The organism is Collinsella aerofaciens (assembly GCF_028209395.1).
Lineage (GTDB): Bacteria > Actinomycetota > Coriobacteriia > Coriobacteriales > Coriobacteriaceae > Collinsella > Collinsella aerofaciens_AZ.
The window spans coordinates 1-50228 of record NZ_JAQLDQ010000015.1 but is presented as its reverse complement, the minus strand read 5'-3'; the positions used below and the strand labels follow the sequence as shown (position 1 = coordinate 50228).

41 protein-coding genes are annotated in these 50228 nt (G+C 59.5%); 20 read left to right on the top strand and 21 right to left on the bottom strand.

Annotated features, from left to right (window positions below):
• Positions 1–59: 59 nt before the first annotated feature.
• From PMW67_RS06950 to PMW67_RS06935, 4 genes are all read left to right on the top strand, one after another.
• Positions 60–1112 carry an SPFH domain-containing protein gene (locus PMW67_RS06950; RefSeq protein ID WP_271739262.1) on the top strand — a complete coding sequence of 351 codons (1053 nt, stop codon included), beginning with the start codon at positions 60–62 and terminating at the stop codon, positions 1110–1112.
• Positions 1112–1786 (top strand): hypothetical protein, encoded by a 675-nt coding sequence (locus PMW67_RS06945; RefSeq protein WP_271739260.1) that lies wholly within the window; start codon positions 1112–1114, stop codon positions 1784–1786. Before PMW67_RS06950 ends, PMW67_RS06945 begins: the two co-directional genes overlap by 1 nt.
• Positions 1786–2445 carry a TIR domain-containing protein gene (locus tag PMW67_RS06940; RefSeq protein ID WP_117774097.1) on the top strand — a complete coding sequence of 220 codons (660 nt, stop codon included), beginning with the start codon at positions 1786–1788 and terminating at the stop codon, positions 2443–2445. The genes PMW67_RS06945 and PMW67_RS06940 overlap by 1 nt, the downstream gene beginning before the upstream one ends.
• Positions 2446–2522: 77 nt before the next feature.
• Positions 2523–3764, top strand: coding sequence for a hypothetical protein (locus tag PMW67_RS06935; RefSeq protein WP_271739258.1), 1242 nt, complete (start codon positions 2523–2525; stop codon positions 3762–3764).
• A 287-nt stretch (positions 3765–4051) separates the two neighbouring features.
• Here the strand turns inward: PMW67_RS06935 and PMW67_RS06930 are convergent, their stop codons facing one another.
• Together PMW67_RS06930 and PMW67_RS06925 are read right to left on the bottom strand one after the other, a co-directional pair.
• Positions 4052–5293 carry a Fic family protein gene (locus PMW67_RS06930; protein ID WP_117774095.1) on the bottom strand — a complete coding sequence of 414 codons (1242 nt, stop codon included), beginning with the start codon at positions 5291–5293 and terminating at the stop codon, positions 4052–4054.
• A gap of 420 nt (positions 5294–5713) precedes the next feature.
• Positions 5714–7276 (bottom strand): cation:proton antiporter domain-containing protein, encoded by a 1563-nt coding sequence (locus PMW67_RS06925; protein WP_271739256.1) that lies wholly within the window; start codon positions 7274–7276, stop codon positions 5714–5716.
• Between the two features lie 184 nt (positions 7277–7460).
• Between PMW67_RS06925 and PMW67_RS06920 the strand changes: the two genes are divergently transcribed.
• Both PMW67_RS06920 and PMW67_RS06915 read left to right on the top strand, forming a co-directional pair.
• Complete coding sequence (locus PMW67_RS06920) at positions 7461–11207, top strand: phosphoribosylformylglycinamidine synthase (RefSeq protein WP_271739255.1); 3747 nt, start codon at positions 7461–7463, stop codon at positions 11205–11207.
• A 99-nt stretch (positions 11208–11306) separates the two neighbouring features.
• Positions 11307–12242: a DMT family transporter gene (locus tag PMW67_RS06915; protein WP_271739254.1), complete on the top strand. Its 936-nt coding sequence runs from the start codon at positions 11307–11309 to the stop codon at positions 12240–12242.
• 98 nt (positions 12243–12340) lie between these two features.
• On the opposite strand, the gene PMW67_RS06910 is transcribed toward PMW67_RS06915, so the two are convergent.
• The 4 genes from PMW67_RS06910 to PMW67_RS06895 all read right to left on the bottom strand — a co-directional run bounded on the left by PMW67_RS06910 (position 12341) and on the right by PMW67_RS06895 (position 15815).
• Positions 12341–13483, bottom strand: a complete 1143-nt coding sequence (locus tag PMW67_RS06910; RefSeq protein WP_117774092.1) for a GGDEF domain-containing protein — start codon at positions 13481–13483, stop codon at positions 12341–12343.
• A 189-nt stretch (positions 13484–13672) separates the two neighbouring features.
• Entirely contained in the window at positions 13673–14695 is a 1023-nt protein-coding gene (locus tag PMW67_RS06905; protein ID WP_117840160.1) for a 2-keto-3-deoxygluconate permease, read from the bottom strand.
• Positions 14696–14845: 150 nt separating this feature from the next.
• Entirely contained in the window at positions 14846–15169 is a 324-nt protein-coding gene (locus tag PMW67_RS06900; protein WP_271739250.1) for an AzlD domain-containing protein, read from the bottom strand.
• Positions 15159–15815, bottom strand: coding sequence for an AzlC family ABC transporter permease (locus PMW67_RS06895; protein WP_255413481.1), 657 nt, complete (start codon positions 15813–15815; stop codon positions 15159–15161). The genes PMW67_RS06900 and PMW67_RS06895 overlap by 11 nt, the downstream gene beginning before the upstream one ends.
• A gap of 162 nt (positions 15816–15977) precedes the next feature.
• Here PMW67_RS06895 and PMW67_RS06890 point away from each other — a divergent pair, with 162 nt between their 5' ends.
• Positions 15978–16790, top strand: a complete 813-nt coding sequence (locus PMW67_RS06890; RefSeq protein WP_117840162.1) for an HD domain-containing protein — start codon at positions 15978–15980, stop codon at positions 16788–16790.
• Here the strand turns inward: PMW67_RS06890 and PMW67_RS06885 are convergent.
• From PMW67_RS06885 to PMW67_RS06875, 3 genes are read right to left on the bottom strand one after another with little or no spacing between them, the layout of a single operon-like run.
• Positions 16787–17992 (bottom strand): electron transfer flavoprotein subunit alpha, encoded by a 1206-nt coding sequence (locus tag PMW67_RS06885; RefSeq protein ID WP_117840163.1) that lies wholly within the window; start codon positions 17990–17992, stop codon positions 16787–16789. The genes PMW67_RS06890 and PMW67_RS06885 overlap by 4 nt on opposite strands.
• Positions 17993–18808, bottom strand: coding sequence for an electron transfer flavoprotein subunit beta/FixA family protein (locus tag PMW67_RS06880; RefSeq protein ID WP_117840164.1), 816 nt, complete (start codon positions 18806–18808; stop codon positions 17993–17995).
• 2 nt (positions 18809–18810) lie between these two features.
• Positions 18811–20412 (bottom strand): FAD-binding oxidoreductase, encoded by a 1602-nt coding sequence (locus tag PMW67_RS06875; protein ID WP_117840165.1) that lies wholly within the window; start codon positions 20410–20412, stop codon positions 18811–18813.
• 346 nt (positions 20413–20758) lie between these two features.
• Here PMW67_RS06875 and PMW67_RS06870 point away from each other — a divergent pair, with 346 nt between their 5' ends.
• The 9 genes from PMW67_RS06870 (at position 20759) to PMW67_RS06830 (ending at position 30500) form a co-directional block, all read left to right on the top strand.
• Positions 20759–21055 (top strand): hypothetical protein, encoded by a 297-nt coding sequence (locus PMW67_RS06870; protein WP_117563502.1) that lies wholly within the window; start codon positions 20759–20761, stop codon positions 21053–21055.
• The gene (locus tag PMW67_RS06865) at positions 21052–21561 is read left to right on the top strand and encodes a cell division protein FtsQ/DivIB (protein WP_117647479.1); all 510 of its coding nucleotides are present in this window, start codon (positions 21052–21054) and stop codon (positions 21559–21561) included. The genes PMW67_RS06870 and PMW67_RS06865 overlap by 4 nt, the downstream gene beginning before the upstream one ends.
• A 90-nt stretch (positions 21562–21651) precedes the next feature.
• Positions 21652–22251: a hypothetical protein gene (locus tag PMW67_RS06860; protein ID WP_117563504.1), complete on the top strand. Its 600-nt coding sequence runs from the start codon at positions 21652–21654 to the stop codon at positions 22249–22251.
• 49 nt (positions 22252–22300) lie between these two features.
• Positions 22301–22516, top strand: a complete 216-nt coding sequence (locus PMW67_RS06855; protein ID WP_147325407.1) for a hypothetical protein — start codon at positions 22301–22303, stop codon at positions 22514–22516.
• Positions 22517–22534: 18 nt separating this feature from the next.
• Entirely contained in the window at positions 22535–23965 is a 1431-nt protein-coding gene (locus PMW67_RS06850) for a hypothetical protein (RefSeq protein ID WP_117563506.1), read from the top strand.
• Positions 23966–24083: 118 nt separating this feature from the next.
• Positions 24084–24800 carry a DUF554 domain-containing protein gene (locus PMW67_RS06845; RefSeq protein ID WP_197032801.1) on the top strand — a complete coding sequence of 239 codons (717 nt, stop codon included), beginning with the start codon at positions 24084–24086 and terminating at the stop codon, positions 24798–24800.
• Between the two features lie 87 nt (positions 24801–24887).
• On the top strand, positions 24888–26642 hold the full coding sequence (locus PMW67_RS06840; protein ID WP_231500792.1) for a TerB N-terminal domain-containing protein: 1755 nt from the start codon (positions 24888–24890) through the stop codon (positions 26640–26642).
• The gene (locus PMW67_RS06835; protein WP_124786404.1) at positions 26635–27939 is read left to right on the top strand and encodes an ATP-binding protein; all 1305 of its coding nucleotides are present in this window, start codon (positions 26635–26637) and stop codon (positions 27937–27939) included. Before PMW67_RS06840 ends, PMW67_RS06835 begins: the two co-directional genes overlap by 8 nt.
• A gap of 116 nt (positions 27940–28055) precedes the next feature.
• Positions 28056–30500, top strand: a complete 2445-nt coding sequence (locus tag PMW67_RS06830) for a DEAD/DEAH box helicase (RefSeq protein WP_271739247.1) — start codon at positions 28056–28058, stop codon at positions 30498–30500.
• 27 nt (positions 30501–30527) lie between these two features.
• Here the strand turns inward: PMW67_RS06830 and PMW67_RS06825 are convergent, their stop codons facing one another.
• The 4 genes from PMW67_RS06825 to PMW67_RS06810 all read right to left on the bottom strand — a co-directional run bounded on the left by PMW67_RS06825 (position 30528) and on the right by PMW67_RS06810 (position 35021).
• Positions 30528–31406: a spermidine synthase gene (locus tag PMW67_RS06825; protein WP_271739245.1), complete on the bottom strand. Its 879-nt coding sequence runs from the start codon at positions 31404–31406 to the stop codon at positions 30528–30530.
• Positions 31407–33314 carry an elongator complex protein 3 gene (locus tag PMW67_RS06820; RefSeq protein ID WP_117840168.1) on the bottom strand — a complete coding sequence of 636 codons (1908 nt, stop codon included), beginning with the start codon at positions 33312–33314 and terminating at the stop codon, positions 31407–31409.
• 97 nt (positions 33315–33411) lie between these two features.
• On the bottom strand, positions 33412–34311 hold the full coding sequence (locus PMW67_RS06815; RefSeq protein ID WP_117647470.1) for a DUF4097 family beta strand repeat-containing protein: 900 nt from the start codon (positions 34309–34311) through the stop codon (positions 33412–33414).
• On the bottom strand, positions 34308–35021 hold the full coding sequence (locus PMW67_RS06810) for a helix-turn-helix domain-containing protein (protein WP_117640543.1): 714 nt from the start codon (positions 35019–35021) through the stop codon (positions 34308–34310). Before PMW67_RS06810 ends, PMW67_RS06815 begins: the two co-directional genes overlap by 4 nt.
• A gap of 267 nt (positions 35022–35288) precedes the next feature.
• Here PMW67_RS06810 and PMW67_RS06805 point away from each other — a divergent pair, with 267 nt between their 5' ends.
• The 3 genes from PMW67_RS06805 to PMW67_RS06795 all read left to right on the top strand — a co-directional run bounded on the left by PMW67_RS06805 (position 35289) and on the right by PMW67_RS06795 (position 40110).
• Positions 35289–36161, top strand: a complete 873-nt coding sequence (locus PMW67_RS06805) for a methyltransferase domain-containing protein (RefSeq protein WP_117563514.1) — start codon at positions 35289–35291, stop codon at positions 36159–36161.
• 118 nt (positions 36162–36279) lie between these two features.
• Positions 36280–37119 carry a tRNA (guanine(46)-N(7))-methyltransferase TrmB gene (trmB, locus tag PMW67_RS06800; RefSeq protein WP_117647468.1) on the top strand — a complete coding sequence of 280 codons (840 nt, stop codon included), beginning with the start codon at positions 36280–36282 and terminating at the stop codon, positions 37117–37119.
• A gap of 309 nt (positions 37120–37428) precedes the next feature.
• On the top strand, positions 37429–40110 hold the full coding sequence (locus PMW67_RS06795; RefSeq protein WP_271739240.1) for a DEAD/DEAH box helicase: 2682 nt from the start codon (positions 37429–37431) through the stop codon (positions 40108–40110).
• Between the two features lie 80 nt (positions 40111–40190).
• Here the strand turns inward: PMW67_RS06795 and PMW67_RS06790 are convergent, their stop codons facing one another.
• The 8 genes from PMW67_RS06790 to PMW67_RS06755 form a co-directional block, all read right to left on the bottom strand.
• On the bottom strand, positions 40191–41948 hold the full coding sequence (locus tag PMW67_RS06790) for a DUF2130 domain-containing protein (RefSeq protein WP_117563516.1): 1758 nt from the start codon (positions 41946–41948) through the stop codon (positions 40191–40193).
• 139 nt (positions 41949–42087) lie between these two features.
• Positions 42088–42852: a ChbG/HpnK family deacetylase gene (locus tag PMW67_RS06785; RefSeq protein ID WP_117563517.1), complete on the bottom strand. Its 765-nt coding sequence runs from the start codon at positions 42850–42852 to the stop codon at positions 42088–42090.
• 77 nt (positions 42853–42929) lie between these two features.
• Complete coding sequence (locus PMW67_RS06780; protein WP_117563518.1) at positions 42930–44378, bottom strand: PTS transporter subunit EIIC; 1449 nt, start codon at positions 44376–44378, stop codon at positions 42930–42932.
• Between the two features lie 340 nt (positions 44379–44718).
• Positions 44719–45555 carry a PRD domain-containing protein gene (locus PMW67_RS06775; RefSeq protein ID WP_158548887.1) on the bottom strand — a complete coding sequence of 279 codons (837 nt, stop codon included), beginning with the start codon at positions 45553–45555 and terminating at the stop codon, positions 44719–44721.
• Positions 45556–45628: 73 nt separating this feature from the next.
• Complete coding sequence (locus PMW67_RS06770) at positions 45629–46174, bottom strand: metallophosphoesterase (RefSeq protein ID WP_271739238.1); 546 nt, start codon at positions 46172–46174, stop codon at positions 45629–45631.
• A 66-nt stretch (positions 46175–46240) separates the two neighbouring features.
• Positions 46241–46420, bottom strand: coding sequence for a hypothetical protein (locus tag PMW67_RS06765; protein WP_271739237.1), 180 nt, complete (start codon positions 46418–46420; stop codon positions 46241–46243).
• A 262-nt stretch (positions 46421–46682) separates the two neighbouring features.
• A complete protein-coding gene (locus PMW67_RS06760; protein WP_271739236.1) occupies positions 46683–48062 on the bottom strand; it encodes an aldehyde dehydrogenase in 1380 nt (459 codons plus the stop codon).
• A gap of 8 nt (positions 48063–48070) precedes the next feature.
• The gene (locus tag PMW67_RS06755; RefSeq protein ID WP_117563523.1) at positions 48071–49291 is read right to left on the bottom strand and encodes an iron-containing alcohol dehydrogenase; all 1221 of its coding nucleotides are present in this window, start codon (positions 49289–49291) and stop codon (positions 48071–48073) included.
• A 256-nt stretch (positions 49292–49547) separates the two neighbouring features.
• Between PMW67_RS06755 and PMW67_RS06750 the strand changes: the two genes are divergently transcribed.
• Entirely contained in the window at positions 49548–50108 is a 561-nt protein-coding gene (locus PMW67_RS06750) for a ferritin family protein (RefSeq protein ID WP_022094328.1), read from the top strand.
• Positions 50109–50228 lie beyond the last annotated feature (120 nt).

Here is a 50228-nt window from a genome sequence, read left to right as displayed (position 1 = left end):
CCCCGGAGGAGTTCCGGAATCAGGCCCTCGCGGCCTAGTCGCTATTTAGGGCGTCCAAGATTTGGGACGCAGTTCACTTCAATACGGGCTCGCAACTCATTGTTCACGAGACCCAAGAAGCAATTTTCTTCCTTAATGGACAGGCCCTGGATTCGTTTGGACCAGGCAGGCATGAACTTGAGACTCAAAATCTACCGTTACTGAACGGCATTTCGAAGATAACGACCGGTGGTGTCAGCCCGTTTCACTCAGAAGTCTACTTTGTTAACCTCATCGAGCAGATGGGCATACGCTGGGGAACCAATTCCAAGATTCAGTTCATGGAACCGACTTATGGATTTCCGCTCTCGCTCGGGGCGTCCGGAGAGATGGCTCTTGCTGTAAAAGAGCCCCGCAGGCTCCTTCTCAAGCTTGTTGGAACCGAAGCTTTGCTCTCCCAGGACAAGCTGATCAGCTATTTCAAAGCTTTCCTGCAAACTCGAGTAAAAACTCATCTGGCACAAGTAATTACCGAACAAAAACTCTCCATTTTCGAACTTGATGCACACCTTGAAGAGTTATCCGACTCGCTTAAGAACAAGCTGCTTCCCGACTTTGCCGCATACGGCCTCTCATTAACGCAAATGCTGGTCACCGCCATCGTCAAACCCGAAGGTGATCCGGTATACGAGAAGTTTAAGGACCTCCATTTCAAGCAATATGCCGACGTACGCGAAGCACAGATAAAACAACAGGTCAGCATTATCGAACAAGAAACTGCGGCGCAGCGCACCGTAATCTCCGCAAAAGCGCGCGCAGAAAAACGGCAAATCGAAGGCTATACCTATCAACAGGAACGCAGCTTCGATGTTGCCGAAAAGATGGCCCAAAACGAAGCGACTGGCGAATACGCAAACATGGGAATTGGTCTGGGCGTAATGGCCGGTGTCGGCGGGACCATGGGGTCAGTTATGACCGATGCACTCTCACAAGCCACCGGCACGTCCGCGACGCAGCCCATCCCTGCGGATACCAATTCGCAGCAAAGTGCTGCAAAGTTCTGTTCCGAATGTGGATATCGCTTCTCTGGAACCGAGAAGTTCTGTCCCGAGTGCGGAGCACGGAGGTCATAATGAAGAACACACAGGCATATATTGCAGCAATCCCCGTAGCCCTCTTCATAGCTATCGAAAGCGTGACAATACTTTTATTTGGACCCTCAACCACTTTTTGGATTGAGAGCGCATTCTCTTTGGTCATGCTCGCCCTGGTGGTTTCAACCTTGTTATTTGGACCCCAAAAGAATCTTAAGATATTTGGTATCTCAAAGATACTTGTTATTGGCGTATCGTTTGCAGTCCAATTGTTGCCAGGCATACTAGGGTCCGCGTTAAAAACAGAGGCGCTTCCAGCAATTCCAATTCTCAGTTTTCTGCTAGCAAGCGCTGCGACAGCCACGCTCTTCGCAACAGGCGCTTCCGAATCTCACGCATCTACCATTGAAAACCAAATTTCAAGCAAATCGCAATCCATGCAGAACCTTGAACTTCAGCTAAGACTGCTTCTAGATGAATCACCTTCAGAGTTGCGCGCATCAATGACCAGCTTCTTGGAAACTTCAAGCCTTGCCGACCCCGCCAGTTGTGAAGCAAGCGCTCAAGTTGAAGACGAAATATCGAGCGCACTTCGTGATCTATCGCAATCAATCGAATCAAACGATATCGAAGGCGCGAACTCGAAAATATTGCGCATGACTTCATTGATAAGGCAAAGAGCAGCACTGGTTAAAGCAAGCAAGGACAGCTAATGATCGATAAGGATAAATTAATCTCGCTTCTTATTTCAAAAGAAATTCCAGTAAAAACGACCCGGAGATACAAAACTATTGGCTATCGAATAAAGCTCGAGAGTGGAACAGCCGTATATGTCTACGACAGCGGCGGCTTCTTTTGTCAAGGAAATAACGCTGATCAGGTCCGAAAAGCCATCGAAGATGAAATCATTGATGAACCAAACAACAAAGTTTTCGTTGTTTACGGCCACGATAAAACCGCACGAAACCAACTCCAACGTCTTCTCGAAGAGTTAAATCTCGAGCCTATTTTTCTCGATAATCAGCCTATAGGGGGCCGAACAGTAATCGAACAACTAATGGAATACATCCCTTGCGCTAATTTCGGGATAGTACTTATGACCCCGGACGACATAGGCTATCCAAAGAATAAACAGGATCGACCGCAGCCAAGAGCTCGCCAGAACGTAGTTTTGGAGCTTGGGATGCTACTGATGAAATTCGGCAGGTCTAGGACCGCGATCCTTCTCAAAGAAGCCGACCCACCAATAGAAAAACCGTCCGATATAAACGGCATCTTATATCTCCCTTACAAGGAAGACGTTTTTGAGATAAAGCAGAAACTAATACGGGAAATGAACAGCAAGGGGTATGAAATGGAGCAATCGAAATGAAAGCGCTACAATGCGAGCTCTGCGGTAGCACAGAGATTATCAAGGATGGAGACTTTTTCGTCTGTCAAAGCTGTGGAATGAAATATACGCTTGAAACCGCAAAGAAAATGATGGTCGAAGGTGTTGTCCAAGTCGAAGGCACAGTGAAAACAGACCTCACTGAAGATGTCGATCGATATCTCGCCTTGGCCAGAACCGCTCAAAAAGCCGGTAACAACGCTGATGCTGAGAAATATGCCTCCATGGCCCTCGAGATTGATCTTAAGAACGCCGAGGCATGGTCAATAAAGGCAAAAGCGATAGACTGGCAGCTCACGTTTGACAACGATCGCTTGTCGGAATCAAATGTAGCATGCATTAATATGCTAAAGCTGCTAAATCGAGCCCCATCAGATTTTGATGAGATAAACACCGCGCTAAACATAGCGATAGGTTTCATTGAGCATTTGCGAGCTATCGCAAACTCTGAGATAGACTATTTCTGCCAGGAACTTGCAAATCTACCGAATGCGAAGAATCTAGAGTTAATTCAATCGGGGCTCATTCGTCACCTACAGTCGCGTGAACTCCAATGGAAAAATATAGAGGCCGTGTGCGAATTACAAACGGCTGCCGTAAAGAGGCTCAGCAAAGAGCAGGGGGAGAGTGCCAAGATACCCGAGAATATCGAAGATCTCCTCGGCGCCCTTACCGAAGACCTTTCCGGTCTTGCAGCGCGCAACATTTCATCAATGTATTACAATGCTGCAATCACGATCCTAAAGTCTGCGGTCAACGGCTGCTCCACATGGTCGGAACGGTGGAACAAGGTCCGTGTATTTGATTACTACGCGACAGATGATTTCGACTATGACAACGAAAAAGAAGCTTTTGATCTATGCATAGATGCGTACGATAGTTGCATAAAAGCGGCTCGCTTAGCTATCGACCTCTTTGACAATAAAGTCACTAAACAAGGTACTGCCACAGACGAGATGCTCTTAAGATGCTGGGGCATATTGTGCAGTCTCGAGGAGCTATGTATCAAAGTTCGAACAAATCGCCGATACTACGGATACTACGGACACTCCAGCGAACAAATAACAAACGACGGCTTTTTCCTTAGCGATGAGGCAAAGCAGCTTCGGAGAGAACAGTTAGAAAAGGACATGGCAAAGCGTGACGAATACGACCCCGAGAAGAAGAAGGAACGTGAGCGCGCTGAAAAAGAAGCAGAGCTCCAAGCCAAATATTGGTTAGATAATCCTGTTAAAAAGTCGCAAAAACAAGCGCTCGAAGATGAATTTGACCGTTTGGGGAAACGAACTTCGAGAGCTTAAGAGCAGACGTTCTTTCTTCAGTCCATTCGAATTCAAAGCGAAACGAGAATGTGACACAAAAATAGAACAGGCCCGCGCGCGCAGGCGGGAAATCAAAGACTCTTTGAAGGCCTTAGACGATGAACTCATGGCGTACGTGTCGAACGAAATTGAATCATAGCTTTCACCGCTTGCCGCAACAGTCCATTGGCGACCTCAAAGGCGCCTCAATGGGATAAGAGCGATTTCACACCATGGAGGAATGGCGGGCAAACGCTCGGAGTGTTCATTTGTCTGATAACCGATGTTCACTCTAGCCCGAGCAGATTAAGTCCCGCCACCGTCATCTTGCACACGAGCGGCCTTGCGGACACCTTTTCTAAATATCCGGCAGCGATTAGGCTCGACAATGACCTACTCGCTGTCGGCTTTGTCACATCGAGATAGCCCGACACACCATCAAGCGTAGATTCACCAAAGGCACCGAAGATATGCATCTGTGCCGCATAAAACAGAATATCTTTTGCCCTTTCGGTAAACGTATCGTCGAGTTCATCGATCGCCCGCTTGAGATCATCGAGTTGTACGCGCTTTTCGGCCAAATCGCTCAGAACGGCATCTTGCGCTTGCTCGACCAAATCAAGCATCATTGCAACAAACGGAGTAGCCTCGCTACCGTTAAGGGGCCTCTCCACCACGTCAAACGCCTTGTAATATGCGGTTTTATTCTCAGCAATCGTCCTAGAGAGCGACAACACCGTAGGCTGCGACAACGTCTCGTTCAGGCTCAACGCGAGAAGATACCTCCCCGTTCTCCCGTTACCGTCATAGAAGGGGTGAATATACTCAAAGAGAAAATGGCAGATTGAGGCTGCATAGAGGCTTGGGACATCTTCGCGATTGCCCAACTCTATCATCTTGCCAAGGAGGTCAATGATTTCGGGCTCCGAGGAAACACCCTGATGGAGAATCTTGCCCCGACTGTTCTCAATCACAACGGGACCCAAACGGAACATCTTGCCATCCGGACGGTCCTTCGGGTCAAGCACGCCCTTAGTGACGGCATCGAAAATCTCGCGAATATCCTCGGGTTTGCCGGGACGACTTGAACCATCCACCAGCTGAAGGTAGAGGCGAGCGAATTCAATAAAAGGAGTGTGCTCCTTTTCGGCGGCACCGCAAAGTTCGGCCGCAGCATCCTCCGCAGACTCCAGCGCCGCTTCAATCTGGCGCCGCGTGCTGTGCACACCCTCCATCTCGTTGCTGAAAACAACCTCCTCAAGCACCAGCGAACGAATCGAGGCCCCCAAAGCCACATAAGGCAAGCTGTTCCACAGGTTGGAAATCTTTCGCTCTTTTCTGAGGATCCGCTCGCTAGCAACGGACAGGTTCAAAGGAACACAAGCGAACAGTTCACCATGCTCAAGGTGAATTCCAGTCCGCACCGTGCCGTCGGCAGTAAGGCGCTCGCGCAGCAGCTCGTCATGGCAAGCATAACGATCGGAGCTTGGATCTGCATAAAAGAGTTTTTCGAGCGTCTTGTACGCCATCGCTTCATCGCTCCTTTGAAATCAAATAGCTTAATCGTCTTTCATTATTTCGAATATATCCGATATTTGCAATTAAGACTCAAGAAATGCATTGTCTAATTTCAGAATTTGAAGTATTGGGAATTAAGGGTTCTTTTTTACATAGCGAGCTAATTTCAAACCTCAGCAGAGCTTTATGCAAGAAGGCACGCTGTCTGCATCAACCGCAGGCAGCGCACCTCCTTCTATTCGAAAAGGAAACTGCGTCCCATAATTCCGGCTCAGAATGGGATGCGCTTTCCCTAACGAGCCTCTCGCGGAAACTGCATCCCACTCTGAGCGCCCATTCCGGGACACAGCTTCCCAACGGCCCCCGTTTCGGAAACCACATCCCGTTCCGAGCCTTCAAAGCGGGACGCGGCTTCCCCGAGAAAGTATCGACTACTTACCGTCGTCGTCTTCGGCTTCTTCGCGCGCATAGAGCTCCAGCATGCGGCGGCGGTATTCGCGCACAGCGAGCTTGGCGCGCTCTAGGCGGCGACGCTCACGCGGGGTGAGCTCGGACGGATCTATCTCGTCGCCATAGGTCTTATCGGCAAGAAGATGCGCCGCGTCCACGATGCGGGCATCGATGTGGCCGCTCGCCGCCTCGGCGGAAAGACGCTCGGCAATCGTATCGAGCGTAGGCAGGCCCTCGAATACGCGACCATGGCCATGCGAGGTCAGCAGCTCGTGCTCTCGTGCGAGCAGACTCGCCAAATCGTGATGGGCACGCAGGATATCGAGTGCCTCGGCAGGATGCTCGGCAACCTCTGCCACGGCGGCGACCGGCGCGGCATCGACCACGCGGTAGAAGAGCTGCGCGAGCAGCGGCATCAAGAACACCGTGATGGCACCGGCGGCAACCATGACCGACGCAATATCTTGCGACAGCGCGCCCGCGTTGACGGCCACGCTCGTCACGGCAACGATGATCGGCAGCGCCGTGGTGCAGTACAGGGCCACGGTAATGCGACCATACGCCGACACATCGCGCGTCGCAGGACAAATGCTCATAGAAACAAGAATGGGTACGGCACGAATAATCAACAACGCCACGATAAAGCCCACGAGCAGCCCGGGGCGCGACACCACGGCCGTCAGATCGATCTTTGCGCCCGACACGGTAAAGAACACCGGGATCAAAAAGCCGTAGGCCAGGCCGTCGAGCTTGGTCTCAAGCGTATGGTTGCCCTCGGGGATGATATAGCGCAGGACGAAGCCGGCGGCAAAAGCGCCCAACACGATATCGAGGCTAAAGATGGCCGAGAACGCCACGAGCGTGACCAAAATAAGCACCGTCAGGCGCACGAAGGTCTGCGACGTGGTATCGGCGCGCTCCTCGACAAACGCAAAGAAGCGGCTGCCGACGCGTTTGGAGCGGCTGGGGACCACGGCAAGCAGCACGCACACCACGGCGAACAGGCCCAAGATCAGCAGCGTCTCGATACCCGTGCGGGCAGACAGCAGTACCGACATGGCGAGCACGGGGCCGAGCTCGCCCCACGTACCATAGGCGAGAATCGAATCACCGACGCGCGTTCCGGCAAGCAACCGCTCGCGCAAGATGGGCATGAGCGCTCCAAGCGCCGTCGAGGTCAAGGCGAGCGTCACGGCGATACCGTCGAAATGGCTGACCGAGAACCACGGGGTAAAGCGCACGGCAAGCCAGGCGATACAAAATGTGACAACCCACGTGGCCATACCGTAGCGCCCCTCGACGCCCGTGATGTTCTTTGGGTCGATCTCAAAGCCGGCAAGCAGGAACAAAAATGCCAGACCGAGCTCTGACACAAGCGAGACCTCGGCATCCACATGGATGACGCCAAGCATATGAGGTCCCAACACCGCGCCGAACACGAGCAAAAAGACCGTTTCGGGAACGGGTTTTCCAGGAATCGCCGAAGCGATGAAGGGGCTTGCAAAGGCCACGAGTGCGATGATGGCGAGCGAAACGAATGCCATGTGATGCCTTTCTCTTGTTTGCGCTTCACTGTAGCACCCTCGCCGTCCTCTACGCGCCGCGAGCTGTCGTATCATAGTGAGGTTTACAAACATGTGGCTCAAGGCGACCGCAGGGCAGGCCCCGCAAACCGACCGCTGCCGCATACCGTACCGTACGCCCAACCGATCAGGAAGGCAGGAACCAATGGTCTCTCGTATCTACGTGGAGAAGAAACCCGGGTTCGACGTCGAGGCTCAGCAGCTCAAGGGCGAGCTGACCGAGATTCTCGGCATCAAGGGCATCGAGGCCCTGAGGATCATCAACCGCTACGACGTCGAGGGCATCGACGAGGAGCTTTTCCGCTCCTGCGTGCCGACCGTCTTTAGCGAGCCCCAGGTCGATGTGACCTACGACGAGCTCCCCGCAAGCGACGGCGCCGTCTTTGCCGTCGAATTCCTGCCTGGCCAGTTTGACCAGCGTGCCGACTCCGCCAGCGAGTGCGTGCAGCTCATCAGCCAGGGCGAGCGCCCCGCCGTGCGCTCCGCCAAGGTCTATATGATCTCGGGCGCCCTGGACGAAGCCGCCATCGAGGCCATCAAGCACTACGTGGTGAACCCCGTCGAGGCGCGCATCGCCTCGCTCGACCTGCCCGAGACGCTGTACATGGAGACCCCCGAGCCTCAGCCCGTCGAAGTGCTCGACGGCTTCCGCGAGCTCGATGAGGCCGGCCTTGCCGCCTTTATTTCCGAGCGCGGTCTTGCCATGGACGAGGCGGACATCGCCTTCTGCCAGCAGTACTTCCGCGATGAGAATCGCGACCCCACCATCACCGAGATCCGCGTGATCGACACGTACTGGTCCGACCATTGCCGCCACACCACCTTCGGCACCGTCCTGGATGACGTGACGATCGACGACGCCGTGGTGCAGCAGGCCTTCGACCGCTACATGGAGATGCGCCACGAGCTCGGTCGCGACGCCAAGCCCGTCTGCCTCATGGACATGGGCACCATCGGCGCCAAGTACCTTAAGAAGACCGGCGTCATGACTGATGTCGATGAGTCCGAGGAGATCAACGCCTGCACCGTCAAGGTGAAGGTCGATGTCGATGGCGAGGACCAGGACTGGCTGTTCCTCTTTAAGAACGAGACCCACAACCACCCGACCGAGATCGAGCCCTTCGGCGGTGCCGCCACCTGCGTGGGCGGCGCTATCCGCGACCCGCTCTCGGGCCGCAGCTATGTCTATCAGGCCATGCGCGTCACCGGCGCCGGCGACCCCACGGTCCCCGTCTCCGAGACGCTCGAGGGCAAGCTTCCGCAGCGCAAGCTCGTGACCACCGCCGCCGCCGGCTACTCCAGCTACGGCAACCAGATCGGCCTTGCCACCGGTCAGGTCAACGAGCTCTATCACCCCGGCTACGTGGCCAAGCGCATGGAGGTCGGCGCCGTCGTGGGCGCTACCCCGGCAAACCACGTGCGTCGCGAGTGCCCCGCCCCCACCGACAAGATCATCCTTTTGGGTGGCCGCACCGGCCGTGACGGCATCGGCGGCGCCACTGGCTCCTCCAAGACCCAGAACACCGAGTCCATCGAGACCTCGGGTGCCGAGGTCCAGAAGGGCAACGCCCCGGTCGAGCGCAAGCTGCAGCGTCTGTTCCGCCGCGGCGACGCCTGCCGCCTGATCAAGCGCTGCAACGACTTTGGCGCCGGCGGCGTCTCGGTCGCCGTGGGCGAGCTTGCCGACGGCCTGTATGTCGACCTGGACACCGTGACCAAGAAGTACGACGGCCTGGACGGCACCGAGCTCGCCATTTCCGAGTCCCAGGAGCGCATGGCCTGCGCCGTCGCCGACGGTGACGTCGAGGAGTTCATGGGCTACGCCGCCGAGGAGAACCTCGAGGCGACCGTTATCGCCGAGGTTACCGCCGAGCCGCGCATGCGCATGGCCTGGAACGGTGTCGCCATCGTCGACCTGTCCCGTGAGTTCCTCAACTCCAACGGCGCGCCCAAGCACCAGGTCGCCCACGTCTGTGCCCGCAGCGTGTGGCAGCCCAGCTGGGCCGGCGCCACGCTTGCCGAGCGCATGACCTCGCTTGTCACTGACCTCAACGTCGCCTCCAACAAGGGCCTTTCCGAGCGCTTCGACTCCACCATCGGTGCCGCGACCGTGCTCATGCCCTTTGGCGGCAAGACGCAGCTCACTCCGAGCTCTGCCATGGTCGCCAAGTTCCCCGTGGACGGCGAGACCACCACGGCAAGCGCCATGGCATGGGGCTTCAACCCCTACCTGATGGAGGCCGACCAGTTTGCCGGCGCCTACCTATCCGTGGTCGAGTCCATCGCCAAGCTCGTGGCCGCCGGCTTTGAGCACAAGCGCGCCTACCTCTCCTTCCAGGAGTACTTCGAGCGCCTGCGTACCGAGGCCGAGCGTTGGGGCAAGCCCATGGCAGCCGTCCTGGGCGCCCTTATGGCCCAGGTCGACCTGGGTGCCGGCGCCATCGGCGGCAAGGACTCCATGAGCGGCTCTTTTGAGGACGAAGCCGGCGAGCTCAACGTTCCTCCGACCCTGATCAGCTTCGCTGTCGCCGTGGGCAAGGCGGCCCGCGCCGTCTCGCCCGAGTTCAAGGGCCTCACGCACCGCGTCGTCCGCATCACCCCCGCCACCTATGGCGAGGACTACCGCCCCGACGCCCAGCAGCTGCTCGCCGCGTTTGACGCCGTCGAGGCGCTCACCGCCACCGGTGACGCCCTGGCCGTCTCTACGCCCGGCTACGGCTGCGGCGCCGAGAGCCTCTTTAAGATGTGTGTCGGCAACCAGATTGGCATCGAACTTGCCGAGGACGTGGACGTGGAGAGCCTCTTCACCCCGCTCTACGGCAGCTTTATCGTCGAGCTCGCCGAGGACGCCGAGCTGCCCGAGGTCGCCGACGGCGTTGTCGTGGAGCCCCTGGGTACCACCGTCGAGGGCTATGTCATCGACACCGGCTCCGAGGTCATCGAGCTCTCCGAGCTCCAGGAGGCCTGGGAGAGCGGCATCGAGGGCGTCTTCGCCTACCGCAGCGCCGGCGAGACCCCCGAGGTCGAGACCATCGACTTCCGCGCCAAGGACATCCACGTGTACGGCGGCGCCAAAATCGCCCGCCCGCGCGTGGTTATCCCCGTGTTCCCCGGCAACAACTGCGAGTACGATAGCGCCCGTGCCTTCCGCGCAGCCGGTGCCGAGGCCGACACCTTCGTGATCAACAACCTCACGCCCGAGGCCGTCGCCGAGAGCACCCACGAGCTTGCCCGCCGCATCCGTGCAAGCCAGATTGTCATGATCCCCGGCGGCTTCTCGGGCGGTGACGAGCCCGACGGCTCCGCCAAGTTCATCACGGCGTTCTTCCGCGCTCCTGAGGTCACCGAGGCAGTCCGCGACCTGCTCAAGGCCCGTGACGGCCTGATGCTGGGCATCTGCAACGGCTTCCAGGCCCTGATCAAGCTCGGCCTGGTGCCCTACGGTGACATCGTCGACGCCACGCCGGATGCACCCACGCTGACGTTCAACACCATCGGTCGCCATCAGAGCCGCCTGGTGCGCACCCGCATCTCGTCCAACCTGTCCCCGTGGCTGTCGCAGTGCAGCCTCGACGACCCCTACACCGTCGCCATCAGCCACGGCGAGGGCCGCTTTGTCGCCAACGACGAGGTGCTCGCCCAGCTGATCGCCAACGGCCAGGTCGCCACGCAGTACGTGGACGAGGACGGCAAGCCGAGCATGGACCTTTCCGTCAACCCCAACGGCTCCGCACTCGCCATCGAGGGCATCACGAGCCCCGACGGCCGCGTCTTGGGCAAGATGGGTCATGCCGAGCGCCGCGGCGACAACCTGTACCGCAACGTGCCCGAGCATGTCCCCGGCGATAAGTTCATGCCGATCTTTGAGAGCGGCGTGGCCTACTTCGCTTAAAGCTATCCCATCGGGTACAATCCCCTCGGGTAACAACACCCGCCACCGGCACGCCCGGTGGCGGGTTCTTTTTTGCTTCGCGCATACAGGAAGGACATCATGGAAAGCCGCAAGCCGTATCTCGCCACCCTGCCCGGGCTCATCCTGGGCTGCCTCGTCTGCTGCGCGCTCTGGGGGTCGGCTTTTCCCTGCATCAAGATCGGCTACGGCCTCTTTGGCATTCCCGCGCACGACAGCGCCTCGCAGCTGCTCTTCGCGGGTCTGCGCTTCACCCTTGCCGGCATGCTGGTCATTGTCGGCATGAGCGCGGCCCAGCGCCGCCCGCTCGTTCCGCAAGCGCGCGATATCAAGTCTATCCTCACGTTGTCGCTCTTCCAGACTATCGGGCAGTACTTCTTTTTCTACCTGGGACTCTCGCGCGCCAGCGCCATGTCGAGCTCCATCATCGAGGCCAGCGCCAACTTCTTGGCCATCCTCTTTGCCGCCCTGGCGTTTCACACCGAAAAGCTCGATGCGGCCAAGGTGCTCGGCTGCGTACTGGGCTTTGCCGGCGTCGCGCTCGTCAACCTTTCGGGCGCGGACGGTACCTTTGGCTTTACGCTCGACGGCGAGGGCTTTATCCTGGCCTCCACCGTCGCGGGTGCCCTTTCGACCTGCCTGATCGGCATCTTCTCGCGCGAGCACGACGGCGTCTTGCTTGCCGGGTGGCAGTTCTTGGTCGGCGGCCTGGTCCTCACCGCCATCGGCTTTTTGATGGGCGGCACGCTCTCCCCCACAGCGATTGCCCCCGCCATCGCGCTCATCATCTACATGGCGCTTATCTCCGCGGTCGCGTACTCGCTGTGGTCGCGCCTGCTTGCCGTCAACCCCGTAAGCCGCGTTTCGGTCTTTGGCTTTATGAACCCAGTCTTTGGCGTGCTGCTGAGCGCGCTGCTGCTCGGCGAGGGCGCTGGCACGAGCCCCGTTACCGTCATCGTTGCCCTGCTGTTGGTCTGCGGCGGCATCATCATCGTCAACAAACCCAAAAAGGCCTAGCGAGCTCACTTTTTTGAGAGGTTGTTCGCACACTTTAGCTTATTGGAGTACATCGGTGAGCTGAGGGCCGCCACGCACGCAAGCGTGCGCCCCTTTTTCTAGCGTATCTGAACGCCGGCTTTCTTTTTCTCGGCCTTGACGCGGTAGAGCTCCGCATCGGCAGCGCGAAGTAAGTCTTGCCAGGTATCAACACTATCGCCGACCCGCGCGTAACCAATGGACATCCGCAATGCATACGGCACCTCGGCACGAGCGAGCTCGTCGTTAATCGCCGAACACAGGTCCATGATGTCCTGCTCCGCCGCTGCCTTTTGAAGCACCACGAACTCATCGCCGCCATAACGTGCGATAAAGCCACCAGACGCTGAGCAGACCTCTTTGAGCGTAGCAGATACGACCTGGAGGGCATGGTCGCCCTCCACATGTCCATAGCGATCGTTAATCTGCTTAAAGCCGTCAGCGTCCATCATGAGCAGATACACATCTTCGGCCTGATCCATATTCGAGAAGAGCGACAGCATATAGGTCTCAAAGCGGTTGCGATTGTTGAGACCGGTCAACGGGTCGGTCGAGATCATCTGCTCCTGGCAAACAATGTAGAGCTGCAACATACTTAACATGATGCCGACACTAAGGCAAGGACCCGAATAAAAGACCTGAAAGACACCAGCTACCAGGGCCGGAATGGCGAAAAATGCCAAGGTTTGATAGATGGCCTTCTTTTGTAGGCTCTCGACCTTGCAAGATTGTATAAACGCATGCAGGGACGTATATATAACGTAGCAGTAGCTGACGATGGGCTGGATCATATAGACAAAACCACGACGATACGCGCCCTGCGCATCGATATAGAACAGGGCATGCGTCCAGTAGCTCGAAAACGCCAGTACGACTACCAGCGCCGCAGGCAGCGTTACAAGCGCCACTCTAGAGCGCGCGGTCAAAAGGCGAGAACCCTGCACCGTCTCGGAATAGATAAACCAAATAAGGCACGCGGCGGCAAAGAGCGAAAACGAAACCGCGTTGGAAATCCAGTTGGCAGCAATGCCCAGCGTGCCGCCCACACCGTCCGAAAGCGTCCAGATTATATCGAATAACATGTACGCGGCAGAGGTGTAGCCGAGCGTACTAAACAATAACTGCTGGGTACTCGAGAACAAGGAGTGGCGACTTCGCGCGGCAAGCCCGATAAGAACAATCATGCATAGCAGGAATATCTCGATCTTGAGTGCCTTAACCACTAGACGCCATCCCTTCAATATCCAAGTGGTCAGAATCGCCCGATTCGTGCCTGGGCAATAAACACCCCTACTCCGCAGGGGTATAGGGAATAATAGCAGAGCGCCCGAACGTCACTGCAAGACAGCTCTCGTTCGGGCGCCCATACGGCGCGAATTGCACACGCCGGCTTGATTGACTCGCGTCGACGATTACTCGCCGTCGATGTCGGTCGCGACGGCCTCCTCAATAGCCTCGACGCCTTCGACCGACAGATCCTCTTCGCCGTGGCAGAACTTCTTATCGACCCAGCCGGTCAGAATCGGGGCCATGATGGCCGTGATGATGACGGCGGTGGCGATCTGCGCATACGCGGTGGGCGCAAGCTCGGCATAGCGCGGCGCGACCTCAGCAAGAGCAACCGGCGTGGTCATAGCCGTGCCGGCGATGGTGGAGCAAGCAACGGCGGCCTTGCCGTTGCCGCCGCACAAGCGCTCGAAGGCAAAGGTGATGGGGCCAACGATAAAGAGGGTGATGAGGCCCAACAGAATGCCGGAAATACCGCCGGTGATAAAGCTCGACAGGCTCATGGACGCACCGAGCTGAAATCCGATGACGGCAATCGCGGGATTGGCACCGGGAACCAGCAGGTTCTTGATAAACGGGAACAGGTTGCCCAGAACCATGCCAATAACGAGTGGCAAGATGGAGCCGATAATGGTGCCAATGGGAATGTTGGCGAGGCCGGAAACACCGAGGATGATCATCGTGACGGCGGGGCCAGCCGTAAAGAACAGGATACCGACGGCGCCCTGCTCGGACTCATCGCCGAACTCGCCCATGATGCCCGTATAGAGCGCCATGTTGCAAAACGTGATGCCGCCGATGATAGACACGGAGCTCAGACCCAGGAAGTTGTCGTTAAAGAAATATGCCACGCCCAGGCCGAGAGCCGCTGCGACGACCAGCTTGGGGATCAGCACGACGATACCGGTCTTGATGGCACCCGGCGTGGACTTAAAGCTGATGCCGGCGCCCACAAACAGCAGGATCGCGGCGACAATGGTATTGGAGCCACCGCGGCAGGCAGCCGTAAAGAATCCGCCGATCTCAAAAACCTGCGGGCAGAAGGTGTTGAGCAAAAGACCGACGATCATCGGATAAATCATGATGTCGCCCGGGATGCGCGGGACCTTGAATTTCTTTTGCTCGTTGGTGGTTGCTTCCTGTGCCATGAAACCCCCATTTCCGCTGACGGGATACAAAAGCCCACGTCACGCTTTGCTACAGTAAAGTTTGACCATGGTACCAGAAGAAATAGACCAGCTCGGTGAAAAACTCGACAAGTTGGGATGGAACGAGATTCGGCGCCCGCGACGCCACCCCTATATAAGGCTCAAGACGATATAGAGTACGATGCCCGAGACGCAGCACCACAGCATCGATTTTGTCTTGACCGCCACGACCACGACGCCGGCGGCCGCAATCCAGGGAACCAAGGCAGGCCAGAGCCCCGCGTCGAACGCGCCGGGACTCACCAAGTCGTTGGCGACCAGCGCGGCAAAGGCAGCGGGCGGGATATAGCCCAGGGCCTCGGTAATACGGGGCGACAGGGTCCGCCCGCGCAAGGCGAACGCCGGCGCGATGCGAAAGAACGCGATAGCAGCCCACGACGACAGCCACAGAACCAAGAACTTGTTAACGGGCATCGCGGGCACCTCTTCCGTCAAATACAGCATCGCACGCCAGCGCAATGGCAATGCCGACCACGACGCTTGCCGGCACGGTAATATTCATGAGGCCCAAGAACTTGCATACGGCGACGGACACCGCGCCCGAAACCGCCGCGACAACGTTGCCGCGCGACAACCGCTGCGAAAAGAGTAGACAGATAAAGAGCGACGTGCAGACGAAACTCGCAATAGCGGTGGGAACATCGACAACGGCGCCGACGATGGCGCCCGTCGTACACGATACGCCCCATGTTGCGATAAGGATCACGTTGAGCACAAAGGACTCGCGCGGGCCCCAATCCTCCCCTTCAACCAACTTGGCAAGCGAGATGCCATATGCCTCCTCGGTAAGTGTCGCGGCAACAGCCAGCGTCTGACGCTTCGAGGCGCCCGCCAGATGGGGTGCGATCGATGCCGAGTAAAGCGCAAAGCGCGAGGAGATGGCGGCGACGCTCGCGACGATCGATGCTGCAGGCACGCCCGCCAGCCACAGGTTGCAGATCATAAACTGGCCGCTGCCCGTCACAAACGTGCTGCTCAGAGCAAAGACCATCCAGGGCTCCATTCCCGTCTGCCCCATGATCATTCCGCACGGCGCGCCTATTGCAACATAGGTAAGCATCACTGGCCAGACGATTTTAAAGATCCTAAGGACCATGCCACTCCCATTCTGGTAAGTCGTCTGCAGCGCGCCTTGCAACGCAGCAGAAATATCAACCGGTGGCAATAAAGTTCACCTACAATTGCCACCGGATCGAAAGACACAACTTTTTAGGAAGTCATTATGACAGTTATCGATCGAGACCGGGCGCGCGCGGCCTTCAAAAGCTACACCGATGCCTACGACGCCACCAACCCACGCATCGCGCTCAAAATCGAGCATACGTACCACGTGGCCGAGGCATGCGATGCCGTAGCGCGCGAGCAGGGCTGGTCGTCAGAAGATATTGACCTGGCATGGCTTTGCGGCCTGCTACACGATATGGGCCGCTTTGAGCAGTTGCGGCGCTGGGACACCTTTAAGGACGCCGAGAGCATGAGCCATGCAGCGCTGGGCATCGAGGTCCTCTTTGGCGAGAATCCCGCCGATGCACCCGCCGTAACGAGCATCCGCGACTTTATCGATGACCCGGCAGAGGACGAACTGATCCGCGCGAGCATCGCCCACCACAGTGATTTTCGCCTGCCCACGGAACTCGACACCCGTACACGGAGCTTCTGCGAGATCGTGCGCGATGGCGACAAGATTGACATTATGCGCACCATCGCCGACAGCACCGTCGACACCATCCTCAAGGTGGATGAGGACACGTTTCTCGCCAGCCACTTCTCGACACCGGCGCTTACCGCCTTTGACGAGCATCGCTGCGTCGCGCGTGACGAGCGCAACGAGCCGGCGGACTACCTGGTGGGGCTCATCTGCTTTATGTTTGAGCTCGTCCATCCGGCAAGCCGTGCACTGGCGCGCGAGCAAGGCGATATCTATCGCCTGCTCGACGCGCCCTTTGGCATTACGCGACCCTTTACCGACCCCGCCGCGCAGGCAACCTGGAGCCGCCTTAAGGACGAGCTGCGCCGCTGGCTGGCAAGCGCTTAGCACTCGAGCTGAGCCAGCAGTTCCTCAACGATCTCAACGGCATCGCCGACGACCTTGTACTGGGCGGCACCGAAGATGGGGGCATCCGGGTCCTCATTGATGGCAACAATGCACTCCGCCCCACCGATGCCGGCGAGATGCTGGATAGCACCCGAGACACCGATGCTCACGAGGAGCTTGGGCGAGACCGATACACCCGTCTGGCCAATTTGGTGGCGATACTCCAACCAGCCTGCCTCCACAATGGGACGCGTGCAACCAAGCTCGGCACCCAGGGCATCGGCGAGCTTTCGCATCAGGGGCAGATTCTTCTTGGAGCCGATGCCGCGGCCCACCACGACCAGACGCTCGGCATCGGCAATTGAGGCCTGCTGTCCCCACTCCTCGGCGGGAATCGAGATCTCGACGCGGGCCTTAACGTCATCCGCAAGCACTACCTGGGTAATCGTGCCGGAGCGGCTATAGTCAAACTCGGGCGCCTTAAAGATGCCGGGGCGCACCGTTGCCATCTGAGGACGGTGGTTGGGGCAGATAATGGTGGCCATCAGGTTGCCGCCAAACGCCGGGCGCGTCTGCTGCAGCAGACCCGTCTCCGTATCCACCGAAAGCACCGTGCAATCAGCCGTAAGGCCCGTCTGCAGGCGCACGGCAACGCCGGGTGCCAGTTCGCGGCCAAACGCGGTCGCGCCGTACAGAATGGCCTCGGGCTTGCGCTCGGCCACCAAATCGTAGATCAGGCGAGCATAGACCTCCGCGTCGTTCTGACGCAGGCGCTCGTCACGACAGACCAGAACTTCGTCCGCGCCGGCACAAACCAGGTGTTCGAGGTCCTCGAGCGAGCCCTCGGGGCTCATGCCGACCAGTGCCACCAGGCGACAGCCGCGGGCATCAGCAAGCTCGCGTCCCTTGCCCATGAGCTCGAAGGCCACGGATGCCACGGCATCGTGCTTGTCAGTTTGCACGAAGACCCAAATGTCTCGATATGCGTCAAGGTCTACCGCGCCGGCGGCCTCGTCGCGCTCGATCGAGATGGCGTTGACGGGGCAGGCGTCGACGCACCCGCCGCACAGGATACAGCCGTCGGTTACGCGGGCACAGCGATTGGGGCGCTCGCCCTCCACCACAATGCCGCCCGAGGCGCAGGCGCGAACGCAGCGACCGCAGCCGATACAGGCTTCGCTATCGATAATCAGCCCGCTCATCTATGCCATCCCCTCAATAATCTTGGCAAGTTTTACCGCCTGCCCGGACGCCGTTCCCTCGACGGCCTCGCACGTTTGGTCACGGTCGGGCACAAACGAGCGCACGACCTGCGTCGGTGATCCGGCAAGGCCGCAACGCGAGGGGTCGGCGTTTACGTCGGCAGCGCTGGCCACGCGCACGTCTGCATCCTCGGCCGCGCGAATACCGGCAATACTCGGCATGCGCAGCTGGCCAATCTCCTTGGCAGTCGTCATCGCACACGGCATCTCCAGGTACACCGTCTCCTCGCCGGCATCGCAGCCGTGAACGAGCGCCAGCGAGCCACACGTCGTAAATCCCGCGCTCTGCACACAGCTCACGTCGGTCACGCAGGGGACCCCAAAGGCGCCGGCCAGCTCGGGGCCGATCTGGGCCGTATCGCCGTCCACTGCCATCTTGCCGCAGATGAGCAGGTCAAAATCCTCATCGAGTGCCTCGATGCCGCATTTGAGGGCATAGGTGGTGGCTAGGGTATCGGCGCCCGCAAAGGCTCGGTCGGTCAGCAGCAGCGCGTCGTCGGCACCGCGGGCGATGCAGTCGCGCAGCAGCGATTCGGTCGCGGGGATGCCCATCGACACCACCGTCACACGCACGTCCATGCCAAAGCCGATAAAGTCGTCCTTCAGCGCTAGCGCACATTCGAGGGCACTTGCATCGAAGGGATTAATGACCGCCTGCTTGCCATCACGCACGATAGTATTGGTCTTGGGGTCCATCTTGACCTCGGTGCTTCCGGGCACCGCCTTGACGCACACCACCATATGGAAATCACTCATCTTCACGCGCCCCCTTTCTGAACGAGTTCATCCAAGAGCTTCTCCGTAAACAGGTTGCCGCGACCCAGCTGGCCGGCAGGATCGAGCTGGAGTTTGAGACGCGCCGACTCGACCATGGCCTCGTGGCCGTACATCGTCTCCAAGAAGCCCGCCTTGATCTTGCCGACGCCGTGTTCGGCAGAAACGGCACCGCCCATGGCCGTGACCTCGGAAGCCCACTGGGCAAAGAGTTCTCCACCACGACGGTAGTCTTGCGCATCGCGCGGCAGGATGTTCACATGCAGATGGTTGTTCCCGATGTGTCCCCAGGCAGCAGACTCAAGCCCGCTTTCGGCCAGCGTGCGGCGATAGAGGGCCATGACATCGGCAAGGCATGCATTGGGCACCGACATGTCCGAGCCCAACTTGGTGATAGTGGGATCCGTGCGGCGGCGCTCGTCGATAAGCATGTTGACGCTCTCAGGCACCGCGTGGCGGAAGAACCGCTGGCACTCGCGATCGACTTCGGTGCGGGCGACCCATGTCGCATCGTCGCGGCCGCCCGCAAGCTCCAGCACCCATCCCAGGTGGTACAGCTCCTCGGTCGCCTGCGCCTCGTCGTCGCAGTCGAGCTCCACGTAGACACAGACCTTTGCCTCGTCGTCGAGCGCCGGCAGCGAGGCAAACGCCGTCGACTGCTCGCGCTGGCGACGTAGAATATCCAGGGCGCCAGCATCGAAGTACTCGATGGCAGCCGCATGGGACAGGACAGGGCGCACGGAATCGGTAAAGGACACCGCCTTGTCCTCGCTATCGAAAAAGCAACTCACACCCCATACGACCGAAGGTGCCGCCTGCAGGGCGATCTCGAGCTCGGTAATGACGCCGAGCGTGCCGCACGCGCCGATAAAGAGGTCGATGGCGTCCATATCGTCCGCAACGAAATAGCCTGAGGCATTTTTTGTCTCGGGCATGGTATAGCCGGGAAGATCGAGCTCGAGCGTACGGCCCGCTGCCGTCACGAGCGACAGGTGGCGGTCCTGGGCAAAAGCCTCGCCGCGCTGAAGCTCAAGCAAATCGCCATCAGCCAGCGCGACGTGGAGTCCCGTGATATGCGGGCGCATGGGACCGTAAGCGTAGCTGCGGGCGCCTGAGGCGTTGCATGCCGCCATGCCGCCCAGACAGGCAGATGCCTCGGTGGGATCGGTGGGAAAGAACTGCTCGGGGGACTCTTGGAACTCCTCGTAGGCCTCAAGCGATGCCTGGTCCCAACCAGCGGTCGGCAGTACCTTCTTGCTCAGCTGCTTACGCAGCTCCGAGAGCACAACGCCCGGCTCCACGCGCAGCAGAAATTGGCCTTGTTCATCGCGGCGAAGGCCCAAGTAGCGATTCATACGGGAAGTATTGAGGATATGCCCACCGTGGGGCACGGCACCGGCGGCAAGGCCGGTTCGGGCGCCCTGAACCGTTACCGGGACACGCTCGGCATGGAGCGTTTCCAAAATGGCACGGACCTCGTCTTCCGTTGTCGGAAACGAGATGCTCGATGCTTCGCCCGATGCGCGAGATTCGTCGCGGCCATACTCTTCGAACTCGTCGGTGAAGGGTTTGATGGTTGCAGACACGCGAACTCCCCCTTTATCTAACTACAGTGTTTGCAGGGAGATGTTACCGCATCGTTTCGTCGACGTGTTCGAAACCGTCTCCATAATTGGCGATTTTTACGTTTGCGCAATTCGGCGAGCGGCTGGATTTCCTCGGCAGACGATGCTTTTGACAAATATCGCCCCGCCGTCGCCGACCGCTCGATTGTCGCTCGAAAAAAGTTGAAGTAATTATTTCCATCTTTTACCTGCGGAGATGTCAATCCGTCAAGCATTTGGTCAGAAATTGGTCAAGTAGCGGCTGATACGGTCGGCGTCGACAGCCAAAACCGATAGAAGTTTTGGCCCCAGAAGCAGGGAGGTTCCCATGGCATATTACTGGCCCCAGTACGGCGTCGCCATCGAGGTCGACGACGATCCCTATCTCCTGCCTTTCGACGAAGAGGCGTTCCCCGAAACGGCGGTCTACCACGTCACCACCGATGTTATCTGCGACCCCGAGTCGTTCTCGGCGCTCGCCCACCACATCGCGCGTATCCACGACATCGAGCTCCCTCACGACTTTGACGAGCTCATCTACTCGCGCCGCCTGATGCTTCACATGCTCTTTGGAGCGGACCCGTCCACGTTCGCACGTGTCTACACCACCAAGGACGCCGCATGAGTGCGAAGAAGCCGCCCCGCCTCGCAGGACTGGGGCGTCGCAAGAAACTCGTCGTTGTCTGTCTGGCTATCGTCTGCGCCCTTGTCGCCGTAGGACTATACGCCTGGCAGTCGCAGCCCGTGCCCGAAGCGGGCGCCTCAGTCACGACGGCAGAGGGTAAATCGCGACAAGAAATCCAAGATGAGCTCGATGCCATCGTCCGCGACAACATGATGACGATTTCGGTCGCGCCGGTCGCTCAGCTACAGGAGGACGGCAAGCTGCGCGTCAACGTGCAAAACGTCCAAGACAATAAATTTCCCCAGCGATTCCGCGTCATCCAAAACGACGAGACCATGTACGAATCCGGTGTGGTCGAGACCGGCAAGACAATCGAGACGTGCCCCGCCGGCGACATCAAAGAAGGCGAGGCATACATCGAGATCCAGGCACTCGATGCCAAGACCCTCGACAGCCACGGCAATCCGACACGTGTCAAGGTACGGGTTGAGCAAGCCGAGAACTAGCTTTTTCGACCGACGCGGCACCGCACGCAATTCACCAGCATTCGTCCAATCATCGCGGGGACGGCCCGCGGCGAATAGAAAGGAACGACCATGGACATCACCAGGAACATGAACGGAGCCAGAGCGCTCGTCGTGGGCGCAGGGCTCGCGCTCTCGCTCGCAATGGGCGCCGCCCCGACGCCAGCTCTGGCAGCCGGGCGCGTTGGAACCACAAAAGTAATGGTCAGGACCGAGATCGACAACGTAGAGTTCAAAGTTCCGACGGTTATTCCCTTCGTCGCCAAGGCCGACGGCACGCTTCAGGGCCCCTCAGAAGACGCGACCACCATCGACAATCATTCGGCCTACGGCATCCATGTCACCAACATGAAGATCGACGCCATGAACACCTGGACCATTGCCGCCGACGCCAAGGCCGGAACCGCGCAGAATTCCATCGACTTTAAGGTCGGCCCCAACGGCGCACTCCAGAACGCCAGCGCCGCAATGCAGGAGACGGGCCTCGATCTTTCCAAGAATGCAGCCTTCGACATGGGCTACCAGGGCATTGCCGGCGGCACGGACAAAATTAAGCTCAAGACAAGCGGAAACGTCGCCCGCGTCACGCGCGACATCTTCCGCGTAACCGGCGAAGGCGATCAAGTTGCAACGATCACCTGGACGGTCGAGCCCGGTGCGCACACGGCATAAGGCCGTCGCCCTGGCCACCGCCGTCAGTATCCTAGCGTTTGGGCCAGCCATGGCCTTTGCCCAGCAAGAACAGGCGCAGGCCGCCACGCAGGTGACGGTCGACCTCTCGGAGCTCGACCGCGGCAACTGCAAGGAACCGTTGGCACAGACAGACGACAGACGATGGCTCTTGGCAGCAGGCGCCACGACAGCAGGCGCGGGAACCGCCGGCCTCGGTCTGCACATCAAACGCAGCCAGAAACGAAACACGGACAGGCCGCACTAAATTAGCTAAGGAGACCCCATGGCATCGAAGAACCTTTTGCCCGTCGTCGCACTCTGCGGCGCGCTCGCAACCGGAACGCCTGTCGCCGCTTGGGCGACTCCCGTCATGGCAGACTCCTTACCAGCAGCCCTAAGCTCCGCACCAAATCCGTCGAGCGCCATTGCGTGCAAGCGTTTTTCGTTCGCACAGGCCGCAATCTCAACCTCGGGATGCCTTCGTCGTAATACGGACGGCTCGATAGTCGTGGATATCAATCGTTCGAACAAGGCAAACGGCTCCCAGGCGGGGTGCGCCGTCTGCACGTGGCGCTCGATTGTGCTCGATGCAGATGGCGATCCGTGCGATTTGGGGTTGCGCATCGATATCGCTTCGGTCGATGACTCGGCGAACGGAGCGAAGGTCGCCTTCGACGGTGCGTTTTTCGAGAAAGGAGGCGGTATATGTCTGGGCTGCGCCGCCGCGAATGCAGACGATGTGCAGCCCACCCTCTCATTCACGGCATCGCTGCGGCTGACCAAGGCGGGCACCGATGCCATCGCGGCGGGAGAAGCATCCCTGCTGTTCTACGCCGCCAGCACCGAAGACACAGACATTCATTTCGAGAAGCCAGCCGGATCGCTCAGCCTTACGCGCGGGACGGAGGCAGGCCCTATTGCGATCGATACCCACACGCTAGGCAGGCAACGCATTCTTGCCGACCCGGCGCTTCTCGAGATGGAGTGGAACGGATCCGGAGCCGTCGGGATTGTCCCCTCCGCGCTTGACGCCAAGACGCTCCCCTCAAACGACGAACCCATCAACGCAACCATACAAGAAGAGAGCACGGACAAAGAAGCAGGTGCGGGCGACACGCCGTCGCCGACAAACAGCGTCCCAGCTTCTTTCGAAGCACCGAATGAGCCCGCTACCGGTCCAAACGATCCCGAGCTCGCGGACAGTCTGGGGCTTGCTGATCCTCAGGAGATCGATGAAGGTAACTGCTGCGTGCTTGCCGCCCTCGACCACACAGAGGTCATCGATGCTGCAAACATCGAAGTTGCCGCCGCCAATCAGCCCGTCCGCAAGTCGGCCATCATCGCATTTCCCGAATCCATCGAAGTCGTCTTTTTGCCATCGGGCGAGGTCGTGGCCCCAACACTGCTCACCTTGTTGGGCGCCAAGAATACTCGAAACGAAATTAAAAAGGTCACGGTTGTCGACCCTGCAACCACCGCTAAACTGCGTCTATACGCCGTTGCCCCAGACGGAGGCAAGACCTTGGAATTCGATGGCGACACACTTCTAGCCTGGCGACGTCTGGACATTATGCAAGACGTCTCGTATCAGATCGAACTCGAAGGGTTTGATCGTGCCCGCGATGCCAATATCATCGCCGCGGCTATTGAATCCCCGCAGCGGCTTATGACACTGCGCTTTGACTACTACCCCTATGTCCCGACAACCACCTGAGGCTTAAATGCTGCGCATCATTCCTAATACCACTTATATAACGTATTAGATGAGTCGCGATGTGCCTCGCATTTCGTTCTGCTACGATTGCCACGTTGGCATCAATACAGGAGGGCTCATGCCGGGCTTGGGAACAATCATCAACGTTGCGCTTTTAGTTGCGGGCGGTCTTTTGGGATTAGCGGGCGGCCGCTTCATTACACCGCGCATCCAAGACACGCTCATGAAAGCATCGGGGCTGTGCGTCCTGTTTATCGGCCTGGGCGGCACCATGCAAAAGATGCTCATCATCGATGGAAAGGCGCTAGCGACCACCGGTACCACCATGCTCATCGTCTCATTTGCGCTCGGCTCGCTCATCGGCGAGGCCGTCAACTTGGAAGCCGCCATCGAGAACCTTGGCGAATGGCTCAAGCGCAAGACTGGCAGTGAGGGCGATAACGAGTTCACCAACGCTTTTGTCTCGACTTCACTCACCGTGTGCATTGGCGCCATGGCCATTGTGGGATCGATCCAGGACGGTCTGCTCGGCGACTGGTCAACGCTTGCCCTCAAGGGCGCACTGGACTGCATCATCGTCTGCACCATGACGGCCTCGCTTGGCCGCGGCTGCATCTTCTCGGCCCTGCCCGTCGCCGTGTTCCAGGGGACGATCACGTTGTTTGCCGGCGCGCTCTCCCCCATCATGACCACAGCTGCCCTCAACAGCCTTTCGCTCGTAGGTTCCATGCTCATCTTCTGTGTCGGCGTCAACCTCATCCGTCCTCAGACCTTCCGCACGGCCAATATGCTTCCCTCCGTCGTCATCGCCGTCATCTACGCCCTCCTGTTCTAAATCTATCAATGCAGCGGCATCTCGAACATCTGTTTGATGCTGTGCTATGATATGAGGTCACCGTAGCTGTGTTCGAGAGGAGGAGCGGTGGCCGACCAGGACATCAAGATGCTCATCGAGCGCATCATGGCCGAGGCCCGGACCCATCAGTCCGCCCGCTTCTCAAACGAAACCTACGCAGACGAGCCGATTCTCAAAACCGGCCGACAGATGCAGAATTTCCTCCCCGACCAGTACCGTAAAATGCGCGAGATATCGCGCTGGCAGGATGACCCCAAGGGCGGTGCGGGCCGCTGGCTTTCGGAAGCCGAGCTTTTTTACCGCCAGGGCCTGCTGATGGCCGACTTTGAGGACGACTGTCCCTACAACGGCACCTTTAAGTCGTACTTTCCCACCTACAACGCCATGAGCGACCGGCAGCTGCGCGGCTACTTTACCTGGCGTGCCCAAGTGCGCCGCGGAACCGTCGAGGAAACGTCTACGTCCTTTGCCTTTCTGTATCTCTATGAGCTGATCTGCGGCATTGGCGTAGATGATCCACTCGATGGTTTTAACAAGATCAGGGCTTTTTGGGATGTCTATCGCGCCTTCGAGCCCGGCATCGACCGGTTTGCGCGCGTGTGGCTGCAAGATTACGCCGTGTTCCACGGGCTCGACCCCAAGCTGCTTCGCGACTCTAAAACCGTCATGTTCGATAACGCCCTTATCGAACTGCGGCGCGCGGCACGAGACCTTGTACCGGCACCGTCCGGCCAGACCCCTAAGCGTCGCAAAACCTCCGAGCCCACGCTCCCCCTTCCGCCCGATGAGGTGCGCGAGGAGCGACTCATGGCCGCCATCAACGCCCTCTCCACGTACAACCTAAGTAGCTCGCGGCTCGACCGCAGCCACCACCGCGATCTGCGCCACGTGGCGTGCGCCGTGTATGTCCGCATGGCGCGCTACTATGACACGCACCGAAAGACCGGCATCGTGGCAAGTTTATTTGGGGAGGAGACGGCAATGCCCTACACCATGTTTGCCTCGGCCGTATTCTTTGCGCCCGAGCGCCACGAGGACTGCGAATACCGTCTGGACCCCATCCATATCTACCGTTGCCAAAACGGCTTTTGGGAATGCATGCGTATCCACGGTAGTAGGCAAAAGAGCAGCAAGCTCGGTGAAATGATGCGCGCCTGCGACCAACGCCTGCGCCTGGCGCTGGACCCTGCCCATCCCCTTAAGGAAGAAAAGGTCCCCAAATATCTGGCCAAGATTATCGATGACGAGATTGTGGCATGGCTTTCGTGGGACGCCGCACACCAGCCCGTCAAGATCGATATCGATCTGAGTCAGCTGGGGCATATTCGGAGCGCCGCCGCACAAACGCGCGAGGCGCTTTTGATTGACGAGGAACGCGAGGACGGCTCGTCCGCAGAAGCCGAGGCAGCGGACTCAGGGCAACCGGAAGCCGAGCCCGTAGCCGACGCGATGGTCGAGGCGGTCGCGGCGGCTGCAGGGCAGGACGAGTCCGACGAGCCGACCATATCCACCGAACAGTTTGGTGTCGTGGCACCGCTTCTCGCGCCGACGCCCACGTTCGCAGCTGCTACGCCCGCTGACGCCACAAACGAACTCGCGCCCGCCGCAAACGCCTATCTCCGCGCTCTGCTCGAGCACAACGCAGTACAGGCGGAATCGGCGGTAGTGCAATCGGAGCAGAGCGAGGACATGCTCGTCGATACCATCAACGAGGCGCTCTTTGACCTGGTGGGCGACACCGTAATTGAATTTAGCGCAGCAGGGCCGCAGATTATCGAGGACTACGAAGCAGACGTGAGAGGATACCTAGACCATGAGTGATACCGCATCCGCAGCACCTCGCGTGCCCAAGCGCGTCGCTGCCGTCATTCTCAACTCGCTCAAGGGCGGCGTGGTCCCGCGCATCGGCCTTCCTTACATCACCGTAGGGCGCGAGGTCGAGATCCGCGCCCTGCTCACCGATCTGAGTCTCATCGCCGACGGTGGCGCGAGCTTCCGCTTTCTGGTCGGTCGTTACGGCGCCGGCAAGAGCTTTTTGCTCCAGACTATCCGCACGCACGCCATGGGCGAGGGGTTCGTCGTCGCTGATGCCGACCTGTCGCCCGAGCGCCGCCTGCAGGGCGGTCAGGGACAGGGCCTTGCCACCTACCGCGAGCTCATCCGCAATATATCGACCAAGACGCGCCCCGAGGGCGGTGCGCTCAACCTTATTCTGGATCGCTGGGTCGCCTCGTGTGCCGACGTCGACGAGTCGGTCGTCAATGCCCAACTGGCCCCGCTCGAGGAGATGGTCCACGGCTTCGACTTCACCCGCATGCTCCGCCGCTATCGCATGGCCGCATCCGGGGGCGACGAAGAGACCATGAGCCGCGTGACCAAATGGATTCGCGGCGAATACCGCACCAAGAGCGAGGCACGCGCCGAGCTGGGCTCCTCGACCATCATCAGCGATGACGACTGGTACGACTACGTTAAGCTCATTGCGCGCTTTTTGGTTTGCAGTGGCTACAAGGGCATGCTGGTGCTCATCGACGAGCTCGTGAATCTGTATAAGATTCCCAACGCCATCACGCGCCAATACAACTACGAGAAGATCCTGACTATGTACAACGACACGCTCCAGGGCAAGGCGCAGTACCTGGGCATGATCATGGGCGGCACGCCAACCTCCATCGAAGACCGCCGCCGCGGCGTGTTCTCCTACGAGGCCCTGCGCAGCCGACTCGCTCAGGGCCGCTTTGCGCGCGAAGACCTTAAGGACATGCTCGCGCCCATCATCCGCCTGCAGCCACTCACCTACGAGGAGCTACTGGTGCTCATCGAAAAACTCATGCAGATCCATGCCGGCTACTTTGGCTGGACGCCCACGCTTGCCGAAAACGACTTGGTGGACTTTCTCAAGATTGAGTTCGGCCGCGTGGGAACCGATACGCACTTGACGCCGCGTGAGGTTATCCGTGACTTTATCGAGCTGCTCGATATCCTGTGTCAGAACCCCGATGCAAATGTGGCCGAGCTGCTGCAAAGCGTCGGCGGCGACGCGCTGGCGCCGGCAGCCGCAACAGGCGACACCGGCACCGCAGGCGGCAACCGCAACTTCGCCGAGTTCACCATCTAACCTACCAAAAAGGGACAGGTTTATTTTGGCAGGTTTTATCTGGGCAAACGTTGAAGCAGTAATGCAGCAAGCCGTTGCCAGCCGCGTTGAGAGATTCGTTGTTGAAAGGAGGCCCCGTGAACGCCTTTGACCGCTACGCCCCGTTTATCCAAGACTTCATCTACTCCCACGATTGGGAGAGCCTACGCTCTATCCAGGTTGCAGCAGCTGATGCCATCTTTAACACGCAAGATAATGTGCTCCTGACGGCATCCACGGCTTCCGGCAAAACCGAGGCAGCCTTCTTTCCCATCCTGACCGAGTTTTGGGAGAACCCGCCCGCAAGCGTGGGCGCCCTCTACATTGGCCCCCTCAAGGCGCTCATCAACGACCAATTCGTCCGCCTCAACGACCTGTGCGAAGAAGCCGATATCCCCGTCTGGCACTGGCATGGCGATGTCTCGCAATCACACAAGGCCAAACTCATCAAAAAACCGAGCGGCATCCTACAGATTACGCCCGAGTCGCTCGAGGCGCTCCTGATCCATAAGCACATGGCGATCCCGCGCATGTTTTGCGACCTGCGCTATGTGGTTATCGACGAAGTCCATTCGCTCATGCGCGGCGACCGCGGCGGGCAGACGCTCTGTCTTATCGAGCGCCTCTCGCGCATGGCAGGCGTGCAGCCCCGCCGCATTGGCCTTTCGGCCACCATCGGCGACCCCGAGCGCACGGGCGCCTTTCTCTCGCAGGGAACGGGGCGCGACTGCGTTATCCCCCGCTTTGAGGAACCGCACCGCGTGTGGCGCATCTCCATGGAGCACTTCTACAACTCGGGCCCCCAGGCTCAGCAACGAGGATTCGTAGGCACAGGTCCACAAGAAGCCGAGGTGCTTGCTTGCGAGCGTATTGAGACGGCGGCGCCCGCGGCGCTGCCCGCATCCGGACAAGACATGTGCCACAGCGGACAGCTTACACAGGAAGAACACCGTCAACGTCGTGAGCAGGCGCGGGGCAAGGCCGCTCCCAAAGACCGTCGCACTTCCTCGGCCCCCGAGGGCGAAGTCGACATCCCACGAGCGACCGAGCAGGCGCTTCTCAACCCCACCGACACGGCGCCCGACAACGCCGACCCCGGCATGGGCTATATCTTTGAGCATACGCGCGGCCGCAAATGCCTGGTCTTTGCCAACTCGCGCGAGGAGGCAGAGGCCGTGTGCTCCATGCTGCGCAGCTACTGCGAGAGCCGGCACGAGCCCGACCGTTTTCTCATCCATCACGGCAATCTTTCGGCATCGCTACGCGAGACGGCCGAGGAGCTCATGCGCGACGAGGAGCAGACGCAGACAACCGTCACCACCTCTACGTTGGAGCTCGGTATCGATATCGGCCGCCTGGAGCGCGCCTTCCAGATTGACGCGCCGTTTACCGTTAGCTCCTTTTTGCAGCGCATGGGGCGCACGGGCCGTCGCGATCTTCCGCCCGAGATGTGGTTTGTCATGCGCGAGGAAGAGCCCGAGCCGCGCACGATGATGCCCGAAACCATTCCCTGGAAGCTCCTGCAGGGTATCGCGCTCGTACAACTCTATCGCGAGGAAAAGTGGGTCGAGCCACCCAAGCTCGATCGTCTCCCCTACAGCCTGCTCTATCACCAGACTATGTCGACCCTCACCAGCACCGGCGAGCTCACGCCGGCCGAACTTGCCCAGCGCGTGCTCACGCTCAGCTATTTCCACCGTGTCTCGGCAGACGATTACCGCGTGCTGCTACGTCACCTCATTAAGATCGACCATATCCAGGTCACCGAAGGTGGCGGGCTCATCGTGGGTCTCGCGGGCGAGCGCATCATCAACATCTTTAAGTTCTACGCCGTGTTCCAGGAAAACGAGGAGTTTACCGTCCGGAGCGAATCGGCCGAGCTGGGCACGATCGTTAATCCGCCCCCGCCCGGTGAGCGCATCGCCATCGCCGGACACTGTTGGATTGTCGAGGAAGTGGACTGGAAGCGCCACACTGTCTTTGCCACGCAGGTCAAGGGCCGGGTGCCGGCCTACTTTGGCGACTGCCCCGGCGACATTAACACGCATGTGCTCGAGCGCATGCGCAAGGCGCTCAACGAGCACGCGACATATCCGTACCTTATGGGTAACGCACGGGCCCGCTTGGCGCAGGCTCGTCATACCGCCGAGATTTCGGGGGCGGGAACCAAGCCGCTCATTAACCTGGGCGGCGATACCTGGGTGCTCTTCCCCTGGCTGGGCAGCTACGCCTTTTTGGCGCTCGAGCGCATGCTCAAGATTAAATGTGCCGCGGAGCTGGGCCTTCGCGGGCTCGATCCGTCACGCCCGTACTTTATGCAGTTTAAGATGAAGGCCGACGAGGAGACGTTCTTTGAGGTGCTCGCCGCCGAGGCCGAAAAGGACTTCGATCCCATCGAGCTCGTCTATCCTGGCGAGGTGCCTTACTTTGACCGCTACGACGAGTTTGTTCCCGAAGAGCTCGTGCGCAAGGGCTTTGCCGAAGGCGTGCTCGACATCGAGGGTATGAAGCAGCGCGTTCTCGGCTGGCGCGACCACGCCTAAGACCAGTCTTTTTTGGGACGGGGAGACTTACTTGTCGTGAAGGACGGTGCCGAGGAAGTCGGTGTCGAAGGGCACGGCTTCGGCAAAGGCGTAGTCGCCGTCGCTGGCGATGAGCAGGTAGTTCTCCTCGCCGCCGAACTCCGTATCGCCACAAGGCGCCACCCAAGCGCGGTTGAACACCTCAAGTGCCGTGGCAACGCAATCGCGCAGGAACGTCACATCGCTCCCCTCGTTTGCGCTCACGATATTGGCAACGTAGATGCCGCCGGCATTCAGGCTGCCCCGCACCAGGCGCAGCGCCTCAACGGTCGCCAGCTCGCGCACAGGCTCGGCACCGCCAAAGCAGTCGCTCACAACGACGTCGTAGCGACGATGGCCCACGCTCGTCACACCCAGATACGAGCGAGCCTCGGCGGTAATCACCCGCAGGCGATCGCCCACCGTGTGCTCCAGTTCATCCAGATAGAACCAACGGCGCGCCAAGCGCGTTATCTCTCCGTCATACTCGATGACGTCCATACGCAAGCCCTCATGCGACAACAGTGCAAACTTGGGATAGGAAAACCCACCGCCGCCGAGCATAAGCATGCGGTCGATGCCGTGACCATAAGCGTCGCGCATTGCATCCTCGGCCTCAAACACATCGTCAAATGCACGATAGTACGCAAAGGCCGGCTCCGCCCAACGATCGCCAACATAGCTCGCGCTTTGGTAGACGCCGCCCTGCACGAGCACACGGACCTCGTCACCGTCCTCATTGTGCATGCGCTTCACCCGCGCCAGCCCGTTGCGGGTCCTCGCGACCTGCAAACAGGCAGCGCGAACAGCGACGGCGGCCGCACCAAGCGCCGCGGCTCCCAGGGCAACGCCGGCAACGACGCCGGCAGAAACACTTGGCTTGTTCATCTAGAGCTCCTTCTGCAGATAGAGTCCATGGTCATAAAACCCAAGATGGCGATAGTACTCGCGCGTACCAATCGCGCTGATCACGTTGATGTGCGTATAACCGGCATCCCGAGCTATCTGGCACGCACGCTCCACGAGCAAACGTCCCAATCCATGGTGCTGCGCCGCCTGACCCTGGTCGCCCACGCGCGCCGCCATACCGTACACGTGCACCTCGCGAATCATCGCCTCGTCCGGCGTCGTCGGCAGCTCGTCCACATGCGCGGCAACAAAAGCGCGATCGGGCAGCGACAACCGCAAAAAGCCCGCGATCTTGCCCCGCGGCGTCACCCATTGCAAAAAGTGCTCGTAAGTCACCGGCGTCTCGTACGCCACTTCCTCATCAAGGGTCAACTCGTCCAGGTCGGCACCCGCCGTGCTGATCTCGCGATAGCGAATCTCACGCACCGTCGCACCGTCACCCCGAGCAGCCAGGCGGTTCTCGACGAGCTGACGTAGGTTGGGCTTCTTGTTGCCCACCATGATGTCGTCGGAGCTAAAGTCGCGAATCATACGGCTGATGCGGCAGAACGCCGGCGTCACCACGATGTCGTCGGCCAGCACATCGAGCAGCTCTTCCTCGGTATAGGGGCGCCACTCGCCACGCTCATAGCAGCCCACCAGACGCGAGCCCTCGATGAGCGCACACGGGTAAACCTTGACCTCGTCGGGCATAAAGGCCCCTTCGGTCATAAAGCGCTCGTAGTCGCGCTTGTCCCCCTCGGGCGTGGCGCCCAGCAAGTTGAGCATAAAATGCGCGTGGATCTTAAAGCCAAACAGGCGCGCAAGCGAAAACGCCCGCTCGATCTGCGCCACCGAAATGCGACGCTCGTTGATATCGAGCAAATGCTGGTCGAGGCTCTGGATACCCATCTGAATCTTGGTGCAGCCCAGACGGCGGATAAGCGTGAGGGCCTGCGGCGTTACGGCATCGGGGCGCGTCTCGATAACGAGTCCCACCACGCGATGCTTCGCCGTCTCGTTGATGCGCTGCTGACGCTCGAGCTCCTCCATCGTTGCCGTCTGCCACTCGGTGACCTCGCCCCACGGCGTACCGGGGCCGTACAGACGACGCACCGCGCGGTTATAGCCGCCCACGGCAACATCCACACGCTCCTGCTCGTCGGCAACGCCGGCAGCGAGCTTGGCCTCGTCTGTCGCAATGCCGGCAGCCCGATAGCGCTCGCGGCGCTCTGTTACCACCGGCGGCAGGGCATCGGCGGGAGCGTCATCGAGCAGGCGCCCCGCCTCGGCACGGCTGATGCCCGGACGCGCCAACATGGGGTTTGCCGCCACGCCCGCCACCGCATCATCATTGAGCGCACGGAAGAGCTCCGACATAAACCATGCCTGATACCCTTGCGAATAGTCGCTCCAGGTACCGCCGAGCACGATGAGCTCGATCTTGTCGGTCGCATGCCCCATCTGCGAAAGCGCCGTCAAACGGGCGCTCACCTGCAGATACGGATCGAAGCAGTTTTGCTCCGCACGGGCGCACGCCGGCTCGGCGTGCAGGTAGCTTTTGGGCATGCGCAGATCGTTGGGGCAAAACAGGCAATCGCCCGAGCATGGCCAGGGCTTGGTGATGACGGTAATGGTCGCCACGCCCGAGGCCGTTCGGCGCGGCTTCATACGCAGCACCTGCAGCAGTTGGCGTTCCAGATCGGCATCGACATTCCATCCAGCCCAACGAGCCGGCTCCTCGCGCTTCACCCGCTGGTAAAACGGCAGCAGGCGGCGCTTGGCCAAATCGCGTTTGTCGGCGCCCTCACGGCGCGCCTCGGCATGTATCAGCTTGACGAGTGCCTTGTCGTCCACGGTCTCGCCGCGACGCAGAGCCTCGAGTATGTTCAAAATAATCTGTTCCATGCCCCCATTGTAAAGGCAAAGGCGCCGGAGCCAGTCACGGCCCCGGCGCCTCCATCAAAGAGCATGCCTATATGCACCGATCTCCGAAAACCGCATGTCACACCGATTCGAACGACATGTCGCCCGAACCGACCTTAAAACGATACGTTGCAGACTTGTCACCGTTGTCGAATTCAGCATTCAATATGGTCTCGCCATCGTAGCCAAGCGGAAGGAAATCGCTCTCAAAGTCACCGCTGCCCACGGTGAGGCTCGCCTTAAAGCCCGTAGAGTTCGGAACCGATATCTCCACATCGCCCGAGCCCACGCTTACGTCCATCGACTTCGCGGGGGCCTGGTAGAGCTCGAACGCCACATCGCCCGAACCGACCTCGGCATCCAAGGTGTCGGTTACGGTGCCCGCAAACTCGATGTCTCCCGAGTCCAAAGTCAAGTTGAGGTCATGACACGCAATGTCCGTGACCGTCAGATCGCCCGATCCTACATTCGCTGTAATGCCCACCATGTTATCGGCAACTTCGCGCGGCAGTTCGACGGTAACCGTGCGGTCAATGGCGCGCTCGTCATCGCAATCGAACTGGCGAATCTTGAGCGCAGAACCCTTAACCTCGGCCAGATTCTGAGTGGCAGCATCGTAGGTAGCTACCCCCTTTGCAACACGACCGCTCTCGATGACACGCACCTGCCCGCCGGAAACGCACTTGATCTCAACCTCACCCGATGTCACATCCAGGTCAAGGGACTGGAATGAGTCGGCATCAAACGTTTCGCTCGAAAGCTGCCGAGACTGAGCGGAATAGTTACCGCCATCCAAAGAATCGTCCCCGTCAACCACATCGTCCATACCGGACAAACCGGATGCAATATCGCCGAGATCCCACGGGCCATCAAAATGAAACAATATCCGCGAAGTGCCAAAGATAAGCCCGATGATGAGCACGAACGCTCCGATACCGACGCCCAGGCGGACCTTGGACTCATGCGAGAGCTTCATCATTCATCACCTTCTTTGGCGCTCGGCTCAGCGGCGGTCGAGGAAGCCACGTCAGTATCAACCGCAGCGGAAACATCCTGAGCCTTAGCCGCCTCCGGCGCCGGACCAACCTGAATATCCCCGCGTGCCCAATCGCCATCGAGCGCACGCGCCACCCAGTGATAGATGGGGATTGTAAAGAAGATCAGCGCGGCAAAGGAGCCACCAAACAGGAACATCAGCAAAAAGAACAGCAGCCAGCACACGGCCCAATACGGAAACGACTGGAACGGACCTTTCACCGGAGTCGAGCCAGCTGCGCCGCCACTCGTCACCTGCGCCGTAGCGGCATTGGCGGCCTGCGCGCTCCAGCTTGCCGCTTGCGCCGCCTTGGCGGCGGCATCACTCGCCTGTGTTGCCGCCTCGGTAGCACGTGCCGCTGCCTCATGGGTACGGGCGCGCTCCGCTGCCTCGGCCTCGCGCTGACGGGCGCGGTCCTCGTTCTCAAACTCGATATCGTCCTCGATCTCATCGCTCGGATTAAGGAGCTCATCCAAACTCACGCCATAGAGTTTTGCGAGCGAGATCAGGTTCTCGGTATCGGGCGAGCTCTCCGCACGCTCCCATTTACTGACCGCCTGGCGCGACAGCCCCAGCTTTCGCGCCAGCCCTTCTTGGCTAAAACCCTTGCTGCGACGAAGGTCGGCGAGCCGCTGCGCAGTTTCTACATTCATGGTTCCTCCTATGCGATGCCAGCCGTGCCGCCGGACCGTTTTTGTTCTTAAGGCGCCTTGCACAGTTAAAAATCTATCCGCCACCGCCAAAAGCATGCCACCTATTCTAGTGAGATTTTTGACAACCGGCGGTTGCGGGCATATATGAGCTGCGGAAATGTGTCCAAACAAAGCAATGACCCGCAGCTCGGTTGTCCCCGTTGCGGCGTTAACGGTAGTATGGTCGTACTGTTTATTCCGCACCGCCAACGGAGGGAGTTCCGCGCCGTGAACCGCGATTTCGCCTCATCGCTCATTCAGCTCAACAATACGTTCTATCGCGAGCACTCCGCCTCCTTCTCCGATACGCGCCAGGCACCGTGGCCCGGCTGGGTACGCACCATGGACATAGCGCTCGAGCAGCTCGACGTCGCCACGATCGAGCATCCCGTCCGCGTCTTCGATCTTGCCTGCGGCAACATGCGATTCGAGAACTTTGCCGCCGGCGGCGCACTTTCCGCCAAGGGCGTCGACGGCGCAAACCCCTCGGCAGACGCCAGTTGCCCGTTTGAGTTCTATGGTGTTGACTCGTGTCAGGATTTGGCTATCGATGCGCACGGTCACGCCCTGCGCATTCCCAACCTGCACTTCCAGGAACTCGACGTACTCGATGCCCTCATGAAGCTCAACCCCGCCGAGACACCCGACGTGCTTTTCGACGCCCCGCTCGCCGACATCTCGGTCTGCTTTGGCTTTATGCACCACGTGCCGTCGTGCGAGTACCGCGTACGCGTGCTCGACGCCCTGGTGCGCCAGACGCGCCCAGGCGGCATCATCGCCATCAGCTTTTGGGAGTTTATGAACGACGAGCGCATGGCGCGCAAGGCCGTTCGCGCCGAAGCCCGCGCCGAGCTCACCCCGCCGTTTGAAAGTTACGATTCCGCGCAGTTTGAAGCCGGCGACCACCTCATTGGCTGGCAAAACGACCGCCACGCCTACCGCTATTGCCATCACTTTGACGATCAGCAGATCACCGACCTGGTGCGCGGCGTGCGCACATTCTACAAGAGCGGCGAGGTCCCCGTGCGCGAGCTTGAGCGCTTCCATGCCGACGGTCGCAGCGGCGAGCTCAACCGTTACGTGATTCTCAAGCGCCTGTAGGCATCGGCGACTTGCCGCCGAGCCGCACCGCAACTTTCGGGCAAGCTATGCCCCACCCTTTTCAACCCATTGATGGAACGTGCTGCCATGCGTTCCACACTCATGATCAAGGAGCCTCATGGGAGCCGTCCACGTTCGCACGCCTAAGAACTTTGTGCTCGAGGAGCGCCTGGAGCGCTACGCCGATGCGATTGAGACGAACCCCGAGGCCTATGCCGGAGATTGGCGCGAGGCTTGCGCGCCAGTTGGCAGCAAGCCCTTCGAACACCTTCACCTGGATCTTGGCTGTGGCAAGGGAACGTACCTTGTAGAGCGCGCGGCCCACGAGCCAAACACCCTCTTTATCGGTATGGACCAGGAGCCCATCTGCATCGCCTATGCCGCACAGAAAATCTGCGAGCAGGAGCTGTCCAACGCACTCGTCCTGCCCCGAGGCGCCGCATCGCTGCCGCAGCTGTTTGCCGCAGGCGAGCTCGATGCCATTACCATTAACTTTCCCACGCCGCAGCCCAAGGCCAAGTACGCCAAAAAACGACTCGTCCATGTCGACCATCTGATGCTCTACCGCCCGCTCTTTTCAGCCGGCGCCACCGTCACACTGCGAACCGACAGTAAGCCATTGCGCGACTACGCCCTGGGGCAGTTTGCCGCGGCCGGCTACGACACGCTTTGGGTAAGCGACGACGTCCGCCGCGACCATCCCGAGCATCCCGAGACCGAGTACGAATGCCGCACGCGCGAGATGGGTGCCGTCGTCTATGGCATTTGCGCCACACCCGGCGCGCAGCCCAGCAATGAACAGCTCGCGGCGGGCCGCGCGCAGGAGCAAAGCCTTGCCTGCTACCTGCCCGAAAACCTCGATGAGCTCACCTATGTACCTCTGGGCATGGAAGAGGCCGTCGAGAACTTTAGAAACCGCGCCCGCAAAGGCAAGAAGCGCCTGCCGCAAGAGTCCTAGGGGCTTCTGATGGTCGCGGCGTCGGCAAACAAGCGCAAATTGGCGCCAGCGAACGGCCCTCAAACCTAAGTGAGTAGACTTTTTTGCAATAGCCAGGCACAGCCCGCATAGCGAAACATAAAACCGCAGGTAGAACCCTTGCGCAAAAGTCATGTGCTCGCAATATCGCAAAAAGTCTACTCACTTGGCTAGCGACTACACTAAACGGCTGGGCAGAACGCCCATTTCCTGCATTTTCTTGCCTGCGAACGCATCGATGCGACGCTACGCCATAATAGTTGGCGGACAATCGCGAGAGAAAGCAAACACATGGCACAGACCACGACAGATATCGCCGCCAGCACCGTCCCCGGTGCCGGAGCCGCCAGTTCATTCTCGGGCGGCACGGGAACCGAAGCCGAATTCGGCTCACTCGGTGCGCTCTCCCCCACCTGGTGGGAGCCCGAGGACGGCAGCGAGCCCGAACCGTGGCTCACGCCCGACCAGGCCTTCGAGCGCTTCTTTGAATGGACGAGCGATCGCGGTATTGAGCTGTGGGACCACCAGGAAGAGGCCCTCATGGATCTAGCCGCCGGCGATCACGTCATTCTGGGCACGCCGACCGGATCGGGCAAGTCGCTTGTCGCGCTGGGCATGCTCTTTATGGGCATGGCACAGGGCAAACGCTGCTATTACACGGCCCCCATCAAGGCTCTGGTCAGCGAGAAGTTTTTCGACCTTGTGCAGGTGCTCGGCCGCGATAACGTCGGTATGATCACCGGCGACACGCATATCAACACCAAGGCGCCCGTCATCTGCTGTACGGCAGAAATCCTCGCCAACGACGCACTACGCGAGGGCGAAGATGCCGATGTTGGCTGCGTCGCCATGGACGAGTTCCACTACTTTGCCGACCCCGATCGCGGTTGGGCCTGGCAGGTGCCGCTGCTCACCCTGCCTCACACGCAATTCATGCTCATGAGCGCCACGCTCGGCGATGTCACTGCCATCGCCGCCTCACTCGAGGAGCACACCGGCGCTGCTTGCGACTTGGTCGTCGACGCCCCGCGTCCTGTTCCGCTGAGTTACGACTATGTGACGACCTCCCTCGAGGGCACGGTCGAGCTCGCCATGCGCCGCGACGAGGCCCCACTCTATATCGTGCACTTTAGCCAGGATGCCGCACTTGCGACGGCACAGTCGCTCGCCAATTTTGGCATTGCCAACAAGGAGCAGCGCGAGGCCATCAAGGAGGCGGCCAAGGGCACGAGCTTCTCGACGGCCTTCGGCAAAATCCTCAAGCGCTTGCTCGGATGCGGCGTCGGCGTGCACCATGCTGGCATGTTGCCGCGCTACCGCCTGCTGGTCGAGCGCTTGGCGCAGCAGGGCCTGCTACCCGTCATCTGCGGCACCGATACGCTCGGCGTCGGTATCAACGTGCCCATCCACACCGTGGTGCTCACCGCGCTCACCAAGTTCGATGGCTATAAGATGCGTCGTCTGCGCGCCCGCGAGTTCCATCAGATTGCCGGTCGTGCCGGCCGCTCGGGCTTCGATACCGAGGGCATGGTCATCGCCGAGGCACCCGAGCACGAGATCGAGAATGCCAAGCTTATGGCCAAGGCGGGCGACGACCCCAAAAAGCTCCGCAAGATTAAAAAAAAGAAGGCCCCCGAGGGCTTTGTCACCTGGAACAAGCAGACGTTCGAGCGCCTGATCGAGACGCAGCCCGAGACACTCAAGCCGCGCCTGCGCATCACGCACTCCATGGTGATTAGCGTGGTCGAGCAGGGTGGCGATGCCCGAGCCCGCGTACACGACCTCATCGAGACGAGCCTGCAGACCCCCGAGGAAAAGGCTAAGCTCGAGATTCGTGCCGACGAGATCTTCGCCACGCTCATCGATTCCGGCGTCGTCGTGCGCACCGAGGTGCCGCCCGCACCCGACGCTCCGGCTGACGCCGCGCCGGACATCGACTACGCACTGACGGTCGACCTGCCCGAGGACTTTGCGCTCGACCAGCCGCTCTCGCCGTTTTTGCTTGCCGCGTTGGAGCTGCTCGATCCCGAGAGCGAGACCTATACCATGGACCTGATCTCGATGGTCGAGGCAACGCTCGAGGATCCCAAGCAGGTGCTGCGCGCTCAGGAGCGCGCAGCGCGCGACCGCGCGATGGCCGAAATGAAGGCTGACGGCGTCGAATATGAGGAACGCCTGGAGCGCATCCAGGATGTCACCTACGAAAAACCGCTCGAGGACTTGCTCGACGCCGCCTTCGACAAGTACTGCCAGGAAGTGCCCTGGGCAAACGACTACCAGCTCTCTCCCAAAAGCGTCCTGCGCGATATGCTGGAAAGCGCGAGCGATTTTAAGGGTTACATTCAAAAGCTCGGCATCGCCCGTTCCGAGGGCATTTTGCTGCGTTACCTGGCAGAGGCCTACCGTTCGCTCGACCGCACCGTGCCCATCGAGAAGCGCGACGAGCGTCTGCGCGACATTATCTCGTGGCTCGGCTTTGTGGTGCGCTCGGTGGACTCGAGCCTGGTGGACGAGTGGGAGAACGCCGGCAACCCGGCAGCCCTCGATGCTGCGCCGCCGCAGGGCATCGACGAGGTCGTGGCGGACCGCCGCGGCTGCACGCTGTTGGTGCGCAACGCGCTCTTCCGCCGCGTGACCCTTGCCGCCCGCGAGCACGTTCGCGACCTGGGCGAGCTCGACGACGACTGGGGCATGAGCGAGATCCGCTGGCAAAAAGCACTCGACGCTTACCACGAGCAGCACGAGGAAATCCTCACCGACGGAGATGCCCGCAGCGCCGCGATGTTTTCCATCGACGAGTCCGACGAGAAGACCGCGCACGTATGGCACGTGCACCAGATCTTTGCTGACGAGGATGGCGACCACGATTTTGGCATCATGGGCGATGTCGATCTGGACGCCACGCAAGACGGCGGCGAGGTAATCTTCAAGAACTACCGTGTCGGCTTTATCGAGGACCTGCTCGAGGACTAGCCGGGCGCAATGGGACGAAACAAAGCGGGGTCGCTGGCAACATCGCCAGCGGCCCCGCTTTTTGCGCGATACGCTATCCCCTACTCGGCATCCTCGACCTCATACGAATCCGCCTCGGCTGGCTCATCGTTCGTCTCTGTCGCGGCCCCGCGCGCCTCGTCAAACGCTGCTTTCATGGTCTTGTTGCCCCACGTGAGCTTGCGAATGGTAAGATCGTCGGCTTTCTTGTTGGCAAGGCGCAGATTGTTCTCGGAGGACAGCAACGCCTCCTTGGTTTTCTGCAGATGGCTAATCGTCTTGTCGATCTCATCGATTGCCGTTTGGAACTTGCGGCTCGCGATCTCGTAGTTGCGGCCGAAATCGTTCTTGAACTTCTCCATCTTGGCTTCGAAGTTCGTGACATCGATATTCTGCTGCTTGTACTCCGCCAGCTCCTGCTTATAGCGAAGCGAACCCATGGCGGCATTGCGTAGCAGCGTAATGATGGGAATGAAGAACTGCGGGCGGATCACATACATCTTCTCGTAGCGATAGCTCACGTCCACGATTCCCGCGTTGTAAAGCTCGCTCTCGGGCTCGAGCAGCGTGCAGAGCACCGCGTACTCACAGCCTTTCTGGCGACGATCGTGATCGAGTTTCTTAAAGAAGTCCTCGTTTTTATGCTTGGTCGCGGTCTCGTCGTTCTCGTTTTTCATCTCGAACATAATCGAAATGACCTCGTTGCCGCTCGCGTCGCGCTCACGGAAAATGAAGTCTCCCTTGGTGCCCTCGGATGCATCGTTATCTTTCTCGAAGTACGCATTGGGAAACGCCGTCATGCGCAGACGGTTAAACTCGGTCTCGCAGTGCTGCTCGAGCGACTCGCCCACCATCTTGGTGGACAGGCGAACCTTCATGTCCTTAAGGCGCTCAATCTCTTCATCCTTGTAGCGAATCAGGTCATCGCTCGCGCGCTTGGCCTGCGCAAGCTCGAGCTCGTGTGCCGCCTTGGCTTGCTCCTCGCGAGAATCGCGCACCGCCAGCTCGCTCGTCAGTTTGGCACGTGCCTCATCGCGCTCTCGCTCCGCCGCGGCGACCGCCTCTGACAGGTTCATTTTTGCCATCAGTTCCTGCTCGCGCAGCTGGGCACGCAGGCCCTCGGCCTCTTGCTCGGACTGAGCCTTTGCGGCGGAAAACTTCTCTTGCACCTTCGCGCGATAGTCAGTAAGCGCGCGCTCGGCCTCGCTGCGAGCGGCATCGAGCTCACGCTGCGACTCTGCCGCGGCAGCGGCAAGCGCCATCTCCTGGGCCTTGTCCGCCGCGGCGATCCTGGCCTGCAGCTCGGCAATCTGAGCGTCGCGCGCGGACAGGTCGTTTTGAGCAGCATTGCGTGCCGCCGCCTCGGCAAGCCTGGCTTCATCATCTTTGCGCTCCAACTGCGCACGTAAATTGTCGATCTCGCGCTGAAGCTCGGCATTCTCCTTTTGAGCATCGGAACGAGCCTCAACCGCCGCGCGCTGACTTGCACTCTCGCGCTCTGCGGCAGCGCCTTCGAGCTTGGCGCGCAGCTCGGCAAGCTCAGCGTCGCGCTTGGCAACCTCTTGTGCCAGCTGCTGAGCTGCAGCGTTCTTCTGCTCGACAAGCTGAGCGTCGCGCTGAGACTCTGCCTTTTGCAAAGCAGCCGTCGAGCGCGAGCGCTCAAGCTCCAGTGCCTGCTCGCCCTCGCGCTGGACCGCCTTCACGCGCTCATCCAGGTCGCGCGAGAACTCGGCATCGCGCACCTGCTTGACGATATCCGCATAGCCGGACGCATCGACCTTAAAAACTTCGCCACAATGCGGGCACTTGATCTCGTTCATAGCAGCTCCTCGATGGACGCAAATTTCAACCGCCTACACTCTACCGCGCCGCACGGACAAAAAAGGCGCCGCTGCCATAATGGCAACGGCGCCAGAACCACCACAAAGGCGACTGTCCCCTTTGTGGTGACTTGGGTCCTTACAGGTCGCGGTAGTCGATCAGGCGAAGATCGGATTGAGACTCGAGCCAAGCGCGAAGCTCGGGGTCGATCAGTGCATCGACTTCCTTGGTACGATCGGTCGTGAGCGAGCTGTTCTCCAGGATAAAACGATCGAGATAACCCGGATGGCACACAAAGACGACTGTCTCGCCGTCCACCATCCCGCGAACCGTCTGCATGATTGCCTCTTTGGGCTCGTAGCCCGGCTCCATCGAGCGCATCACCATGCGCAGATCAGTATCTCCGCAATGCACCACAGCCGCGGGGTCGAAGCTCGCCTTTTGCTCCTTAAGGCCCAGCTCCTGAGCAACCGCCGAGATCGCTCGGTTAAGGTTTTTGCTCATGACGGCATGGGCCTCAAAGTAATCGGGCTCGCGGCCCACGATCTCGACAAAGCGGTCATGCTGCGCGCGGATCTCGATGCAGGCCTCGTCGAAGTCTATCAACTCCTCGCCGCGCTTAAAATGATCGCGGAAGGTACGGCTGCTATGGAACTCATCATTCTCGTTGAGCATGCTCGGAATGAGCGCCGGGTCGGCACACGGCTTGCCCAGGCACACGTTGGTATGCTGACCCACCGCAATGCCGGCATCCGCCACGAGCGACCAGCCACGCTCGGCCTCGGGCATATTGGGCATAAGTCCCGCCGAGCGCACCAGGCCCTCATTGATACTGCGGGCAATCCCCAGGTTAACGGCATACGAATAACCGATATCATCGGCACGAATGAGCAATTGCTTCATATTGACCCCCATCTACGGAAAGGGACACTTGAAGCGCAGCCAAGTGCCCCAGATAATTGTCCTACCGAACGGATGCTTTAGGCTTTGGCGGCAGCAGCGTCTTCGTCGAGCTGCTCCTTGGTAAAGCCAAAGAAGTAGGCGATGGCAGCGGCGGCAACAAATGCAGTGCCCGATGCAACGCAGCCCCATACGAGATTAGCAGTTCCGCCTGCAACATAACCTGTAATACCAAGGATATTAGTTGCGCCCAAAACATACGTGGTCACATTAGTGAGAGCCGCGATCAGGCCGCCGATAGCGCCGCCCGCGACCATGGCACCCAGGCAGCGAGTATACTTAAAGCCGCAGCCATACAGCGCGGGCTCCGTCACGCCACCGACAATGCCGGAGAGCGAGAAACCAAGCATAGCGCCCTTTTCGTCGACCTCCTTAAGGCGCAGGAAGGCACCGAAGGCCATGCCCCACGTGGCGAACTGAGCGATAGCACCCGCGACCATAACGCAGGAGTCAGACCCTGAGGTGAGCACCTGCACAATGCCGAGGGCAATCAGAACCTGGTGCATACCGGTCATAACCAGGAACTCCCAAAGCGCGGCAATGGCGACGAGGGAGAGGATTGTGACGATGCCGCCAGCGTTTCCGAGGCCGAACATAAAGTTGCCGACCAGGTCGCCCAGAATGGAACCAATCGGAGCTAGGGCGCACAGGGAAACGGGGGTCATCACAGCCATGGTGCACACGGGCACAAACACCGTGGAGAGCATGTCGGGGATGATCTTCTTCATGAACTTCTCGACGACCATCAGCACCGGCATAGACAGCAGCATGGGGAGCACGGTCGCAGAATAGTTGTTCAGCTGAGCCGGGAGCACGCCGTAAACCATCGTGGTCGTAGCACCAGAATCCGCAGCGGCGTTGACCAACGTCATGAACTCGGGGGCAATGAGCACGCCGCCGAGCATCATGCCGAGCGGCTGGCTGCAGCCGAGCTGCTTTGCGGCAGCCCAACCCAGATAGACAGGGAGGAAATAATAGCCGGCGTTGTAAATCCAGTTGTAGAAGAAGTTGTAGATGTCAGAATCGGCAGACCAGATACCGAGCATGCCGTCGCCGCAAAGTACGGCAAGTGTGCGGAACATGGCGGCGCCCATGATAATGGGGATCGTCATGCACATTGTCTTGGACAGGTAGTTAAGGGCCTTCTTGCCCGCAGTCTTGACCGTCAGTGGCTCCTTGGTGCCGTCATCGAGGTTCTCGTCAATGGAGCCTTCGCCCTTGACGCCCAGCGCAATGGCGGCGTCATAGACCTTCGGCACGTTCTGGCCAATGATGACCTGATACTGGCCGCCAGACCACTGTGCGCCCAGCACACCCTTGATCTTCTTAACTTCATTATCATTGGGAATGGACTGATCTTTGAGGTTCAGACGCAAGCGGGTCATGCAGTGCGTCGCGTTCGTCACATTGGAGGCGCCGCCGACGGCAGCGAGCACGTCCTCGGCAATCTTCTTGTTATCGACAGCCATGTCGAATCCCTTCTCTTCCAACTAAAGGCCGTGGGACTTCACGGCACCAAGACGCACGATTCCGCTCGCGCCTGCGCAGCGCGCGATACCAGTTGGCAAGAGATTGATTTGCATGTGATTCCCGGGTGGATCGACATGAAAAAAGCCCCGCGCACAACCGACAGAGACCCAATTATGGTCTTGGCAGAATCGGTAGTGCCTCTCGGAGCTGCGCCGTGAGTAACACCCAACACACGGCGAGTATATGCGGCAGATGCGTTCGTTGCGGCTCAGATTACCGACGAACGGTAGCAAACGACCCGCGAACGGTCGCCATGACGGAAAGGAAATACCAGAGAGCCTATTTATCCGAGTGGACAGAAGCCACGCGATTCACATGCATGATCAGATAGACGAGCTCCTCTTGGGCCAATGGCTCGCCAAAGGTCTCTTGAATCAGATCGTCGACACGGTGAGCGCAACGCGATGCCGCCGGATACTGCTCCACGAGCACGTCGTAAAGACCGGAGTTCTCGGTATCGATCGGCTCTTTCTTTGCCACGCGGTCGAGCAGATAGCGCACATGAGTGGCAAAGCGGGCAAAGGCGAACGACGAGCGATCGACCGTCACACCCAACTCTTCTTGAATAATCGCGACCGTCATATCGAGCAGTCGCTCCTCGTGCTGCTCGGCAAGCACGCGCCGCTCGCTCGGCTTAACCGATGCGTTGACAATCGACATGGCAATGCCCGCGGCCTCGCTTCGGGGCATACGCACACGGAAGCTTTTCTGGATGCCGCGAACAGCCAGCTCGCCCAAGCGGTATTCGATGGGATGCAGCTGCTCCAGATCGCGCTCGAGCGGCAACGACACCACCATGTGTTCGCGGGCGCGCTTAATGGCAAACTGGATATGGTCCGCCAGTGTAATGGGGAGGTTAGGGCTCAATTCGTACGAAAGCTGTCCGGTTGCGATATCAGCCAGCTGAGCAGAAAACTCCAGCACCTCGGGGTCGACCTCATCAATAAACGCCAGGTACTTTGAATCAATGCCGTAAAAGGTACGCGTGATGACATCCAGGTCGACCTCATGCGGCATATCGCCAAAGCCGATACCGCGACCCAGCGCGATAAGCTGACGCCCCGCGCCGTCTTCGCAGATGGCAGCGTTATGGTTAATGCGCTGGATAGCCCTCATGGATTCATCGCTCCTACTGAAACGCGCCGCACAGACCATCCGCGCGGCGCGTTCATTCTACCTGCACTTACAGCTACAGTCCAAAGAAGCCTAGGATTTGGTCACGGCTTACGGGCTTGTAGTTGTTGGCATCGAGGCCAACGTCGTAGCGCAGAACCGGGCGCTCGCGATCGCGGTTGCGCGCGTTGGTGCGGTCTCCCCTGCTGTGGATATGCCCGTGCAACATGATGGCGCCACGCGCCTTGCCATTCCAGCTGAGCATGGGGTAATGGCTCATCACCAGGCGATGGCCCTTCGCGTAACCAGGTGCGACCTCCAGATAATCGCGCACGTCTTCCCAAATCTGTGGTACGTCGGGATCTTCCCAGTCACCGTCATGGTTGCCACGGATGAGCGTCACGTTCTGGCATTCGATACGCTCGCGCAGGCGCACCGCCTCCGCCAGGGGCAAACGATAGGTAAAGTCACCCAGAATATAGAGGCGGTCGTCCGCCGACACGCACTCATTGATGGCAGCGATGACCTTGCGGTTCATCTCCTCGACCGAATCAAACGGTCGATCCATATCGTGCAGAATATTCGTATCGCCCAGGTGCAGGTCGGCGGTAAACCACATCATCGTCTATGCCCTCATTTCACAACGTGTTCAACTCGTGCTAAGTATACAGACGCTTTGGCGCAGCGGTTAGCCAAAGAGCCCGCCGAACAGACCGCGGCGGCGCTTGTCCTTTTTATTCGAACCTTTGCCCCGGGCGTTCTTATCCTTTTGATTTTTACGGTCCCGCTCCAACTCATCGTCATCGAGCAGCATATCCCACTCAAACGGATCATCCGTCAAATCGAACAGATCGTCGTCATCAAACATGGCTGCCTTCCTTGCAGACTAGCGAGCATCCACCACACAGTTGAGAAGTCTACAGACCCGTGCGGATACAAATTCATCCTGTCTGCGCCTTTCAATCGTTTGCCGCAACGCTTGCGCGACGGAACGCTTGCAGATAAGATAGGAACACGGATGGCACCCGTGGCAGCGGGTCTTGCCAACTCCGATACACGTTTTCATCGTGAGAAGTGGCCGTCTTCGCTTACGCGGGGGCGGCCACTTTTTATCCCTATGCCATCTGTTTCTAATGCACGAACATGCGCACGAACTTGTGCTTCCAGCTTACGTAGGGCGCATACCGAAACGGCACGTCCAGCCACGTTGCCTTGTTCACGATGCTCTTCTTGTGGCTAAACGTATCGAAGCTCTCGCGGCCATGGTATTGCCCCATGCCGCTCGCGCCCATGCCGCCAAAGCCCATATGGCTCGTGGCCAAATGCATGATGGTGTCGTTAACGCAGCCACCGCCAAAGGGCACGTAGCGCACAAAACGCTGCTGAACCGCACGGTCCTGGCTAAAGATATACAGGGCCAGCGGCGTCGGACGATCCGTAATAAACGTCTCAGCCTCGTCTAGGCTCTCAAACGTCAGCACCGGCAAAATGGGGCCGAAAATCTCCTCCTGCATCACGGCGTCATCGGGGGTCACGCCGTCCAAAATCGTCGGCTCAATCTTGAGCGACGACTCGCGCGCGGTACCTCCAAGCACGACCTTATCGGAATCGATCAGCCCGCGTACGCGCGCGAAATGCTTGGCGTTGACAATATGACCGTAATTCTCATTGTCGAGCGGATGCTCGCCAAACATGCGGCGGGCCTCCTCCTTGATGAGGTCCAGCAGCTCGTCGTGCACGCGCGCATCGACCAGCAGGTAGTCGGGCGCCACGCAGGTCTGCCCCACGTTGAGCCATTTACCAAAGGCGATACGGCGTGCCGCGACCTTCAAGTTAGCCGTCGCATCCACGATGCAGGGACTCTTTCCGCCCAGCTCAAGCGTCACGGGTGTGAGGTTTTTACTTGCACGCTCCATGACGAGCTTGCCGACCGGAACGCTACCGGTAAAGAAGATCTTGTCCCAGCACTCATCGAGCAACGCTTCGTTTTCGGCACGCCCGCCTTCGACGACCGTCACCAAGCGCGGATCAAATGCCTCTTCACAGATTTGCTTGAGCACCGCGCTCGATGCCGGAGCATAGGCGCTCGGCTTGATGACCACGGTATTGCCCGCGGCAAGGGCGCCGGCGAGTGGCTCGAGCGTCAGTAAAAACGGGTAGTTCCACGGAGCCATGATGAGTGTGACGCCATAGGGCACGGACTGCGTCTTGCACACACTCACGGCGTTGGCGAGGTCACACGGACGCAGGCGCGAGCGACTCCATCGAGCCACATGCGCAATCTGATAACGAATCTCGGAAAGCGAGGTGCCGATCTCGCACATATACGCCTCGTCATGCGACTTTCCCAAATCGGTCTTGAGCGCATGGGCAATATCGGCCTCGTGGGCCCGCACCGCATCGCGTAAACTCACGAGCGCACGACGTCGAGCATCGACATCAAACGTGGCGTGCGTCTTAAAATAGGCGCGCTGATCGGCAACGATGCGCGCGATTTCCTCGGTGTTCATGGGCCCTCCTAGTTCTCGTCTTCAAACATACCACCCGCAACGACCTCGTACATATGCTCGAGCTCCAAACGGTCCATTAAAAGCGGAACGGGGTACAGGGGATTGGCCTCGGCATCGGCATGCGCCGCCATCTCAGGAATGTCGGAGCGGCGAATGCCCGTCACATATTTGGGTATGCCCAAGGCGGCGTTCATGCGGTCGACCCAATCGATAAAGGCCTCAGCAGCCACGTTGTCCAGCGCATTAGCCGGCGCAATGCCGGCCATGCGGGCGAGATCGGCGAGCTTGGGAGCAGCAGCTTCGCCATAGGCGCGAAGCATGTGCGGCAGGATGATGGCGTTGGCCAAGCCGTGGGGAATCCCGTAACGCCCGCCCAGGCTGTGCGCGATGGCATGGACGTATCCAACATAAGAGCGCGTAAAGGCAACGCCCGCTTTATACGCCGCCGAAAGCATATTGCGGCGCGCACGCATGTTGCCACCGCACTCATAGGCCTCGAGCAAATTGTCGTGGATGAGCTGCACCGCCTGGCGCGCCATCTTGCGCGTATAGGGCGTGGTGCTGCGCCCGATAAAGGCCTCGACGGCATGTGTCAGGGCGTCCATGCCCGTTTGCCCCGTAATGGAGGCGGGCAGGCCGCGCGTAAACTCGGGGTCGTGCACCGCAAAGCGCGGGATCAGCACAAAGTCGTTAATGGGATACTTGTAGTGCGTCTCGTCGTCGGTAATTACCGCTGCAAGCGTGACCTCGCTTCCCGTGCCCGCCGTGGTGGGAACGGCGATGAGCAGCGGCAGGCGACGATGGATACGCAACAGGCCGCGCATCTTGTTGATGGGCTTCTTTGGCTGCGCGATGCGCGCGCCCACGCCCTTGGCGCAGTCCATGGCCGAACCGCCGCCAAAGCCGATAATGGCCTGGCAGGCGCTCTCTCGATACAGAGATGCCGCTTCCTCCACGTTTGAGACCGTGGGGTTCGCACATGTTTCGGCATAGACCGCAGCGCTAATTCCCTTGGACGCGAGCGCTGTCTCGAGCGGTGCCGTGAGCCCCAGACGGGCAATGCCGGGATCTGTCACGATAAGAACATGGTGTATTGAACGCTTTTGAAGCACTGCGGGCACTTCCTCAGCGTGCTCTAAAATGCGTGGCTCGGTATAGGGCAGCACCGGCAATGCGATGCGAAAAACCGTTTGATACGTTCGGCACCAGGCGCGGCGGGCTAGATGCATAAAGGAAGCTCCTTCATTTGTTGATTGGTCAACATTTGCTCGACCGATTGTACTCATCGGAGGTCGCACGAGGTCTAGCAATCGTTAATCAATCAACATCTACACATGCTTAAATTGTTTTATTAAAAATCATTCCTAATAGGCTTCACATTCGGTCTCATTTATGGATAATAGAACTCGTCAAGACGCACGTCCGGAGAGGGCCCTTACGGGACCGGACGAGCGCACCATCGCCATCGATCGAAAGGATCGAATCATGAAGTTTGTTTGCCCCGTTTGCGGTTATGTGGAAGAGTTCGACGGCGACCAGCTGCCCGAGGATTTCAAGTGCCCCCAGTGCGGCGTTCCCGGCTCTCGCTTCCTGAAGCAGGAGGAGGGCCAGCTCGAGTGGGCTGCCGAGCACGTCGTGGGCGTCGCCAAGATGGAGGGCGTCTCCGAGGACATCGTTGCCGATCTGCGCGCCAACTTTGAGGGCGAGTGCTCCGAGGTCGGTATGTACCTGGCCATGGCTCGCGTTGCTCATCGCGAGGGTTATCCCGAGATCGGCCTGTACTGGGAGAAGGCTGCCCACGAGGAGGCCGAGCATGCCGCCAAGTTCGCCGAGCTCCTGGGCGAGGTCGTGACCGATTCCACCAAGAAGAACCTCGAGATGCGCGTTGAGGCCGAGAATGGCGCCACCGCCGGCAAGACCGATCTTGCCAAGCGCGCCAAGGCCGCTGGCCTCGATGCCATCCACGACACCGTGCACGAGATGGCTCGCGACGAGGCCCGCCACGGCAAGGCTTTCGCTGGCCTGCTCAAGCGCTACTTTGGCTAAGCCAACTGCCTGAGACATAACCTCTAGCTCGAAGAAGGCCCGGACTGAACTGCGTCCCAAATCTTGGACGCCCTAAATAGCGACTAGGCCGCGAGGGCCTGATTCCGGAACTCCTCCGGG

What these genes read in the sequence shown, in the direction of transcription:
- PMW67_RS06945 (WP_271739260.1), top strand. Translation starts at nt 1,112, where the DNA reads ATGAAGAACACACAGGCATATATTGCAGCAATCCCCGTAGCCCTCTTC.
- PMW67_RS06940 (WP_117774097.1), top strand. Translation starts at nt 1,786, where the DNA reads ATGATCGATAAGGATAAATTAATCTCGCTTCTTATTTCAAAAGAAATT.
- PMW67_RS06935 (WP_271739258.1), top strand. Translation starts at nt 2,523, where the DNA reads ATGAAATATACGCTTGAAACCGCAAAGAAAATGATGGTCGAAGGTGTT.
- PMW67_RS06930 (WP_117774095.1), bottom strand. Translation starts at nt 5,293, where the DNA reads ATGGCGTACAAGACGCTCGAAAAACTCTTTTATGCAGATCCAAGCTCC.
- PMW67_RS06925 (WP_271739256.1), bottom strand. Translation starts at nt 7,276, where the DNA reads ATGGCATTCGTTTCGCTCGCCATCATCGCACTCGTGGCCTTTGCAAGC.
- PMW67_RS06920 (WP_271739255.1), top strand. Translation starts at nt 7,461, where the DNA reads ATGGTCTCTCGTATCTACGTGGAGAAGAAACCCGGGTTCGACGTCGAG.
- PMW67_RS06915 (WP_271739254.1), top strand. Translation starts at nt 11,307, where the DNA reads ATGGAAAGCCGCAAGCCGTATCTCGCCACCCTGCCCGGGCTCATCCTG.
- PMW67_RS06905 (WP_117840160.1), bottom strand. Translation starts at nt 14,695, where the DNA reads ATGGCACAGGAAGCAACCACCAACGAGCAAAAGAAATTCAAGGTCCCG.
- PMW67_RS06900 (WP_271739250.1), bottom strand. Translation starts at nt 15,169, where the DNA reads ATGCCCGTTAACAAGTTCTTGGTTCTGTGGCTGTCGTCGTGGGCTGCT.
- PMW67_RS06895 (WP_255413481.1), bottom strand. Translation starts at nt 15,815, where the DNA reads ATGCTTACCTATGTTGCAATAGGCGCGCCGTGCGGAATGATCATGGGG.
- PMW67_RS06890 (WP_117840162.1), top strand. Translation starts at nt 15,978, where the DNA reads ATGACAGTTATCGATCGAGACCGGGCGCGCGCGGCCTTCAAAAGCTAC.
- PMW67_RS06885 (WP_117840163.1), bottom strand. Translation starts at nt 17,992, where the DNA reads ATGAGCGGGCTGATTATCGATAGCGAAGCCTGTATCGGCTGCGGTCGC.
- PMW67_RS06880 (WP_117840164.1), bottom strand. Translation starts at nt 18,808, where the DNA reads ATGAGTGATTTCCATATGGTGGTGTGCGTCAAGGCGGTGCCCGGAAGC.
- PMW67_RS06870 (WP_117563502.1), top strand. Translation starts at nt 20,759, where the DNA reads ATGGCATATTACTGGCCCCAGTACGGCGTCGCCATCGAGGTCGACGAC.
- PMW67_RS06865 (WP_117647479.1), top strand. Translation starts at nt 21,052, where the DNA reads ATGAGTGCGAAGAAGCCGCCCCGCCTCGCAGGACTGGGGCGTCGCAAG.
- PMW67_RS06860 (WP_117563504.1), top strand. Translation starts at nt 21,652, where the DNA reads ATGGACATCACCAGGAACATGAACGGAGCCAGAGCGCTCGTCGTGGGC.
- PMW67_RS06855 (WP_147325407.1), top strand. Translation starts at nt 22,301, where the DNA reads ATGGCCTTTGCCCAGCAAGAACAGGCGCAGGCCGCCACGCAGGTGACG.
- PMW67_RS06850 (WP_117563506.1), top strand. Translation starts at nt 22,535, where the DNA reads ATGGCATCGAAGAACCTTTTGCCCGTCGTCGCACTCTGCGGCGCGCTC.
- PMW67_RS06845 (WP_197032801.1), top strand. Translation starts at nt 24,084, where the DNA reads ATGCCGGGCTTGGGAACAATCATCAACGTTGCGCTTTTAGTTGCGGGC.
- PMW67_RS06835 (WP_124786404.1), top strand. Translation starts at nt 26,635, where the DNA reads ATGAGTGATACCGCATCCGCAGCACCTCGCGTGCCCAAGCGCGTCGCT.
- PMW67_RS06825 (WP_271739245.1), bottom strand. Translation starts at nt 31,406, where the DNA reads ATGAACAAGCCAAGTGTTTCTGCCGGCGTCGTTGCCGGCGTTGCCCTG.
- PMW67_RS06820 (WP_117840168.1), bottom strand. Translation starts at nt 33,314, where the DNA reads ATGGAACAGATTATTTTGAACATACTCGAGGCTCTGCGTCGCGGCGAG.
- PMW67_RS06815 (WP_117647470.1), bottom strand. Translation starts at nt 34,311, where the DNA reads ATGATGAAGCTCTCGCATGAGTCCAAGGTCCGCCTGGGCGTCGGTATC.
- PMW67_RS06810 (WP_117640543.1), bottom strand. Translation starts at nt 35,021, where the DNA reads ATGAATGTAGAAACTGCGCAGCGGCTCGCCGACCTTCGTCGCAGCAAG.
- trmB (WP_117647468.1), top strand. Translation starts at nt 36,280, where the DNA reads ATGGGAGCCGTCCACGTTCGCACGCCTAAGAACTTTGTGCTCGAGGAG.
- PMW67_RS06795 (WP_271739240.1), top strand. Translation starts at nt 37,429, where the DNA reads ATGGCACAGACCACGACAGATATCGCCGCCAGCACCGTCCCCGGTGCC.
- PMW67_RS06790 (WP_117563516.1), bottom strand. Translation starts at nt 41,948, where the DNA reads ATGAACGAGATCAAGTGCCCGCATTGTGGCGAAGTTTTTAAGGTCGAT.
- PMW67_RS06785 (WP_117563517.1), bottom strand. Translation starts at nt 42,852, where the DNA reads ATGAAGCAATTGCTCATTCGTGCCGATGATATCGGTTATTCGTATGCC.
- PMW67_RS06780 (WP_117563518.1), bottom strand. Translation starts at nt 44,378, where the DNA reads ATGGCTGTCGATAACAAGAAGATTGCCGAGGACGTGCTCGCTGCCGTC.
- PMW67_RS06775 (WP_158548887.1), bottom strand. Translation starts at nt 45,555, where the DNA reads ATGAGGGCTATCCAGCGCATTAACCATAACGCTGCCATCTGCGAAGAC.
- PMW67_RS06770 (WP_271739238.1), bottom strand. Translation starts at nt 46,174, where the DNA reads ATGATGTGGTTTACCGCCGACCTGCACCTGGGCGATACGAATATTCTG.
- PMW67_RS06765 (WP_271739237.1), bottom strand. Translation starts at nt 46,420, where the DNA reads ATGTTTGATGACGACGATCTGTTCGATTTGACGGATGATCCGTTTGAG.
- PMW67_RS06760 (WP_271739236.1), bottom strand. Translation starts at nt 48,062, where the DNA reads ATGAACACCGAGGAAATCGCGCGCATCGTTGCCGATCAGCGCGCCTAT.
- PMW67_RS06755 (WP_117563523.1), bottom strand. Translation starts at nt 49,291, where the DNA reads ATGCATCTAGCCCGCCGCGCCTGGTGCCGAACGTATCAAACGGTTTTT.
- PMW67_RS06750 (WP_022094328.1), top strand. Translation starts at nt 49,548, where the DNA reads ATGAAGTTTGTTTGCCCCGTTTGCGGTTATGTGGAAGAGTTCGACGGC.